Source organism: Neisseria subflava, from assembly GCF_003044645.1.
GTDB classification, from domain to species: Bacteria; Pseudomonadota; Gammaproteobacteria; order Burkholderiales; family Neisseriaceae; genus Neisseria; species Neisseria subflava_B.
Genome location: NZ_POXL01000001.1, coordinates 288,358 through 344,372 on the forward strand (window position 1 = coordinate 288,358; position 56,015 = coordinate 344,372).

General features: G+C 48.6%; 58 protein-coding genes, 7 tRNA genes and 1 pseudogene (2 of these 66 only partly in view). 36 read left to right on the forward strand and 30 right to left on the reverse strand.

The features are described from left to right. The 6 genes from DBY97_RS01425 to DBY97_RS01450 form a co-directional block, all read left to right on the forward strand. Nucleotides 1-143, forward strand: partial view of an ABC transporter ATP-binding protein gene (locus tag DBY97_RS01425; protein ID WP_107857192.1) — the 3' end only. The gene continues 982 nt to the left of window position 1, outside the view; only the last 143 of its 1,125 coding nucleotides appear in the window; its start codon lies off the left edge, out of view; it ends in the stop codon at nucleotides 141-143. Nucleotides 144-158: 15 nt separating this feature from the next. Beyond that, entirely contained in the window at nucleotides 159-1,124 is a 966-nt protein-coding gene (locus DBY97_RS01430; RefSeq protein WP_049335897.1) for an ABC transporter permease subunit, read from the forward strand. Continuing rightward, nucleotides 1,124-2,011: an ABC transporter permease subunit gene (locus DBY97_RS01435; RefSeq protein ID WP_003679574.1), complete on the forward strand. Its 888-nt coding sequence runs from the start codon at nucleotides 1,124-1,126 to the stop codon at nucleotides 2,009-2,011. Before DBY97_RS01430 ends, DBY97_RS01435 begins: the two co-directional genes overlap by 1 nt. A gap of 148 nt (nucleotides 2,012-2,159) precedes the next feature. Next, a complete protein-coding gene (locus DBY97_RS01440; RefSeq protein WP_107857193.1) occupies nucleotides 2,160-3,455 on the forward strand; it encodes an NAD(P)/FAD-dependent oxidoreductase in 1,296 nt (431 codons plus the stop codon). A gap of 108 nt (nucleotides 3,456-3,563) precedes the next feature. Continuing rightward, nucleotides 3,564-4,514 carry a thioredoxin-disulfide reductase gene (gene trxB, locus DBY97_RS01445; protein ID WP_004520795.1) on the forward strand — a complete coding sequence of 317 codons (951 nt, stop codon included), beginning with the start codon at nucleotides 3,564-3,566 and terminating at the stop codon, nucleotides 4,512-4,514. A gap of 171 nt (nucleotides 4,515-4,685) precedes the next feature. Further along, a complete protein-coding gene (locus tag DBY97_RS01450) occupies nucleotides 4,686-5,171 on the forward strand; it encodes a DUF4189 domain-containing protein (RefSeq protein ID WP_063067886.1) in 486 nt (161 codons plus the stop codon). 72 nt (nucleotides 5,172-5,243) lie between these two features. On the opposite strand, the gene DBY97_RS01455 is transcribed toward DBY97_RS01450, so the two are convergent. The 4 genes from DBY97_RS01455 to DBY97_RS01470 form a co-directional block, all read right to left on the reverse strand. Beyond that, entirely contained in the window at nucleotides 5,244-5,684 is a 441-nt protein-coding gene (locus DBY97_RS01455; protein WP_070608621.1) for a hypothetical protein, read from the reverse strand. A gap of 71 nt (nucleotides 5,685-5,755) precedes the next feature. Continuing rightward, nucleotides 5,756-6,202, reverse strand: a complete 447-nt coding sequence (gene smpB / locus DBY97_RS01460) for an SsrA-binding protein SmpB (RefSeq protein WP_003679566.1) — start codon at nucleotides 6,200-6,202, stop codon at nucleotides 5,756-5,758. Between the two features lie 84 nt (nucleotides 6,203-6,286). Continuing rightward, nucleotides 6,287-6,502, reverse strand: coding sequence for a hypothetical protein (locus DBY97_RS01465; RefSeq protein ID WP_003746135.1), 216 nt, complete (start codon nucleotides 6,500-6,502; stop codon nucleotides 6,287-6,289). Nucleotides 6,503-6,577: 75 nt separating this feature from the next. After that, nucleotides 6,578-6,781, reverse strand: a complete 204-nt coding sequence (locus DBY97_RS01470; protein WP_002217533.1) for a cold-shock protein — start codon at nucleotides 6,779-6,781, stop codon at nucleotides 6,578-6,580. A 258-nt stretch (nucleotides 6,782-7,039) separates the two neighbouring features. On the opposite strand from DBY97_RS01470, the gene clpS reads away from it, so the two are divergent. From clpS to DBY97_RS01490, 4 genes are all read left to right on the forward strand, one after another. Further along, a complete protein-coding gene (gene clpS, locus DBY97_RS01475; RefSeq protein ID WP_107857194.1) occupies nucleotides 7,040-7,351 on the forward strand; it encodes an ATP-dependent Clp protease adapter ClpS in 312 nt (103 codons plus the stop codon). 3 nt (nucleotides 7,352-7,354) lie between these two features. Continuing rightward, nucleotides 7,355-9,634, forward strand: a complete 2,280-nt coding sequence (clpA, locus tag DBY97_RS01480; protein ID WP_107857195.1) for an ATP-dependent Clp protease ATP-binding subunit ClpA — start codon at nucleotides 7,355-7,357, stop codon at nucleotides 9,632-9,634. Nucleotides 9,635-9,862: 228 nt separating this feature from the next. Next, nucleotides 9,863-11,014, forward strand: coding sequence for a factor H binding protein domain-containing protein (locus DBY97_RS01485; RefSeq protein ID WP_107857196.1), 1,152 nt, complete (start codon nucleotides 9,863-9,865; stop codon nucleotides 11,012-11,014). A 121-nt stretch (nucleotides 11,015-11,135) separates the two neighbouring features. Next, nucleotides 11,136-12,557 (forward strand): surface lipoprotein assembly modifier, encoded by a 1,422-nt coding sequence (locus DBY97_RS01490; RefSeq protein ID WP_107857197.1) that lies wholly within the window; start codon nucleotides 11,136-11,138, stop codon nucleotides 12,555-12,557. Between the two features lie 264 nt (nucleotides 12,558-12,821). On the opposite strand, the gene tkt is transcribed toward DBY97_RS01490, so the two are convergent. Beyond that, a complete protein-coding gene (gene tkt, locus DBY97_RS01495) occupies nucleotides 12,822-14,801 on the reverse strand; it encodes a transketolase (RefSeq protein ID WP_107857198.1) in 1,980 nt (659 codons plus the stop codon). A 444-nt stretch (nucleotides 14,802-15,245) separates the two neighbouring features. Here tkt and ccoG point away from each other — a divergent pair, with 444 nt between their 5' ends. From ccoG to DBY97_RS01550, 11 genes and pseudogenes are all read left to right on the forward strand, one after another. Further along, the gene (gene ccoG / locus DBY97_RS01500; RefSeq protein ID WP_107857199.1) at nucleotides 15,246-16,730 is read left to right on the forward strand and encodes a cytochrome c oxidase accessory protein CcoG; all 1,485 of its coding nucleotides are present in this window, start codon (nucleotides 15,246-15,248) and stop codon (nucleotides 16,728-16,730) included. A gap of 3 nt (nucleotides 16,731-16,733) precedes the next feature. Next, on the forward strand, nucleotides 16,734-17,300 hold the full coding sequence (locus DBY97_RS01505; protein WP_039862483.1) for a FixH family protein: 567 nt from the start codon (nucleotides 16,734-16,736) through the stop codon (nucleotides 17,298-17,300). Nucleotides 17,301-17,977: 677 nt separating this feature from the next. Further along, entirely contained in the window at nucleotides 17,978-18,538 is a 561-nt protein-coding gene (gene pgsA, locus DBY97_RS01515; RefSeq protein WP_003679552.1) for a CDP-diacylglycerol--glycerol-3-phosphate 3-phosphatidyltransferase, read from the forward strand. 96 nt (nucleotides 18,539-18,634) lie between these two features. Further along, nucleotides 18,635-18,710: transfer RNA gene (locus DBY97_RS01520), tRNA-Gly, on the forward strand. Between the two features lie 34 nt (nucleotides 18,711-18,744). Next, nucleotides 18,745-18,820, forward strand: a tRNA-Gly gene (locus DBY97_RS01525). A 24-nt stretch (nucleotides 18,821-18,844) separates the two neighbouring features. After that, a tRNA-Gly gene (locus tag DBY97_RS01530) sits at nucleotides 18,845-18,920 on the forward strand. A 21-nt stretch (nucleotides 18,921-18,941) separates the two neighbouring features. Next, nucleotides 18,942-19,017 (forward strand) — tRNA-Gly (locus tag DBY97_RS01535). Between the two features lie 31 nt (nucleotides 19,018-19,048). Further along, nucleotides 19,049-19,122 (forward strand) — tRNA-Cys (locus tag DBY97_RS01540). Between the two features lie 10 nt (nucleotides 19,123-19,132). Further along, nucleotides 19,133-19,210: transfer RNA gene (locus DBY97_RS11360), tRNA-Cys, on the forward strand. A 21-nt stretch (nucleotides 19,211-19,231) separates the two neighbouring features. Continuing rightward, nucleotides 19,232-19,321 (forward strand) — tRNA-Leu (locus DBY97_RS01545). A 184-nt stretch (nucleotides 19,322-19,505) separates the two neighbouring features. Beyond that, nucleotides 19,506-19,763, forward strand: a pseudogene (locus DBY97_RS01550) (transposase); the annotation flags it as partial. Between the two features lie 227 nt (nucleotides 19,764-19,990). On the opposite strand, the gene rfaD reads toward DBY97_RS01550, so the two are convergent. The 5 genes from rfaD to DBY97_RS01575 all read right to left on the reverse strand — a co-directional run bounded on the left by rfaD (nucleotide 19,991) and on the right by DBY97_RS01575 (nucleotide 23,918). Then, nucleotides 19,991-20,995: an ADP-glyceromanno-heptose 6-epimerase gene (gene rfaD, locus DBY97_RS01555; RefSeq protein ID WP_107857200.1), complete on the reverse strand. Its 1,005-nt coding sequence runs from the start codon at nucleotides 20,993-20,995 to the stop codon at nucleotides 19,991-19,993. A 142-nt stretch (nucleotides 20,996-21,137) separates the two neighbouring features. Beyond that, entirely contained in the window at nucleotides 21,138-22,097 is a 960-nt protein-coding gene (gene rfaE1, locus DBY97_RS01560; RefSeq protein WP_107857201.1) for a D-glycero-beta-D-manno-heptose-7-phosphate kinase, read from the reverse strand. A 41-nt stretch (nucleotides 22,098-22,138) separates the two neighbouring features. Next, complete coding sequence (locus DBY97_RS01565; RefSeq protein ID WP_107857202.1) at nucleotides 22,139-22,810, reverse strand: NAD(P)H-binding protein; 672 nt, start codon at nucleotides 22,808-22,810, stop codon at nucleotides 22,139-22,141. 13 nt (nucleotides 22,811-22,823) lie between these two features. Further along, nucleotides 22,824-23,555, reverse strand: coding sequence for an orotidine-5'-phosphate decarboxylase (pyrF, locus tag DBY97_RS01570; RefSeq protein ID WP_107857203.1), 732 nt, complete (start codon nucleotides 23,553-23,555; stop codon nucleotides 22,824-22,826). Between the two features lie 102 nt (nucleotides 23,556-23,657). Continuing rightward, a complete protein-coding gene (locus DBY97_RS01575; protein ID WP_101755413.1) occupies nucleotides 23,658-23,918 on the reverse strand; it encodes a helix-turn-helix domain-containing protein in 261 nt (86 codons plus the stop codon). A 77-nt stretch (nucleotides 23,919-23,995) separates the two neighbouring features. Between DBY97_RS01575 and DBY97_RS01580 the strand changes: the two genes are divergently transcribed. Further along, nucleotides 23,996-24,391 carry a hypothetical protein gene (locus tag DBY97_RS01580; RefSeq protein ID WP_083311791.1) on the forward strand — a complete coding sequence of 132 codons (396 nt, stop codon included), beginning with the start codon at nucleotides 23,996-23,998 and terminating at the stop codon, nucleotides 24,389-24,391. A 74-nt stretch (nucleotides 24,392-24,465) separates the two neighbouring features. Here DBY97_RS01580 and adk read toward each other — a convergent pair whose 3' ends face one another. The 7 genes from adk to lpxK all read right to left on the reverse strand — a co-directional run bounded on the left by adk (nucleotide 24,466) and on the right by lpxK (nucleotide 29,087). Then, nucleotides 24,466-25,113, reverse strand: a complete 648-nt coding sequence (adk, locus tag DBY97_RS01585; RefSeq protein ID WP_003746105.1) for an adenylate kinase — start codon at nucleotides 25,111-25,113, stop codon at nucleotides 24,466-24,468. A gap of 71 nt (nucleotides 25,114-25,184) precedes the next feature. Continuing rightward, nucleotides 25,185-25,703 (reverse strand): 3-deoxy-manno-octulosonate cytidylyltransferase, encoded by a 519-nt coding sequence (locus DBY97_RS01590; RefSeq protein ID WP_107857204.1) that lies wholly within the window; start codon nucleotides 25,701-25,703, stop codon nucleotides 25,185-25,187. A gap of 11 nt (nucleotides 25,704-25,714) precedes the next feature. Further along, nucleotides 25,715-26,476, reverse strand: a complete 762-nt coding sequence (gene kdsB / locus DBY97_RS01595; protein WP_070764946.1) for a 3-deoxy-manno-octulosonate cytidylyltransferase — start codon at nucleotides 26,474-26,476, stop codon at nucleotides 25,715-25,717. Beyond that, nucleotides 26,473-26,655 carry a Trm112 family protein gene (locus DBY97_RS01600; protein WP_003746098.1) on the reverse strand — a complete coding sequence of 61 codons (183 nt, stop codon included), beginning with the start codon at nucleotides 26,653-26,655 and terminating at the stop codon, nucleotides 26,473-26,475. Before DBY97_RS01600 ends, kdsB begins: the two co-directional genes overlap by 4 nt. A 94-nt stretch (nucleotides 26,656-26,749) precedes the next feature. Next, the gene (locus tag DBY97_RS01605) at nucleotides 26,750-27,298 is read right to left on the reverse strand and encodes a DUF2059 domain-containing protein (protein WP_107857205.1); all 549 of its coding nucleotides are present in this window, start codon (nucleotides 27,296-27,298) and stop codon (nucleotides 26,750-26,752) included. 48 nt (nucleotides 27,299-27,346) lie between these two features. Beyond that, nucleotides 27,347-28,012: a hypothetical protein gene (locus tag DBY97_RS01610; RefSeq protein WP_107857206.1), complete on the reverse strand. Its 666-nt coding sequence runs from the start codon at nucleotides 28,010-28,012 to the stop codon at nucleotides 27,347-27,349. A gap of 64 nt (nucleotides 28,013-28,076) precedes the next feature. Then, nucleotides 28,077-29,087 carry a tetraacyldisaccharide 4'-kinase gene (gene lpxK, locus DBY97_RS01615; RefSeq protein ID WP_107857240.1) on the reverse strand — a complete coding sequence of 337 codons (1,011 nt, stop codon included), beginning with the start codon at nucleotides 29,085-29,087 and terminating at the stop codon, nucleotides 28,077-28,079. Between the two features lie 181 nt (nucleotides 29,088-29,268). Here lpxK and xseA point away from each other — a divergent pair, with 181 nt between their 5' ends. The 3 genes from xseA to DBY97_RS01630 all read left to right on the forward strand — a co-directional run bounded on the left by xseA (nucleotide 29,269) and on the right by DBY97_RS01630 (nucleotide 32,332). Next, complete coding sequence (xseA, locus tag DBY97_RS01620) at nucleotides 29,269-30,618, forward strand: exodeoxyribonuclease VII large subunit (RefSeq protein WP_107857207.1); 1,350 nt, start codon at nucleotides 29,269-29,271, stop codon at nucleotides 30,616-30,618. Nucleotides 30,619-30,741: 123 nt separating this feature from the next. Further along, nucleotides 30,742-31,521, forward strand: coding sequence for a CDP-diacylglycerol--serine O-phosphatidyltransferase (gene pssA, locus DBY97_RS01625; RefSeq protein WP_003746086.1), 780 nt, complete (start codon nucleotides 30,742-30,744; stop codon nucleotides 31,519-31,521). Between the two features lies 1 nt (nucleotide 31,522). After that, nucleotides 31,523-32,332: a sulfite exporter TauE/SafE family protein gene (locus tag DBY97_RS01630; RefSeq protein ID WP_107857208.1), complete on the forward strand. Its 810-nt coding sequence runs from the start codon at nucleotides 31,523-31,525 to the stop codon at nucleotides 32,330-32,332. A gap of 85 nt (nucleotides 32,333-32,417) precedes the next feature. On the opposite strand, the gene DBY97_RS01635 is transcribed toward DBY97_RS01630, so the two are convergent. The 6 genes from DBY97_RS01635 to DBY97_RS01660 form a co-directional block, all read right to left on the reverse strand. Beyond that, nucleotides 32,418-33,098, reverse strand: coding sequence for a sulfite exporter TauE/SafE family protein (locus tag DBY97_RS01635; RefSeq protein ID WP_003680951.1), 681 nt, complete (start codon nucleotides 33,096-33,098; stop codon nucleotides 32,418-32,420). A gap of 110 nt (nucleotides 33,099-33,208) precedes the next feature. Continuing rightward, entirely contained in the window at nucleotides 33,209-34,249 is a 1,041-nt protein-coding gene (locus tag DBY97_RS01640; RefSeq protein ID WP_049333261.1) for an ABC transporter permease, read from the reverse strand. 36 nt (nucleotides 34,250-34,285) lie between these two features. After that, the gene (locus tag DBY97_RS01645; protein ID WP_107857209.1) at nucleotides 34,286-35,341 is read right to left on the reverse strand and encodes an ABC transporter permease subunit; all 1,056 of its coding nucleotides are present in this window, start codon (nucleotides 35,339-35,341) and stop codon (nucleotides 34,286-34,288) included. A gap of 97 nt (nucleotides 35,342-35,438) precedes the next feature. Next, nucleotides 35,439-36,368, reverse strand: a complete 930-nt coding sequence (locus DBY97_RS01650) for a CobW family GTP-binding protein (RefSeq protein ID WP_003682934.1) — start codon at nucleotides 36,366-36,368, stop codon at nucleotides 35,439-35,441. After that, the gene (locus DBY97_RS01655; protein ID WP_003746077.1) at nucleotides 36,356-36,829 is read right to left on the reverse strand and encodes a Fur family transcriptional regulator; all 474 of its coding nucleotides are present in this window, start codon (nucleotides 36,827-36,829) and stop codon (nucleotides 36,356-36,358) included. Before DBY97_RS01655 ends, DBY97_RS01650 begins: the two co-directional genes overlap by 13 nt. A gap of 113 nt (nucleotides 36,830-36,942) precedes the next feature. Further along, nucleotides 36,943-37,767, reverse strand: coding sequence for an SDR family oxidoreductase (locus tag DBY97_RS01660; RefSeq protein ID WP_107857210.1), 825 nt, complete (start codon nucleotides 37,765-37,767; stop codon nucleotides 36,943-36,945). 132 nt (nucleotides 37,768-37,899) lie between these two features. On the opposite strand from DBY97_RS01660, the gene DBY97_RS01665 reads away from it, so the two are divergent. Then, nucleotides 37,900-38,361 carry a c-type cytochrome gene (locus DBY97_RS01665; RefSeq protein WP_070633434.1) on the forward strand — a complete coding sequence of 154 codons (462 nt, stop codon included), beginning with the start codon at nucleotides 37,900-37,902 and terminating at the stop codon, nucleotides 38,359-38,361. 386 nt (nucleotides 38,362-38,747) lie between these two features. Further along, nucleotides 38,748-41,510 carry a TonB-dependent receptor domain-containing protein gene (locus DBY97_RS01670; RefSeq protein ID WP_107857211.1) on the forward strand — a complete coding sequence of 921 codons (2,763 nt, stop codon included), beginning with the start codon at nucleotides 38,748-38,750 and terminating at the stop codon, nucleotides 41,508-41,510. 149 nt (nucleotides 41,511-41,659) lie between these two features. Here the strand turns inward: DBY97_RS01670 and DBY97_RS01675 are convergent, their stop codons facing one another. Then, nucleotides 41,660-42,856 carry an acetate kinase gene (locus DBY97_RS01675; protein WP_101755402.1) on the reverse strand — a complete coding sequence of 399 codons (1,197 nt, stop codon included), beginning with the start codon at nucleotides 42,854-42,856 and terminating at the stop codon, nucleotides 41,660-41,662. A 235-nt stretch (nucleotides 42,857-43,091) separates the two neighbouring features. Here DBY97_RS01675 and DBY97_RS01680 point away from each other — a divergent pair, with 235 nt between their 5' ends. From DBY97_RS01680 to trxA, 9 genes are all read left to right on the forward strand, one after another. After that, nucleotides 43,092-43,397 carry an HLGFF motif protein gene (locus tag DBY97_RS01680; protein WP_049335574.1) on the forward strand — a complete coding sequence of 102 codons (306 nt, stop codon included), beginning with the start codon at nucleotides 43,092-43,094 and terminating at the stop codon, nucleotides 43,395-43,397. Then, the gene (ccoS, locus tag DBY97_RS01685; protein WP_049333240.1) at nucleotides 43,397-43,585 is read left to right on the forward strand and encodes a cbb3-type cytochrome oxidase assembly protein CcoS; all 189 of its coding nucleotides are present in this window, start codon (nucleotides 43,397-43,399) and stop codon (nucleotides 43,583-43,585) included. The genes DBY97_RS01680 and ccoS overlap by 1 nt, the downstream gene beginning before the upstream one ends. Further along, entirely contained in the window at nucleotides 43,582-44,898 is a 1,317-nt protein-coding gene (locus DBY97_RS01690; protein WP_107857212.1) for an MFS transporter, read from the forward strand. Before ccoS ends, DBY97_RS01690 begins: the two co-directional genes overlap by 4 nt. Nucleotides 44,899-45,220: 322 nt before the next feature. Then, nucleotides 45,221-46,201, forward strand: coding sequence for a DNA polymerase III subunit delta' (locus tag DBY97_RS01695; RefSeq protein WP_107857213.1), 981 nt, complete (start codon nucleotides 45,221-45,223; stop codon nucleotides 46,199-46,201). A gap of 10 nt (nucleotides 46,202-46,211) precedes the next feature. After that, nucleotides 46,212-46,565: a PilZ domain-containing protein gene (locus DBY97_RS01700; protein WP_003682949.1), complete on the forward strand. Its 354-nt coding sequence runs from the start codon at nucleotides 46,212-46,214 to the stop codon at nucleotides 46,563-46,565. A 4-nt stretch (nucleotides 46,566-46,569) separates the two neighbouring features. Next, nucleotides 46,570-47,355 (forward strand): TatD family hydrolase, encoded by a 786-nt coding sequence (locus DBY97_RS01705; protein ID WP_107857214.1) that lies wholly within the window; start codon nucleotides 46,570-46,572, stop codon nucleotides 47,353-47,355. A gap of 320 nt (nucleotides 47,356-47,675) precedes the next feature. Then, on the forward strand, nucleotides 47,676-49,229 hold the full coding sequence (locus DBY97_RS01710; RefSeq protein WP_070625821.1) for a fatty acid--CoA ligase: 1,554 nt from the start codon (nucleotides 47,676-47,678) through the stop codon (nucleotides 49,227-49,229). Nucleotides 49,230-49,310: 81 nt separating this feature from the next. Next, nucleotides 49,311-50,876, forward strand: coding sequence for an ABC transporter ATP-binding protein (locus DBY97_RS01715; protein WP_107857215.1), 1,566 nt, complete (start codon nucleotides 49,311-49,313; stop codon nucleotides 50,874-50,876). Between the two features lie 126 nt (nucleotides 50,877-51,002). Further along, nucleotides 51,003-51,335, forward strand: coding sequence for a thioredoxin TrxA (gene trxA / locus DBY97_RS01720; RefSeq protein WP_004520846.1), 333 nt, complete (start codon nucleotides 51,003-51,005; stop codon nucleotides 51,333-51,335). A 61-nt stretch (nucleotides 51,336-51,396) separates the two neighbouring features. On the opposite strand, the gene DBY97_RS01725 is transcribed toward trxA, so the two are convergent. The 6 genes from DBY97_RS01725 to DBY97_RS01745 form a co-directional block, all read right to left on the reverse strand. Beyond that, a complete protein-coding gene (locus DBY97_RS01725) occupies nucleotides 51,397-51,714 on the reverse strand; it encodes a DUF2322 family protein (protein WP_107857216.1) in 318 nt (105 codons plus the stop codon). A 97-nt stretch (nucleotides 51,715-51,811) separates the two neighbouring features. Then, nucleotides 51,812-52,438, reverse strand: a complete 627-nt coding sequence (gene upp, locus DBY97_RS01730) for a uracil phosphoribosyltransferase (protein WP_003683244.1) — start codon at nucleotides 52,436-52,438, stop codon at nucleotides 51,812-51,814. Between the two features lie 146 nt (nucleotides 52,439-52,584). Then, complete coding sequence (gene grxD / locus DBY97_RS01735; protein WP_003681608.1) at nucleotides 52,585-52,896, reverse strand: Grx4 family monothiol glutaredoxin; 312 nt, start codon at nucleotides 52,894-52,896, stop codon at nucleotides 52,585-52,587. Between the two features lie 87 nt (nucleotides 52,897-52,983). Then, the gene (locus DBY97_RS11420) at nucleotides 52,984-54,234 is read right to left on the reverse strand and encodes a glutamate-5-semialdehyde dehydrogenase (protein WP_199900721.1); all 1,251 of its coding nucleotides are present in this window, start codon (nucleotides 54,232-54,234) and stop codon (nucleotides 52,984-52,986) included. Between the two features lie 9 nt (nucleotides 54,235-54,243). Then, on the reverse strand, nucleotides 54,244-55,047 hold the full coding sequence (gene proB, locus DBY97_RS11425; protein ID WP_107697020.1) for a glutamate 5-kinase: 804 nt from the start codon (nucleotides 55,045-55,047) through the stop codon (nucleotides 54,244-54,246). Between the two features lie 264 nt (nucleotides 55,048-55,311). Beyond that, a protein-coding gene (locus tag DBY97_RS01745) for an inositol monophosphatase family protein (RefSeq protein ID WP_107857217.1) crosses the window boundary here: on the reverse strand, nucleotides 55,312-56,015 show its 3' portion. The gene runs 82 nt beyond the window's last position; the window shows 704 of its 786 coding nt (coding positions 83-786); its start codon lies beyond the right edge, outside the window; its stop codon occupies nucleotides 55,312-55,314.

Consider the following 56,015-nt stretch of genomic DNA (forward strand, 5'->3'; position numbering starts at 1 on the left):
ACATCAAACTCGCCAACGGCCGTGTCGTTAAGAGCCAAGTTCCCGCACCTTATTGGTATGTGCGCAACATTACGCCGCCGACTTGGGACGAGACCGTCTATATCAGCTGGCCTGAAAACCAACCGACACCTCTGTACAGTTAATTTGAGGGAAATGCAATGGACCTTAAAAAACTGAAAAAGAAACTGTTTCGCCGCCCCGGCCAGCGTGCAGTTATTGCCGTACCGTATATTTGGCTCTTGGTGCTGTTTCTGATTCCGTTCGCCATCGTCTTGAAAATCAGCTTTGCCGAACAAGAAATCGCCATTCCGCCATTTACGCCTTTGACGACGATTGATGAAGACTTAGGCCGTCTGAACATTGCCATCAGCTATCAGAACTACGCCGACATCTTCCAAAACTTTTGGAATACGCTCAATCCGTTTGGCGACAGTGAAAACAGCAATATCTATCTGATGACCTACTGGTCTTCGATTAAGACCGCGCTGACGACGACCATCATCTGCCTGTTGATTGGTTATCCGACCGCTTATGCCATTTCACGCGCCAATCCGGCTGCGCGCAACGGCCTGCTGTTGGCAATCATGCTGCCTTTCTGGACCTCTTTCCTGTTGCGTGTTTACGCATGGATGGGCTTATTGGGTCACAACGGCATCATCAATAATTTCTTAATCAAATATGGAATCATCAGCGAGCCTTTAGACTTGTTCTACAATGCGTTCTCGCTGAATTTGGTGATGGTTTACGCCTATCTGCCGTTTATGATTTTGCCGCTGTACACACAATTGGTAAAACTGGACAACCGCCTGCTCGAAGCCGCTTCCGACTTGGGCGCAGGTCCGATCAAATCGTTCTTTACCATTACCCTGCCTTTATCCAAAACAGGCATCATCGCAGGCTCTATGCTGGTCTTCGTTCCGGCCGTCGGTGAATTTGTGATTCCTGAATTGGTGGGCGGTTCTGAAAACCTGATGATTGGTAAAGTATTGTGGCAGGCATTCTTCGACCAAAACAACTGGCCGCTGGCTTCTGCTGTCGCCGTCGTCATGGTTGCCCTGCTGGTTGTACCGATTGCCCTGTTCCAGCACTATGAAAACCGCGAATTGGAAGAAGGAGGCAAATAATGCAGAAAACCAAATTATCCTGGTTCTTGAAACTGATGCTCCTGCTCTCGCTGGCATTCCTCTATATTCCGCTGGTGGTTTTGGTCATCTATTCTTTCAATGAATCCAAACTGGTTACCGTTTGGGGCGGTTTCTCAACCAAATGGTACGGCGCATTGATGGAAAACGACACCATCTTGGAAGCGGCCTGGCTGTCATTGCGTATCGCCATCGTTTCCTCGCTTGCCGCCGTGGCACTCGGCACATTGGCAGGCTACGCCATGGCGCGGATTAAACGCTTCCGCGGCAGCACCCTGTTTGCCGGTATGATTTCCGCGCCTATGGTGATGCCTGATGTGATTACCGGTTTGTCCATGCTGCTGTTGATTATTCAGGTGCAAATGTTCCTGCAAGGCAGTGAATTGCTGCAATCGCTCTACTTCGATCGCGGTTTCTTCACCATCTTCCTCGGCCACACCACGCTTTGCATGGCGTACATTACCGTCGTTATCCGCTCACGCTTGGTGGAATTGGATCAATCCTTGGAGGAAGCTGCAATGGACTTGGGTGCCCGTCCGCTGAAGATTTTCTTCGTGATTACCCTGCCGCTGATTGCCCCTGCGATTGCTTCCGGCTTCCTCTTGGGCATCACTCTGTCTTTGGACGACTTGGTAATTACCTCCTTCCTGTCAGGCCCGGGTTCATCGACATTGCCGCAAGTGATTTTCTCCAAAATCAAACTCGGTCTTGACCCTCAGATGAACGTTTTGGCAACCATCCTGATCGGTATCATCGGTACGCTGGTTATTGTCGTCAACTACTGGATGATGCGTCAGGCAACCAAACGGGAACGCGAGGCTGCCGAAGCCTACCGCCAAGAAAAATTGGCAGCCGAGAAAGCCGCCTAATATGCAGACAGGCTGTCCGATAAAGTGTCGGAACAGCCTGTTTTATTAACTGCATCTTATCCTTTCAGACGACCTGAACCCAAACCCACATTTAAGGCTGTCTGAAAACTAATTTCAATGAAGTGAAAACCAACCTAAAGCTCAAATCATGATCAATCCCAGCTTCAAAGAATACCTTCCTTCCTACTATGTCAGCACGGCCAATCCCCATCCGTCTTATCCGACGCTTGAAGGCCGTCTGAAAACTGAAACCTGCGTCATCGGCGGCGGTTTGACCGGTTTATGCACCGCTCTGCCGCTTGCCGAAAACAGCCATGACGTCATCGTACTTGAAGCCGCCCGTATCGGTTTCGGCGCATCAGGTCGCAGCGGCGGACAAATCATCAGCGATTTTGCCTGTGGCATGGAAGAAATCGAAAAACAAGTCGGCTTGGAACAGGCCCAATGGTTCTGGCAGCAATCTCTGCAAGCCGTTGAACTGGTTGACTCGCGCATTCAAAAACACAACATCCAATGCGATTGGCAACGCGGCTACGCGACCGTCGCCGTCCGTCCTCAGCATTGGAAAGAATTGCAACAATGGCACGAACACGCCCAAAAACATTATGGCGCAAGCCATTACCAGCTTTGGGATAAAGCCACGCTGAAGCAACAACTTGCCAGCGATATGTATCAAGGCGCGCAATTTGATCCTTTATCCGGCCACTTACACCCGCTCAATTACACCCTAGGCATTGCCAAAGCGGCAGCCGATGCAGGCGCACAACTTTTTGAGCAATCCCCGATGACGCGTATCGAGCCATGCGATAACGGCTGGCTGATTCATACGCCCAATGGCAGCGTTGAGTGCAAAAACCTCGTTTATGCCGTTAATACTTATGCCGGTTTACACCCGAAATTCAAAGTATTGGAACAAAAAGCCATTGCAGTCAGCACCTTTATCATCGCCACCGAACCCCTGGGCGAGCGCGCCAAAGACCTGATCCGCAACAATATGGCCATCTGCGACAACCGCCACGTCCTCGACTACTACCGCCTCAGCGCCGACGGCCGCCTGCTCTTTGGCGGAAAGGACAACGAGTTTATCGATGATCCAGACCGCATGACCGAACTCGTCCGCCAAGACATGCTGAAAGTTTTCCCGCAACTTACCGACGTCAGAATCGAGCATTCTTGGGGCGGCGAATGCGACATTACACGCAACCTCGCCCCACATTTCGGTCGCCTCGCCCCTACCGTTTTCTACGCCCAGGGCTACTCCGGACACGGCATGGCGATTACCGGCATTGCCGGTTTGGCAATTGCTGAAGCCATCATGGGCGATGACAGCCGTCTGAAACCTTTTGAGCAACTGCGCCACAGCAACATCATTACCCAGCCTTTCCTACGCAAACTCGGCTCTTTCCTCGGCTCAAAATACTATCAATGGAAAGACAGCCACTAAACCCAAGCAACAAACATATTTCAGACGGCGGCAGATTCAAGTAAAATTCAGACCGTCTGAAAGCTTAGATACGACAAAATTCAATCATTTATCAGTAAGGAGACCATCATGAGCAACCATCATAAACTCATCATCCTCGGCTCCGGCCCTGCCGGCTATACTGCCGCCGTCTATGCCGCCCGCGCCAACCTTAACCCTGTGATCATTACCGGCGTTGAGCAAGGTGGACAACTGATGACCACTACCGAAGTGGACAACTGGCCTGCCGATGCAGAAGGCGTACAAGGTCCGGAACTAATGGCCCGTTTCCAAGCTCATGCCGAACGCTTCGGCACTGAAATGATTTTCGACCAAATCCACACCGTTGATTTGCAAAACCGTCCATTTACCCTCAAAGGCGATATGGGCGAATACACCTGCGATGCGCTCATCGTTGCCACCGGCGCATCCGCCAAATATTTAGGTTTGCCAAGCGAAGAGACCTTTGCCGGCAAAGGCGTTTCCGCCTGTGCAACTTGCGATGGTTTCTTCTACAAAAAACAAGATGTTGCCGTAGTCGGCGGTGGCAATACCGCTGTGGGAGAAGCACTCTACCTTGCCAATATCGCCAACACCGTTACCCTGATTCACCGCCGCGATAGCTTCCGTGCCGAAAAAATCATGGTGGACAAACTGATGCAACGCGTCGAAGAAGGCAAAATCATCCTCAAGCTCAACAGCTCGGTTGATGAAATCTTGGGCGACGAAAGCGGCGTTACCGGTGCACGCTTGAAACACAATGACGGCAGCACTGAAGAAATCGCTGTAAAAGGCGTTTTCATCGCCATCGGCCACAAACCCAACACCGATATTTTCAAAGGCCAACTCGATATGGATGAAACCGGCTACCTGAAAACCAAAGGTGGCACCGGTGACAATGTTGGCGCAACCAATATCGAAGGCGTATGGGCGGCAGGCGACGTCAAAGACCATACCTACCGTCAAGCCATCACCAGCGCCGCTTCCGGCTGCCAAGCCGCGCTTGATGCCGAACGTTGGCTTGACCGCCACGGCGTATGAGCCTCTAAGCTACGCCCTATTCTTTAAAACATAATCAAAAGGCCGTCTGAGATTTCAGACGGCCTATAATCTATCTGCCACACTCAAATATTCATTTTAAAAGCAAATTTATATCAAATAAGTACTTTTGCTTTATAATAACGACAAATACCCAACAAACAGGGAACAAACATGAAAAAAACACTAATGACACTTATCCTTTGCGCACTGACTCCTGCCGCCCTAGCTGCCGATACTTACGGCTACCTGGCCATGTGGCAAAACCCTGCCGACAGCAATGAAGCACTGCAAATCAAAACCACCAAAGAAAATGCCACCCAACTGGATGCGACAGCCGAACTCGAAACATTCTGTAAAGGCCAAGATGCCTTAGCCGGCATCAGCGCAGGCCAAGCAACAGGCTGTAAAACAGTTGTCCCCCTGCACAACACCTGTATCGCTGTTGCCTATCCTAAAGCCATGGGCAAATTGACTGCTCAAAACGTGGTGGCCATTACCTCCCCACGTTTCAAAACCGTGCATCAAATTGCCTTGAACCAGTGCATCAAAAAATACGGTTCACAAGGACAATGCGCTTTAGAAACAGTCTATTGTACTTCTGAAACCTATTATCAAGGTACGGTCAAAACCCTCTGGGAAAAAATCAAATCCATTTAAGGCCGTCTGAAAATAAAACCGGCTTGCCCGATATTCTCCATATCACGGCAAGCCGGTTTTTTATTCTGGCTTTTATTTGCTGTTTTTTTCCAACAATTTGGCCACAACACCTTCAGCCTGTTTCACCAAATCAGGGTTGGTTCTGAAGTGGTTTTCATCATTTAAAGAGTAGCTGACCGTAGAAACCGCATACTTCGTGCTTCGCAACACAAATACGCCTTTACGCAAAATTTCGTCATTGCCTTTGGTTTTGTAACGCAGGTTATACGGGCAAGAAGAATCATACAGTTTGCCACGGTTGTCTGCGGTTACAATCGTGCTGCCAATGCCGCGTTTTGCTAAAGCTTTAGACAAAGCACGATCCAAATCATGCGGTCTTACTTTTGCATTTTGAATGATGCAGACATGTTTGATGCTGGTCAGCTCTTCAGGTTTCAATACTCTTTGTTCAGTAGTGGAACACGCGCCCAGCAACAATACGGCTGAAGCCGCTGCTAAAATCATGGTTTTCATCTGTTTTCCTTTTTAAAATTTTCAAACAATAAATATTCAGACGGCCTTTATAAAAAGGCAGTCTGAAAAAATCAACGTACGTTTTTCATCAAACGCTGTTTCTCACGCTTCCAATCCGCTTCTTTCAGGCTTTGGCGTTTGTCATGCTGTTTCTTACCCTTGGCCAAACCGATTTCCACTTTAATTCTACCGCGGGTGTAATGCAGGTTTAAGGGCACAATTGTATAACCGGCACGTTCGGTTTTTCCGATTAACTTGTTGATTTCCGATTGTTTCAACAACAATTTACGCGGGCGGACAGGGTCGGGTTTGACGTGTGTCGATGCAGTAGGCAATGCGGTAATGTGGCAGCCCACCAAATAGAATGCGTCTTTTTTCCAGTAGATATAGCTTTCTTTTAATTGCACGCGTGCAGCGCGGATGGCTTTGACTTCCCATCCCTCCAATACTATACCGGCTTCGATTTGGTCTTCGATAAAGAAATCGTGAAAGGCTTTTTTATTATTGGCAATACTCATTGTGCTGATTCTTTACAAACTTTTCAGACGGCCTATTTTATCAGGCATGCTTAAAAAATAAAACGGCAAACGGTTTTGAAACGTTTATTCGCTTAAAACATGGCGGCGGTAAAAGCGGTCTATATCGGCAATGGCTTTTTCATCTTCAGGGCGCAAATCCAGTTTCAAATCGGCAAGGCGGATCAAGATTTGGTCTTCACGCTCGGCAACGGCGCAGCTGACCTCGCCTTCGCTGCGGAAATGACGGATAAGCTCGTCCAACTGGTTTAAAGCATTTTGATAAGATGAATTTGGATTCATAATTTTTAACCCGAACGCCCATAAAAAATGGCGGGAAACCCCGCCATGATTTTACGGCTTACGCCACGCATTTGATTAAGCAGCTTGAATGTTAGCAGCTTGTTTGCCTTTAGGGCCGGTGGTTACGTCGAAAGACACGCGTTGGCCTTCTTTCAGGGTTTTGAAACCTTCCATGTTGATCGCTGAGAAGTGAGCGAACAGATCTTCGCCGCCTTCGTCAGGAGTGATGAAACCAAAACCTTTAGCGTCGTTAAACCATTTTACGATACCGGTTGCCATTAGAAACTTCCTATACTTAAAAATTAACAAAATCAGCAAAACAAGGCATACAGCAAACTAAAACGTTCAGCGTTTCTCCCCCGTTTTTTATTACGCGGTCGAGTGCCAACTTCTGCTTAACCGTCTTTTTACATTTGTTAAGACAAAACGTCAAGCTATGTTTTCAAAAAAGTGGGAAAATAGAAAAAATTGGCTGAAATACAACAGAAAACGGTTTGCACTCTTAAACAGGCCGTCTGAAAACTGAAATCTAAGCTTATGAACCATCAGAATACCGACCACCAATCCGATACCCTGCTCAGCGATATCAACACCCAGCCGCCGAAACGTTACGGCGTATTTTTATTGAACGACGATTACACCACCATGGAATTTGTCGTCGAAATCCTGACCGAAGTCTTTATGCTTGCACAGGAACAGGCAGTGGCCGTTATGCTGCTGGTGCACCACGAAGGCAAAGGCCTGTGTGGCACCTACACGCGCGATATTGCCCAGACCAAGCAACATCAGGTCATGGAACGTGCCAAAGCTGAAGGGCATCCGCTCAAATGTATAGTCGAAGAGGTTTAAACCATGCTTTCACCCGAATTGGAACACATCCTGCAACTGCTCTACCGTGAAGCACGCAACGCGCGTTATGAGTTTATCAGCTTGGAACACCTGCTTTTGGTGCTGATAGAAGAAGATGCAGCTGTGCCGAACGTCTTGAAACTGTGTGGTGCGGATTTGAAGGTCCTGTCCGAGCAGCTAGCCGCCAGCGTGGCCGAAAATACGCCGCAAATTCCCGATCATCTTCTGGATACGGTTGAAACCCAGCCGACATTGGGCTTCCAACGCGTCATCCAACGGGCGATGGTACATACCCAGTCTGCCGGCAAAGCCGCAGTAGAGCCTTTGGATATTTTGGTTGCCATGATGAGCGAATCCGAAAGCCATGCGGTTTATTTCCTCAAATTGCAATCCATTACGCGCTTTGAAGTCTTGCGTTGCATTGCCCATGGCTCACCCGATGACGAAGACGGCAATGATTCAGACGGCCTGGGACGCGAGGGCGAAGAAGCGGAACAAAAAACCGGTTCCCTTTCCGACTACACCGTCAACCTCAACGCCGAAGTCAAAGTCGGCCGTATCGACCCTTTGATTGGTCGCAAACACGAAATGGAAAGGCTGGTGCAAATCCTGTGCCGCCGCCGCAAAAACAATCCGCTTTTAGTCGGCGAAGCAGGCGTGGGCAAAACCGCACTGGCGGAGGGTTTGGCACATCAAATCGTCAACGGCGACATTCCTGATGCACTGAAAGAAGCCGAAGTGTACGCGCTGGATATGGGTTCGCTTTTGGCGGGCACGAAATACCGCGGCGACTTTGAAGCGCGGGTCAAATCCGTCTTGAAACAGCTCGAAAAAATCCCGCACGCCATTTTATTTATCGACGAAATCCACACCATCATCGGCGCGGGCAGTACCAGCGGCGGCACGATGGACGCATCCAACCTGCTCAAACCCGCGCTGGCGAAAGGCTCGCTGCGCTGCATTGGCGCGACCACCTACGACGAATACCGCACCATTTTCGACAAAGACCATGCCTTAAGCCGCCGCTTCCAAAAAATCGACGTGGTCGAGCCCACCGTCGCCGAAACCGTGCAAATCCTGCGCGGCTTAAAACCAATGTTTGAAGATTTCCACCAAGTGCGCTATACGCAAGGTGCGCTCGAAGCCGCCGCCGAACTTTCCGCCCGCTACATCAACGAACGTTTCCTGCCCGACAAAGCCATCGACGTAATGGACGAAGCAGGCGCGGCGCAACGGATTTTGCCCAAATCCAAACAGAAAAAAGTCATCGGCAAAGCGCAAATCGAAACCGTCATCGCCAAAGTCGCACGGATTCCCGAAAAAACCGTGTCGCACGACGACAAACAAGTGCTGCAATTCCTCGGCCGCGATTTGAAAAACATGGTTTACGGTCAGGAAAACGCCATCGACGCGCTGGTTGCCGCCGTCAAAATGTCGCGCTCCGGCCTCGCCCTGCCCGACAAACCCATAGGCAGCTTCCTCTTCTCCGGCCCGACCGGCGTCGGCAAAACCGAAGTCGCCAAACAGCTTGCCTACTCGATGGGCGTACCGCTGCAACGCTTCGATATGTCCGAATATATGGAACGCCATGCCGTATCGCGCCTCATCGGCGCTCCGCCGGGCTATGTCGGCTTTGAACAAGGCGGCCTTTTAACCGAAGCCGTCAACAAACAGCCGCATTGCGTGTTGCTCTTGGACGAAATCGAAAAAGCCCACCCCGACATTTTCAACGTCCTCCTGCAAGTCATGGACGCAGGCAAACTGACCGACAACAACGGCAAGAGTGCCGACTTCCGCAACGTCATCCTGATTATGACCACCAACGCAGGCGCAGAAAGCCTCAGCCGCCCCAGCCTCGGCTTTACCGCCAAACGCGAACGCGGCGATGAAATGCAGGCAATCAACAAGCTCTTCACGCCCGAGTTCCGCAACCGCTTAGATGCGATTATCCCGTTTGCACCCTTGTCCGAACCCATCATCGTCAAAGTCGTGGACAAATTCCTGCTCCAGCTCGAACACCAGCTCCTCGACAAAAAAGTCGAAGCCGAATTCACACCGGCACTGCGCAAATATCTGGCGGAAAAAGGTTTCGACCCGCAAATGGGCGCACGCCCGATGAACCGCCTGATTCAGGAAAAAATCCGCAAACCGCTCGCCGACGAACTCCTGTTCGGCAAACTCGCCGACGGCGGCTTCGTGCGGATAGACTGGGATGCAGCGAAAGAAGAAGCCGTGTTGAAGTTTAAGAAAAGCAAGGTCAAACCTGAAACAGCGGCGGTTTGACGGATAAAGGTAAAAGGTCATCTGAAAACGAGATTTCTGTTTTCAGACGACCTTTTTTTGTCATTAACACCTAATTCTCCATCTATATAATGGCCAAAAATAACAAAATGCCTCGTAATTTAACAAATTAATTATTTTTGTAAATTATTTACTTGATATTTTTAAATGACTATTTGATAATACATCTACATTTTAATTATCAATCAACTCATTGCAAAGGAAATATCTATGTCTTTCAAAAAAGTAAGTGCAGCAACTATTATCGTCCTGAGCCTGGCAGCATGCAGCAACAACCAGCCTAATGACATTCCATCCATCACTAGTTCATCAAATGGCATCCAGAAGAATAACGGCAATTCTGCTGACAATAACGGTAATACTTCCAGTAACAATAACAATACTTCCGGCAACAATAGCAATACTTCCGGCAACAATAGCAATACTTCCGGCAACAATAGCAATACTTCCGGCAACAATAGCAATACTTCCGGCAACAATAGCAATACTTCCGGCAACAATAGCAATACTTCCGGCAACAATAGCAATACTTCCGGCAACAATAGCAATACTTCCGGCAACAATAGCAATACTTCCGGCAACAATAGCAATACTTCCGGCAACAATAATTCTTCTGCCAACACTACACCACGCGTTGATTTTTCAGTTTCATACGAAGGTATAAAAAATACCGCCAATAAAGATATCCGAGAACTTGCACAGAAGAAGAAAATTGATGGGGCAGTTATTCTCAAATCCTATAAGGTAAATTTAGGAAACCAATCCAGCAGTGGTAATAATTTTAATTTATCCAGTATTCCACTTAAAACGTTAGTCAGCCAAAACTATCGGGAAACTGTCGTTGCACAGGCAGAAGGTCAGAACCATACCATTGCCCGAAATGGTATTGCTCATATTTACCGTCAAAACTATTCCCTAATTGCAGGTATTACACCCACCGGCTTAACAATTAATGGTGAATCAGAGGAGCTGGATACTGACGATGACGATACCAATATCCTGATTAAAGGTTATACCACCCAAAACCTGCCCACTACGGGGAAATTCGACTATTCCGGTATTGCAAGCGATGGGGATAAGAAAGGAAAATTGGCTTATTCTGTTGACTTCGACAGTAGAAAAGGCAGCGGCAAAATTACAGGTCTTGACAGCGACATTCATCTGAATGAAGCAGAAATTAAAAAAATGAGCTACACCAATAAAGAAACTGACGGAACCACAATTAAGGGATACGGAATCGAAGGTTCTTCCAACCGTGGTGGCAGCTACCGACTCGGATTCTTCGGTCCGGATGCAGAAGAAATCGTTGGTACTGTCGATGATCGCAACAATGGTGAAATTGGCTTTGCCGGCTCCCGCTAATATTGATGTAATATAACCAAAAGGTCGTCTGAAAACGTTTCAGACGACCTTTTCGAGCATTTTCACCGCGTTATCCGTATAATAACCGGATACGCCTGCCATCCATATCCCACTGAATAAAATGAATAAAAATCATCTTGTCTTACTGATGCTCTCTTTCCCAACGGCTGCCCTTGCTGACACACCCGTTGTCCGTGTACCTGAGCCTGTATTTTTTGACAAACAACCCAACAGCGAAATGCTCTCAAAAGATTTTACTGACGACAAACCCACAGAACAGAGGCTTTCAGACGACCTTTCTGCCGATTCCTCATTGGAAGCACAGATCAACCGCGCATTAATCGGACGGGACTGGAAGACGCTGGAAGGTTTGTTGACGCAATATAAAGCCGTGCCCGACCGGGATGCCGTTTTATACGATTATGCTTTAGGCGCGTTGCGGCGCAGTCAGTTGCGGCATGGTGAGGCTGTATCACTCTATCGCGGCATTTTGGCGAAACATCCCGATTTGGCGTATCCGCGTTTCGATTTGGGCGTAATGATGTTTGAAAACAAACAGTACCGTGAGGCAAAAGCTGAATTGAAACGGGCAAAACCGGATTTGCAGCCGCCCATGCAGCAACTTGCCGACCGCTATCTTGCTTCCATTGAATCGACGCAAAGCTGGCAGCCCGATGTTTCGCTGCAATACGAGCAAACCGATAATGTGAACAATGCCTCGTCCGAGCGCGTTATAGAATGGAACGGCAGACGCTGGAATAAAACCGCTGATAGCCTACCGCAAAAGGCGCACGGTATCCGCTACGGCGCCGGTGTATCGCGCGAAATCAACATGGGTGGGCATCATTTTGTTTACGGCAACCTGAGCGGCGACGGCGTGCATTATTGGGACAATCAGGATTTTAACGAGCAAAGCCTGCGCTTGGTGGCAGGCTATAAAAACCGTTCGGCGGTGCAATCTTTCGGGGTTGTACCGTTTGCCGAGCAAAACTGGCTGGGCGGCAAACGCTATAATCGTGAAACCGGTATCCATACCGACTTTTCACGTCGTCTGAACGAAAAATGGCGGCTCTCGTTCAATGCAAGCTATATCAAAAAATACTATCAAAACAGCAACACGGCTGCGCGTTACAACAGCCATATGCCGCTAGTGGGAGCAACGCTGGCATACTCTGTGCCGAAAAACTGGCTGATTTACGGAGGCGTGGACTGGTCGCATGACATGACCAAAGAAGCGGAGCAGGCATCCGTACGCAAGGGCATACGCTTTGGCACGGCGAAAGCGTTTGAGAACGGATTCGGCATCCGCACCAACCTGCGCTACGCCCGCCGTACCTTTGATGCACCGGGTAGCCTGGTGTACCGCCTGACTCGAAAAGACCATGAATATCAGGCAAATGCCTCTATTTGGCACAACAAAATTGCATGGAAAGGCTTTGTGCCGCATTTGAATTTCCGTTATCTGAAAATCGACAGTAATATGAGCGGCTTCTATTCCCGCAAAAATATGCAGACATTCATCAGTGTGGAGAAACAGTTTTAATGTAACAGAGATGGGAACAAAACATGCCGTTTCAATCAGCCTTTTTTCCTATACAGGTGGAAGATCGTCGAAAATTCTAAGAAACAGGTATTTGAAAAACAGTTGCTAAATTAAAAGAAATTCCCCTCATACTCGAAAATGATGTTGATTAAAGTGTTTCTATTTGAATTACAAATCATTGTATTCGCAAATCCAAACGGTAAGACCTAGAAAAAAGCCGTCTGAAATTTCAGACGGCCTTTTTATTTCAATCAAAAATCTGATTTACAGAACGGATTTAACAGTGGCAACCACATTGTCTACGGTAAATCCGAATTCTTTGAACAGCAAATCAGCAGGTGCAGACTCGCCGAAGCGGTTGATACCGACCACGGCGCCGTTCAAACCGACGTATTTATACCACCCGTCGGCATGTCCGGCCTCTACGGCAACGCGTGGTAAACCTTCCGGCAGAACGGCGGCTTTATAGGCGGCATCTTGGCGGTCGAATACATTGGTAGAAGGCATAGAAACAACGCGTACTGCGATACCTTGTTCTGCCAATACTTTTTGCGCTTCTAAAGCCAATTCAACTTCAGAACCGGTAGCAATTACAACAGCTTGAGCATTACCTTGAGCTTCACTGATGACGTAGCCACCGCGTTTAATGTCGTTCAGCTGTTGCTCATCACGCGCTTGGAATTTCAGGTTTTGACGGCTGAAAATCAAGCTGGACGGATGATCAGTCGCTTTAATGGCTTCAGACCACGCTACCAAAGATTCAACGGTATCACATGGACGCCATACATCCATATTTGGAATCAGGCGCAGAGTGGCAGTTTGCTCGATAGGTTGGTGGGTCGGACCGTCTTCGCCCAAACCGATGGAATCGTGAGTGAACACAAATACAGGGTTGATTTTCATCAGTGAAGCCATGCGCAAGGCGTTACGCTCGTATTCGCTAAACATCAGGAAAGTCGCGCCGAATGGTTTAACACCGCCATGCAGGGTAAGGCCGTTCATGATTGCGCCCATGCCGAACTCGCGCACGCCGTAGTGAATATAGTTGCCGCCGTGTTCGCGGGTAACGGAAACGCTGTTTGACCAGTCAGTCAGGTTGGACGGGGTCAAGTCGGCAGAACCGCCCACCAATTCAGGCAGCTCTTTAGCCAAGATTTCGATGCTGTTTTGGCTGGCTTTACGGGTAGCGATGGTTTCTGCTTTGGCGCACACTTCCTTCAATGCGGCTTGAACGTAAGCATCGAAATTTTCAGGCAGTTTTTTATCCATGCGGCGCACGAATTCTGCAGCTTCTACAGGATATTTGGCTTGATATTGAGCGAAGAGTTCGTTCCATTCGGCCTCAAGTTTCGCGCCTTTTTCTTTTGCATTCCATGCGGCATAGATTTCTTGCGGAATTTTAAACGCAGGATAAGCCCAACCCAAATGTTTGCGCGTGGCTTCGATCTCGTCCGCACCCAAAGGCGCACCGTGGGTTTTGTGGCTGCCTTCTTTGTTGGCGCTGCCTTTGCCGATTAAGGTTTTGCAGCAGATGAGGGACGGCTTGCCGGTTTCGGCTTTAGCAGCTTCAATGGCCGTCTGAATGGCATCAGTGTCATGACCATTGACATTTGGAATCACATGCCAGCCGTAGCTTTCAAAACGTTGCGGAATATTTTCGGTAAACCAACCGTCCACTTTACCGTCAATGGAAATATTGTTGTCATCATATAAAACAATCAGCTTGCCCAAGCCCAAAGTGCCGGCGAGCGAACAGGCTTCGTGCGACACGCCTTCCATCATGCAGCCGTCGCCCATGAAGACGTAGGTGTGGTGGTCAACGATATTCAAACCATCTTTATTGAATTCGGCAGCCAAGATTTTTTCGGCCAAAGCCATGCCCACTGCGTTGGCAATACCTTGTCCCAATGGACCGGTCGTGGTTTCCACGCCGTCGGTGTAGCCATATTCAGGATGGCCGGGGGTTTTGCTGTGCAGTTGGCGGAAGTTTTTCAGGTCATCAATGGAAACGTTGTAGCCGGTCAGGTGCAACAGGCTGTAAAGAATCATGGAAGCATGACCATTGGAGAGGACAAAACGGTCGCGGTTGTAGAATTTTGGATTGGCCGGATTATGATTGAGGAACTTCGTCCACAACACTTCTGCCATTTCCGCCATACCCATAGGCGCACCCGGGTGGCCTGAGTTGGCTTTTTGTACGGCATCGACTGAGAGGAAACGGATTGCGTTTGCCAGTTGAGACATGGTTTGACCTTCCTTGGACAAGATTGGAAATATGAAAAAAGGTGTGCCGATTATCGCCTGAATCAGCCGTGCTTTCAAGGATAGCTTTTGATATTCGCTTTGTCAGACGGCCTGTTTCCACTCGGTTGCCCGAAACGGACAGGATAGATGATATTAACTGTTATTTCGTTTTGAAACAGTGCTTTATATATTTTTATCGTGTGAATAGCAAATCACTATAAGTTTGCATACAGGCTGATTCGTAAACCTTTGAATACTGCCCTTTTCAGACGGCCCTACATCAAACGGCCACAAGGAATCCATCGTTAAAACGAAGTCCCTCTTTTGCTTTGAATAGAGTCAAATGTTATGATTTGTATGCACGCGAAAGGCCGTCTGAAAATATTCACATCAAACTACTACCATGACAACAGGCTTGTGTGCACTTCATCAAGGAACACTGAAATGTCACCAGAAAACCAAGCTGAAAACACCTCACCCTCAACAGAAAAAACAGCAAAAGCCACTCCGCCCAAACCTTCCAAACCCAAATCCAGCGTGATTCAAATCCATCCTGAAGGCGAACGCATCCATCCTAAAAAGGCGGAAGGACGCTTTGCCAAACTGCGTATCGCCGCAGTATTGGCGACCCAGTTTGTATTTTACGTTATTCCATGGTTCAACTGGAGCGGCCGTCAAGCGGTTTTATTCAATATCCCTGACCGTCATTTCTTCATTTTCGGACTGTCGCTGGGTATGGGCGATTTGATTTACCTTGCCTTGCTGCTGATGATTTGCGCATTCGGCCTGTTTTGGTGGACAACCATTGCCGGTCGTTTGTGGTGCGGCTACTCTTGCCCTCAAACGGTTTACACCGAAATTATGCTGTGGATTGACAACTTAGTCGAAGGCGATAGAAACAAACGACTAAAACTGGAAAAATCGCCTTGGAACTTTACTAAAATTCGCATTAAGGCCACCAAATACCTGCTGATTTTCCTTGTCTGCTCATGGACAGGTATCACTTTTGCAGGCTGGTTTGTCCCGATCCGCCAATTTGTTCCCGATTTATTCACCGGAGCAACAGGCGGCGGCGCAATGTTTGCCGCAGCATTTTACGGATTCATGACTTTCTTCTTCGCCCACATCATGCGCGAAAAAGTGTGTCTACATATGTGTCCGTATGCACGTTTCCAAAGTGCAATGTTTGACAAAGACACGCTGATTATTTCTTACGATACCGAACGCGGCGAACCGCGCGGCGCACGCAAAAAAACCGCTAACAAAGAAGACAGCGGCTTGGGCGACTGCATCAACTGCACCATGTGCGTGCAAGTCTGCCCCGTCGGTATCGACATCCGCGACGGTTTGCAATACCAATGTATCGGCTGCGCGGCGTGTATCGATGCCTGCGACGAAATCATGGACAAAATGGGCTACGAGCGCGGCTTGATCCGTTATACAACCGAAGGCGCGTTGGAACACGAATACCCTGAAAGCGATATCAAAAAACGCTTGAAACGTCCGCGCGTAGCTGGTTATGGCGCAGTACTCCTGGTGGTCATCATCGCCTTCCTGGTCGGCATTTCCACCCGAAAAATGGTCGAAGTCGATATCCTTAAAGACCGTGGCGTCATGGTTCGCGAAAACAGCCAAGGCTGGTTGGAAAATGCCTATAACCTGCGCATTATCAACAATAGTGAAAACGAACAACTGATGACTGCAACCGTCAAAGGCTTTGATGAAATCGCGCTGACCGGCCTGCCTGAAAACGGTATTAAAATTGCGCCGCGGGAAACCGTTACCATCCCGGTACAGGTATCTACCATTCCCGAATACGCCGACAAAGGCAGCCATCCGATTGAATTTACCTTTATCTATCACGAGACCGGCTCTGCCGACTCCAAACCGACTACTTTAGAAGAAAAAGCAACCTTTATCGGAGAATAAACGGTGTCCCCACAACCCAAAATCAAACCTTGGTACAAACATATTTGGCCCTGGGTGCTGATGGCCGGCCCCATCTTCGTCGTTATCGCCAGCGTTTCCATGTTCTTCGTCGCAAAAGAACATACGACAGACTTGGTGTCTGACGATTACTACAAAGACGGCAAACACATCGAAATCCAACTTCACCGCGATGAAGAAGCCGTTAAACGGCAAATTCAGGTGCAGGTCTTAATCAGTCCGGATATGAATGCCGCCAAAGTATTCGTCAGCGGACAATTCGATACCAAACAGCCATTAAACCTATTGTTGATGCACCCAACGCGCAAAGCCGATGACCAAACCGTCAAGCTGCGCGCCGTAACAGCCGAACCACAAAACGGCCGCATGGAATACGAAGCCGTCTTTAAACCTTTACGCCCAACCAATCATTGGTACTTACGCGTTGAAGATGCCTCAGGCGTATGGCGTGTTGAAAACAAATGGATAGTCAGCCAAGGCAATGCAGTCAACTTGACGCCTATGGACAAATTGTTCGACAACGGCAAACAAGCCGCTTCAACAGAACAATAAATCCCGACCCAGGCCGTCTGAAACCTTTCAGACGGCCTGAAATCTTCATACCCTCTTAATATTCTCTTCCAAATATGATTTTTTCCGATTGGCGCAGACTGACCGAAAATGAAGTCCGTATGGCAAAACAAGTTTTTGCGGACAGCATAAACTTCCACCGCATCAAAATATATCGCGGCATTCCACTTATACCCAACGCCAATACCGCCATTGCGCCCAATGGAAACATATACTTTCCGCGTAAACACTGCCCCGAAGATTTCACTCAAGCCGGCATAGCCTACAAAATTTGGCTGATTCATGAGCTGACACATGTCTGGCAACACCAGCGCGGTCACAAAGTTTGGCTTTCCGGCCTATTCATCATGCTCAAAGGCGGATACAGAAAACGTAAAGCTTATGCCTACCCCATCCCCTTACCCCACATCAACCAATTAAATATCGAACAGCAGGCAGACCTTATTGCCCACTATTTCGCAGCTACTTTTCTACCCAAAAACATTTACACCCCGCAACAGCCTATTTTTCAGACGGCCTTAGCAGATTTTCTTCACAACCCACACGACAAAAATCTATGCCCAAGATACTTGTCGGCAAAAAAACAACACTTCAAAAAGCAGAGTGAACAAATAAGCTATAATGAACAACCCGACACATCATCCAAAAGATCCCAAACCATGCCTTGGAACATACCTATTTTACTTACCTGGATGCGCGTCCTATTAATCCCCGTGTTCACCATCCTATTCTATTTACCGAACACATGGATTCAACCACAAACCGTCAACTGGACAGCCGCCATCATCTTTGCACTTGCCGCTATTACAGACTGGTTTGACGGCTTTTTAGCACGCCGCTGGAAACAAACCTCCGACTTCGGTGCATTCCTCGACCCCGTTGCCGATAAGCTCATGGTTGCCGTTGCCCTGCTCCTGCTCGTCAGCCTTGGCAGAACATACGCCATCTTCGCCATGATTATTATCGGCCGGGAAATTACCATTTCCGCCTTGCGCGAATGGATGGCACAAATGGGCAAACGCGGCAGCGTTGCAGTGGCCACTATCGGCAAATTCAAAACTACTGCCCAAATGATCGCCATCTTCCTTTTGCTTATCGGTACGGACAAATATAACGACCCTTTCTATCTCATTGGTAACATATTGATGTTTATAGCATCTGTATTGACCATCTGGTCAATGTGCTACTACCTGAAAATGGCATGGAAAGAATTCAAATAAAATTTTTAAAAAAAAATAAAAACAAAACACTTGACGCACACGATTAAATCCATAATAATTGCGTCTTCTTCGATATACGAAGCAACAAATATCAGAGCGGGAATAGCTCAGTTGGTAGAGCGCAACCTTGCCAAGGTTGAGGTCGCGAGTTCGAGACTCGTTTCCCGCTCCATTCTGATTACTTGTTGATTGTTCTTTTTCAATATGCGGGAATAGCTCAGTTGGTAGAGCGCAACCTTGCCAAGGTTGAGGTCGCGAGTTCGAGACTCGTTTCCCGCTCCAGTTTAATTTCAGATGCATTCAAATGCGGGAATAGCTCAGTTGGTAGAGCGCAACCTTGCCAAGGTTGAGGTCGCGAGTTCGAGACTCGTTTCCCGCTCCATCAAATCATGCATCCGAATATGCGGGAATAGCTCAGTTGGTAGAGCGCAACCTTGCCAAGGTTGAGGTCGCGAGTTCGAGACTCGTTTCCCGCTCCAGTTTCATACTACAACACTCAAACGTAGTTTTGGCGAGATAGCAAAGTGGTTATGCAGCGGATTGCAAATCCGTCTACGCCGGTTCGATTCCGACTCTCGCCTCCATCCCTTTCATGGCGGGGTGGCAGAGTGTTTATGCTATAAGGGGTGCAACCCTTATACAGGCCGGTTCAAATCCGCGCCCCCGCCTCCAATTTCTCAATTTACTGTCTACGCCCGGGTGGTGAAATAGGTAGACACAACGGACTTAAAATCCGTCGGCCCTAAACCGGCCGTGCCGGTTCGATTCCGGCTCCGGGCACCAACAAATATCTGAATTTATTGCCAAACCTAATATTATAAATTTCTAATTGACAGCTTATTTGTAAGGCTGTCTTTTTTGTTTGTGCCTGATTTGTGTCTAACTTGCGCCATTTGTGTCAAATGTGACCAGCTCGTGCAAAGGTCTCAGGCTATGAAAGCGAGGAAGACCGGTAGCATCTGGTAATCATCGTTTGCTGGACGGCATTATGCGCAAAGCCCACCGCAACCGTCCGCTGATGGAAGCGTAAACCAAACGTAACCGACATCTATCGAAGACCCGTTATGTGGTCGAACAGAGCTTCGGTACGCTACACCGTAAGTCCCGCTACACCCGGGCAGCCTATTTCGGTCTGATTAAAGTGAGTGCACAAAGCCATCTGAAGGCAATGTGTTTAAACCTGTTGAAAGCGGCTAACAGGCTAAGTGCGCCTGTTGTTACCTAAAAGGCGGCCCAGATGCCTGATTATCGGGTATCCGGGGAGAATAAAGAGGAGGGGGTTGAGTAGAACCAGTGGGTACTTGGAACGAAAACAGCCGAAAATCTATGTTTGGATTTCGGCTGCTGGAAGGAAAAGGAGTTTTGCAAAGGTCTCATTTTAAAATTTCCCAAAATGATAAGGCCGTCTGAAAATCCTTTTTCAGACGGCCTTATCATTCAAATCAGAAGGACTTAAACCAATTTCTCCAGCATCCATTTAACGTAACGGCTGACGCCTTGTTTTACATCCAAGAATTCTTCTTTATACCCGGCTTCGCGCAGCTTGGTAATGTCCGCTTGAGTAAAGCTCTGATATTTGCCTTTGAGTGCATCTGGGAATGGAATATAACGGATAAGTTCTTCTTCAACCAGCTCTTTCAAACTCATTTCAGGCTTACCTTCAGCCGCACGACAGGCGTTGACGGTTGCGGCGGCAAGTTCGTTAAATTGTTGGCTACGACCTGTACCGAGATTGAAGATGCCTGAAAGCTCGGGATGATCGAAGAAGTAAAGGTTAACTTTAGCAACATCTTCTACGCTGACAAAGTCGCGTGTTTGCTCGCCATTGCCGTAGCCGTCATTGGCACCAAACAGGTTAACATAACCGTGTTCTCGGTATTGGTGGAAATGATGGAAGGCGACGGACGCCATACGGCCTTTGTGTTGCTCCTGTTGTCCGTAAACATTGAAGTAGCGGAAGCCGACAACTTGGGCTGTCAAACCTTCCTTCATGCGGCGGCGCAATACTTGGTCAAACAAGAATTTAGAGTAGCCGTACACATTGAGCGGTTTTTCAAGTTCGCGCTCTTCTCGGAAGATTTCGCCCTTGCCGTACACAGCGGCGCTGGAGGCATAAAGGAACGGAATACGCTCATCCTGACACCAATCCAAGAGGTCGAGCGTGTACTGATAGTTGTTGTCCATCATATAAAGGCCGTCATGATTCATGGTGTCGGAACATGCGCCTTGATGGAAAACGGCTTCGATATCGTCGTAAGGCAAAAGATGACCGCGCACTTGGCGGATAAATTCGTATTTATCGAGATAATGGGCAATTTCACACTCGGCAAGGTTTTTAAATTTTTCGCCTTTGCTCAAATTGTCGACGGCAACAATGTCGGTAATACCGCGCTGGTTAAGTGCTTTGACGATGTTGCTGCCGATAAATCCGGCCGCGCCTGTTACGATAATGGTCATAATGAATTTCCTTTATTTTGATTTTTCAGACGGCCTTAAAGAAATCATGCCGTCTGAAAATAAAAACTTGTCTGTCTGGATTATTTTCCAACTCTATTTTCAGACGGCCTTTAGATTTTAAGGCCGTCTGAAACAGCAATTATTACTCTTCCAATGCCTTGGTCAATTCGGCAAACGAGCAAACCGCTGTACCAAGTTTCGCCACGACAACACCTGCCGCTGTATTGGCAAGGTGCATGGCTTCGGGCATGGTATAACCAGCGGCCAAACCCAAGCCCACTCCGGCAATAACGGTATCGCCCGCACCGGATACATCATAGACTTCTTGGGCCCGTGTAGGCTGATAAATCGGCTCGCCCTCATTGAACAGGGTCATGCCCTCTTCGCTTCGGGTCAGCAAAATCGCATTCAAATCAAGATGACGGCGCAGATTTTGGGCTTTTTCGGTCAAATCATTTTCGTTTTTCCAGCTTCCCACCACTTCTTTCAATTCTGCGCGATTCGGCGTAATCAGCGTAGCGCCGGCATATTTCTCGTAATCATCGCCTTTCGGGTCGATTAAAACGGGTTTACCGGCCTGTTTCGCCCAATCAATCATATCAGAAATATGCGACAAACCGCCCTTGCCGTAGTCTGAAAAAATAATGGCATCGTATTCAGGCAACACTTCTCGATATTGATGTTTGATTTGTTCCAACACCTCACGATGAGGCAATTCTTCAAAGTCAAGTCGGATAAGCTGCTGGTTGCGGGCAACAACGCGTAATTTGACAGTAGTCGCAATTTGCTTATCGCGCATCAGATAGGAAGAAACGCCGTCTTGCATCATCAATGCGTCCAACGCATCTGCAGCTTCATCATCGCCGGTCACGGACAACAGCCCTACTTTACCGCCCAATGAGGCGATATTGCGCGCAACGTTCGCCGCTCCGCCCGCTCGTTGGTCGATACGGGCGATTTTCGCCACCGGCACTGGGGCTTCAGGAGAAATACGGGACACATCGCCAAACCAATAGCGGTCGAGCATCACATCGCCGACGACAAGGACTTTGGCTTGTGCAAAACGTGATTTTAGGGTTTCTTGTTGGAACTTGGTTACCATACTGGCTCCATTAAAATCTCTGTGTAAGGCTTGTTATCAGTTTATTGATCTAACAGCCTAAAAATATCTTGAGGCTCATATACCTGCATATGGTTTTTCGAGTACGACGCCTGTTCATGATATGACAACAACGCCGCTTTCAGCATGGCTTGCGCCAATTTTTCGACAGCAAGCGGACGTTGGCTTTTCATCAGGCCGATACGGTCGAATCCATGCAAAATCCGTTCGGCTATTTTCTCACCCAATCGATCGCTATTCGGACGAATCAATAAGGGCGGGCGGAAAATAATAAGGCGTGGGAAATTCAAAGCAATGATTGCTTGCTCCAATTCGCCCTTCATCCGTTGATAAAACAGGCTCGAAGCAGAATTTGCACCGGAAGCGGAAATCAAAACCAAAGCATTGACGCCGTTCTGCCTAGCTGCTTTGACAAATTCAAAATTCGCTTCATAATCGATAGCCCATTGCGCTTCTTTACTGCCAGCCGCTTTCAAGGTAGTTCCCAAGCAGGCAAACAATACATCGCCCTGCACTTTTTCACGCCAATCATCAGGCTTAGAAAAATCAATCTGATGGCTATTTAGCTTTTGGTGAGTAAAATCAGGATGTCTGCGACCAAAACAGTCGATGGACTCAACCTCTGAACTGGCTGCAAGCAGAGGCAACAAGGCTTTTCCTGTTGCACCTGTCGCACCAATCACAATCGCCTTCATACTTCAGACGGCCTTAAACGTTTGCCACCCGATTGACTTCACGCAATACGGCTACCGGATCGGCGGCTTTGGTTACCGGACGGCCCATTACCAAATAGGTTGAACCGGCAGCCAATGCTTCGGCCGGTGTCATAATACGGCGTTGGTCGTCATTATTGCCGGCAACGTCCAAGCGGATGCCCGGTGTGACCAAGACAAAATCCTGCCCCAATTCACGGCGCAGCGGCGCGGCTTCTTGGGCGGAACATACCACGCCGTCCAAGCCTGAACTTTGCGCCAGTTTCGCCAAGCGGATGACTTGTTCTTCAGGGGCGATGTTCAAACCGATTTCGGCCAAGTCGCTTTGTTCCATGCTGGTCAACACGGTTACCCCGATCAAAAGCGGCTTGATGTGATATCCGGCAACGGCTTCTACTGCGGCTTCCATCATGCGGCGGCCACCGGAGGCGTGCATATCGACCATCCAAACGCCCATATCGGCGGCAACTTTACAAGCCTGAGCGACTGTGTGGGGAATATCGTGGTATTTCAAATCGAGGAAAAGTTTGAAACCTTGATTGATTAAACTTTCTGCCAAATTTCGGCCGGTTGCGGTAAACAGCTCTTTACCGATTTTGATTTGACACAATGTCGGGTCAAGATTGCGGACAAATCCGAGCGTATCTTTTTCGTTGGCAAAATCGAGGGCGACGATAACGGGAGTACGTTGTTGCTGAGTTTGGAAGTCGGAGATCAAGGGATTCATAAGATACCTACGGATAAACGGTTATAGCTTCGATTTTAACAGCTTTTGTACACAAAAGGCCGTCTGAAAATATTTTTTCAGACGGCCTCATCACAACACACCTTAATTATTCTTATATAAATCTAAAATTTTTACAGAAAATTCATCATCACTGAAAAAAAAGGCTGGTGGAACTTCCAATACTTCAGCAATTTTCTGCAAAGTATTCAAATCAGGCTGATGATTTCCTTTCTCGTAGCGATTAATACGCGTACTTGCCACAAACTCATCTAACCCTATCGCCAGTCCCAGTTTCTCCTGCGTCAAATTTTTTGCTTTTCTCGCTTCCTTAAATCGCTTTATAAAAACTTCTTGTAAATTCATAACTTCTATCCTAAAAATCAAAGTTACGAATTTCGTATATTTCTCTTGATTATTTACTACGCATAACGTAGTATTTAATGATTTTATACTTTACCTATTGTGAGAAAACCATGACACCGGACCAAGAATCAAAATGCCATAAAATTATTCATTCTCATGCAATTGCTGCTGCCGCAGGCAACGCCATACCCGTACCAGGACTTGGTATCGCTACAGATATGGTTACAATGACTACTATGTGCACAAGCCTTTGTGCTGTTTTTGGTGGTAATATGACCGAAGCGGCTGCCAAGGCAATGGCTATAGCTGCAATTAAAAATACCATGTTAAAACAACCCATAAAAACAATAGCAAAAGAATTGTCAAAATTAATTCCAGGCTTAGGCAGCGTTGTTGCACCAACTATTTCTGTTGCATTACTTGAAGCAGCAGGATGGACTCTTGCAAAAGAACTGGAACAAAAATTCAGTTGATCCACATACAATAATATGAAAAGGCCGTCTGAAAGTATTTTTCAGACGGCCTCATGATTTTACTTTGGCAAAACTTATTTGCCCAAACCTTTCAATACTTCGGCTTTCACGGCTTCTACTGCTTGGGTGCCGTCAACTTTGATGTATTTCGGCGCGTGTTCGCCTTCCAGTTTGCTGTAGAAATCAACCAAAACTTCGGTTTGCTCGTGGTAAACGGCAAGGCGTTTTTTCACGGTTTCTTCTTTGTCGTCGTCGCGTTGAATCAAATCTTCGCCGGTTACGTCGTCTTTGCCTTCGACTTTAGGCGGATTGTAAGTAACGTGGTAAGTACGGCCGGAAGCCAAATGCACGCGGCGACCGCTCATGCGGTCGACAATCACGCTGTCAGGCACATCGATTTCAACCACGGCATCCAAATCCACACCGGCTTCAACCATGGCTTCGGCTTGTGCCAATGTGCGTGGGAAACCGTCAAACAGGAAACCGTTTTTGCAGTCGTCTTGGGCAATGCGCTCTTTAACCATGCCGATGATGATGTCGTCGCGTACCAAACCGCCTTCATCAATGATTTTTTTTGCTTCCAAACCCAGCGGAGTGCCTGCTTTGATGGCGGCACGGAGCATGTCGCCGGTAGAAATTTGAGGAATGCCGAATGCAGCAGTGATGAATTGAGCCTGTGTGCCTTTGCCGGCGCCTGGTGCGCCCAACAATAATACTTTCATGATGAGTCCTTTTGGTTGACGGATTTAATGTTCAGATAATTTTACACGGCTTGTGTTTATCGTTCAAAACTTCAGACGGCCTCTTTCGGGCCAAAATGCTTCCATGCATCGTCGTGCATTTCGATAAACCATGAGTCTTCCGGGAATCGCTCTATCGCGTCTTTCAAAGTGGAAAGCAAGTTTTGCGATAAGGCTTTCGCCAAATATTCTTCCTCATTGGCTTCGGCCGCTTTGTCAGGCTGCTGCGCCAAACCGATTGCACGGGTTTGATGACCATGAGCCAAATAGTTGAGCGCAATGATTTTTTGTGCCCAAAGCTGCGGAATATCCGGATTATCTTGCAGCAATACCGACAAAATCGATACGGCAACGGTCAAGCGTCCGCCGTTCATACGCAAGTCCAACGACTGGTTGGGCGGCAAAGTGCTGAGCATTTCTGCCATGCGGAACCAAAACTCGCCGCTGGCCTGCTCCGGCGCTTCTATTTTCAGCATGTCATAGTTGAATTCTTGATCGTCGTCTTTGACCAGCAAAGCGACATCGGCAAGCAGTTTTTGTTCGTCACGGCTCAAATGGCGTAAATCATTCATGTTTTTTCCTTTCAGACGGCCTCGAACACAGCCCTTACCCTGTCCAAATCTTCCTGCGTATCCACGCCGGCGGCTGGCGCTTCTCGAGCAATTTCAACGGCAATCGGATAGCCGTGCCACAGGACGCGCAATTGTTCCAGCGATTCGATGGTTTCCAAAGGAGAAACTTCCATTTCGGAATAGCGTTGCAGGAAGCCTGCGCGGTAGGCATAAATGCCGATATGGCGTAAAACGGCTGTTTCGGAAGGCAATTCGCGTTTTTCGGCGCGCATGGCGTCGCGCGGATAAGGAATCGGCGCGCGGCTGAAATAGATGGCGTTGCGGTTTTTATCGAGGACGGCTTTGACGACGTTGGGATTCATAAACTCGTCAAAATCGTGCAATTCGTGGGCGGCCGTCGCCATTTGCACATTGTTTTCAACCAAAACTTCGGCCGTACGGTTGATGAGTTCGGGATCGATTAAAGGTTCGTCGCCTTGTACGTTCACGACAATCAGATGCTGCGGTAGTTTCAGCGTATTGGCCGCTTCGGCAAGGCGCGTTGTACCGCTTTCGTGTTGATTGGAAGTCATGACCACTTCGACACCGTGCGCCTGACAGGCCGTCTGAATATCCGGATGGTCGGTGGCAACGACAACACGCGCAGCCTCGCTTTTTGCTGCTTGTTCGGCAACACGTACAACCATCGGTTTACCGTGAATATCGGCCAAAGCCTTACCCGGCAGACGTGAAGAATCCAACCGCGCCGGAATCAATACGACAAATTCGGTCATGCTTTCAGTTCCTCTTCGCTCAACGCTCGTGCTTCGTTTTCCAGCATATAAGGGATACCGTCTTTAATCGGATAAGCCAGCTTCGCCTGACGGCTCCACAATTCCTGTTTGTCTTGATGGTATTCGAGTTTGCCTTTGGTAACAGGACAAACAAGGATGTCTAAGAATTTTTTTTCCATGGGGTTACTTTCGGGTTTGATAAATTGGAGGTCGTCTGAAATATTTTTCAGACGACTATAATTTATTTTTTATGCTGTTCCAAACCTATTTGACTTAATTACAGCTTGCATCAGTTTTTTTTCCGCCGCACATGATACCTTGCATCTCTTTCGCAAATTTGGGCATATGACGCTGTGCAGCTTTCTCTGTTAATGCCAATCCAAAAGTCATTAGTTCGTTCATCGTTTGATTGAGCATAAGAGGAGTCTTAACAATAACAGCCTTCCCGACAGGTGAACTATTAAAGGCAATCATGCCGTTAACTTCTTCTTGAGTGTATGTTAATTTGGCATTCTTTAATAAATTATTGCGGATAGTCTGTTTCACTTCGGGCGTGATCAAATCTCTCAAAACATTTTCGCGATAACGATCAATAGCTTTTGCCATTTGCTCTTTTTTCGCTTCTGGTACTTTGGCAAGGGCTTTATCTGCATACGGTTTAAATCCAACATTGAAACCGTCAATCATATTTTTTTCTAATTCCTGGTCAAAAATCTGCGTATCCAACCAACGCTCCAGCGACTCATCGCTAGGTGTAGCGGCAAACGCATTGGCACACAATACCAGCGCGGCGAAGGGCAATAATAAGGTTTTCAGCTTCATCTTTTTCTACCTTTCAACAAAAATAAATATTTTCAGATAGTCGGAAAATTATTTGGCACACTTCGGCAAATGCTTGTTGCCTTTGCATAAAATACCATGTGTTTGCTCCTCAAAAGCAGGCGTATATTTATCGCTTGCATTGAGGTAGTTTTGACTCATGGTTTTGTGGATAATCTCATCACTCAGCTTATCGAAATGCTTGACTTTTTCGAGCGCAGACTTACCGGCACCATGTCCAAATGCTTCAGTCATCTTTTCTATATCCGATTGGCTCAGCATATCCTCAAGATTTCCACCATGCTGTTGTGAATTTCTTATCTTTTTCAAAATATTTTTTCCCTGAGACGAAGAGAAAAAACGGTTGGTTACATCGACTTCTTCTTGTGTAAATACTTTCTGTACGGCACGCTTTTCTTCATCCAACCATTGTTTTTTCAACTCAGGGCGACTCAAATCGTCTTGCATATTTTTCATATAACGGCTGATGACCGCCTTCATCTGCGCTTTTTGCGCTTTGGGCGTCATCGCTAACAAGCGCTCATTGTCCTCTTTATTCACCATCTCCAAAGAACGTTGTACCTTCTCGCTATAATTATTGCTTATGTCTTGAATCTCCAACCATTTCATTGCAGATTCATCACTTGGTTTAGCAGCCAGGCTTTGAGTGGATACAAATAAAGCTGCGCAAGCGACCAACAAATATTTTAACTTCATGATTTACTCCTATCGCGTAGTTTGAAGATCATCTTTAAAACATCTGTGAAACATCTATAAGCATTTAGATTGAAACATTCGCGGATACAAACGCCGCCAAGTCCGGCTCAATTATCGCACAAACAGGCAACACCCACACATGATTCAGGCCGTGGCCGTCTGAAAATTTGACTGCATCCTTTTCCGTGATAATTACCACATCTGCATTCGGCAAATCCGCTGTCGTAATATCGGCGTGATCAGGCAAGGCAACGGTTTGGTTCAAGGTAATGCCCATGTTCCGCAGCGAATCGAAAAAACGCTCCGGCTTGGCGATACCGGCGACGGCGGCGACAGTTTGATTTTCCAAGCCTTCCAAATCCAATTTTTCAGACGGCCTGTTCAAACGGTAAATCCGCCCTGTTTCAATATGGCTGGCAAACATATTTTCAGACGGCCTAAACGCCGTATCTGCTTTTCCGCCGCTGACGACAACCGCATCAACGGAAGCCAACCGAGACAAAGGTTCGCGCAAGCTGCCGTTGGGCAGTAAATCCAAATTGGTACGCCCTGTATCTGCCGCAGGAAATACGGCAATTTCCATATCGCGTTGCAAGGCATAATGTTGCAAACCGTCGTCGGCCACAATCAATTTAAGCTCCGGATGCGCCGCAAGCAATGCCCTGCCTGCTTCTGTACGGTTGCTGCCTACCGCCGTCGGCGCACCGGTTTGACGAAATAATAATAAAGGCTCGTCGCCTGCATCTGCCGCATTGCTGGCTGTATTCAATACATGAACCGCCTTGCTCTTGCGCCCGTAACCCCGGCTGATGATGCCGACCTTAATGCCCTTTTCCTGCAAACCCGACACCAGCGCGGCGACTATCGGCGTTTTCCCTGTCCCGCCTGCATGGATATTACCGACCACCACCACTGGCACAGGCAATTTTTCGCTTTTCAGACGGCCTGAAACAAAATCATCGCGCCGTTTCGCCGCAATTTGGGCAAACAGTTTAGACAATGGTTTGAGCAGCAAAGACAAAAACGGATTGGGGGATTGCCAATGACGTTCGATAATTTGGTGGAGTTTGGGCATACGCACGGCTTTTGAAGCGAAAATCAAACGATAATATAACACAAGCCTGCCAAGGCAAGGCCGTCTGAACATGTGGCTTTGATAATATTAAAACAAAGGGTACAAGTTTCATAAAAACGAATACAACGAATCGCTCTAAAACCCTTATAATTCAACTTTCCCCAATTTTTCCTGTTTCGCAATGTCCGAACTTTTCGCGCCCTCCTCCATTTCCGTATCCGAACTCAATGCCCTTGCCAAAGCTTTGCTGGAAGACCATCTCGCAGGCTTGTGGATTGCTGGTGAAGTATCCAACCTGACCCGTGCCGCCAGCGGACATTATTACTTCTCGCTCAAAGACAGCCGCGCTCAGGTGCGTTGCGCGATGTTTAAGGGTGCGACCATGCGCTTGGCGAAGCCTTTGAAAGAAGGCGACCATATCGAGGTATCAGGAAAAATCAGTATTTATGAAGCGCGGGGTGAATTTCAGATTACGGTGAACGAGGTGCGGCTCAAAGGCTTGGGGCAGCTTTACGAAGCCTATGAACGATTGAAGGCGCAGTTGCAGGCGGAAGGCGCGTTTTCAGCGGAACGCAAGAAACCTCTGCCCGCCCGTCCGCAATGTATCGGCATCGTCACCAGCCTGGCGGCGGCAGCTTTGCGCGATGTCGTGACCACCTTAAACCGCCGCGCACCCGAAATCCCCGTTATCGTTTATCCGACGCCCGTACAAGGCACAGGCAGCGAGTTGCAAATTGCTCAAGCGATTAAAACCGCTTCGCAACGCGCCGAATGTGACGTGCTGATTGTCTGTCGCGGCGGCGGCAGCATTGAAGACTTGTGGGCGTTTAATGAAGAACCGGTTGTGCGCGCCATCGAAGCCTGCGCGATTCCGGTCGTCAGCGGCGTAGGTCACGAAACCGATTTCACGCTTGCCGATTTCGTCGCCGACGTACGCGCGCCCACGCCGACCGGCGCAGCAGAATTAGTCAGCCCCAACCGCCAAGAATCGCTACATCGTCTCGCCCAAGCGCAAGACCGTCTGAAAACCGTTTTGGAACAACGCTATTTCGATGCCAGCCAAAAACTCGACTGGCTCGCACGGCAAATCCGTCATCCGCGCCAAAAACTTGACGAGCAGCGCGCTTCAATCAGCAAGCTGGCGCAAATGCTGTCTTACTCGATGACGCAAAACCTCCGCGCCCACACCGCCCGTTTTGAACGCCAAACCCAAACTCTGAAACATTGCCGTCCTGATGTTTCCGTTTACAAAAACAATATTGACCGTTTTCAGACGGCCCTGTCGCATTCCTTCCGCCAGCTGCTTACCCACCGCCGTCAAAGCCTGACCGCCCAAGCCGCATTGCTCGAAGCCGTATCGCCGCAGCATATTCTGGAGCGCGGCTTTTCGGTCGTCAAAAACACACGCGGACAAGTCATCCGCAATGCCGATACGTTGAAACAAGGGCAGAAACTGCACATCACTTTTGCCGACGGTGAAACCGACGTACGCGTGACCAAAGAGCAGGCGCAGGGCGAGTTGTTTGACTGATGGAATAAAGGCAGTCTGAAACTTTATGCGATTGAAGTGAAACTATGTCTGCCTTTTAAAAATCCTTAACCTGCCAATGCGGTATAATGCCTCATCTGCACACGCAGCATATACGGAAACATTATGGACAACTCACAAAATACAGAAAATCCGATTCCACCACGCAACTCCATCCGCAAAAACAGCATTTACCTGCTGCCCAATTCCTTTACCATCGCCGCACTGTTTTGCGCCTTCTTCGCCATTACCCAGTCTATGCACGGACGTTATGAAACAGCGGCGATTGCAGTTTTCCTTTCCATGCTGCTCGACGGTATGGACGGACGCGTAGCGCGGCTGACCAACAGCCAAAGCGCGTTCGGCGAACAGCTCGACAGCCTCGCCGATATGGTCAGTTTCGGCGTCGCGCCTGCCCTGATTGCCTACAAATGGCAACTTTGGCAGTTTGGCAAAATCGGTTATTCCGTCGCCTTTATCTACTGCGCCTGCGCCGCCCTGCGTTTGGCGCTGTTCAACACGCTTATCGGCAAAGTTGATAAACGTTGGTTTATCGGCGTGCCCAGCCCGACCGCCGCTGCGTTGATTGTCGGCCTGATTTGGGTCAACCACAGCGTCGAACGCTTCCCCAACGTGCATTGGTGGGCATTGGGTATCACCCTGTTTGCCGGCATTTCCATGATTGTGCAGATTCCGTTTTGGAGCTTCAAAGAAATCAACATCCGCCGCCAAGTGCCGTTTATGGGCATGGTGTTGGCCGTATTGATTCTGCTTTTGATCAATTGGGAACCTTCGCTCGTCCTCTTCCTGTTTTTCCTCGGTTACAGCCTGTCCGGTTATGTGATGGCAGTCATCCGTTGGTTTAAAAAACGCCATAAATCACACAAACACGACAAGGCCGTCTGAAATGTGGTATTGGGACATCATCTTTGCCCTGCTCGCCGTCGGCAGTGCGGCGGGCTTTATTGCCGGACTGTTCGGCGTAGGTGGCGGCACGCTGATTGTCCCCGTTGTCTTATGGGAGTTGCAACTGCAAGGCATAGGCAGCCACCCCTATGCCCAGCATCTTGCCATCGGCACTTCCTTTGCCGTAATGGTGTTTACCACCTTCTCCAGTATGTACGCCCAACATAAAAAGCACGCCATTGATTGGGCGACCGTCCGCCGAATGACGCCGGGCATGATACTCGGCGTACTCCTCGGCGCGGTAACGGCAAAATATATGCCGACGCTGGCTTTGCAGGTTTTCTTTATTGCATTTCTTGCCTTTATCGCACTCAAAACCCTACGCGATTCCAGACCCACACCTTCACGCACCCTGCCTGCCCTCCCCGGCCTGACAGCCATCGGCACGCTTTTTGGGGCGGCTTCGAGTTGGGTCGGTATCGGCGGCGGTTCGCTATCCGTTCCATTTTTACTGTATTGCAACTTTCCGGCACACCGCGCCATCGGCACATCTTCAGGTCTGGCATGGCCGATTGCGATTGCCGGCACCATCGGCTATTTTGCCAACGGTTTACATGTTGCCAACCTGCCTGAAGGCGCGGCAGGCTTTATCTATCTTCCTGCCGTGGCCATATTGAGCGTTGCCACCATCCTCTTTGCTCCGCTCGGCGTAAAAACGGCGCACAAGCTGCCCGCACGAAAACTCAAAATCGCCTTCGGTATTATGTTGCTGCTGATTGCAGCCAAGATGACTTGGAATTTGATACATTAAATCTTTCTTGTGAAAAGGCCGTCTGAAAATCTTTCAGACGGCCTTTTTGATTGCAAAACAACAAACTAAATAAAACCTTTTTACCTTACCCGATTTGCCCCATCGCAAATACAGCCAAGCGCCATATCGCCCATCCTGCCACCAACAGTCCGGCACACAAACGAACCATGCGTTTTTGCAGAAAGGTTTTCAACTGCGCTGCAAATATGCCCATCGCGAGCAGGTTCGGCAACGTACCCAATGCAAACGCCAGCATATACAGCCCGCCGTGCAAGGCATTGCCGCTGCCCAAAGCATACAAAGACGCGCTGTACACCAAACCGCAAGGCAGCCAGCCCCAAAGCACGCCCACGCCGAAACAGGCAGGCACCGATTTAATCGGCAGCAATTTGTTTAACAAAGGATTCAGGCGTTTCCATATCGGTTTGCCGATGCCTTCGATTTTGGTTGCGGCAGTCGAAATACCGGCAAGATACAGACCGAGCAAAAGCAGCAAAACATTGGCGGCAATATACAAACCGTTTTGAACCGCGCGCGTATCGTCCAAGGAAATGCCGACCTGACCGACCAAACCGACCAACAGACCGATGACGACATAGCTGCTGATGCGCCCCAAGTTCAACAATACAATCAGCCCAATTCGGTTTAAATGTGGCGGCAGCTGCAAAGCAAATGCGCTGCTCAATCCGCCGCACATACCGACGCAATGCGTTCCGCCAAAAAAGCCGAGCAGAAAAAGAGTAAGAAATGTGATTTCTTGATTCATGGTTTTTAATGATTCAAACGAATGGATGAGGCCGTCTGAAACTTTTCAGACGGCCCTAAGAATGCAGGATAAGCTTTTCCGCCCACCCTCTTCACGCTTTAGAAAAGCAATTAACTGCGTGCGCGTACGTCAAATGCCTGACGCAAACCTTCGCCGATCATGACCAGCAAAAGCAGCATCACCGTCAGCGTAGCAACAGCAGACAAGCCAATCCACCACGCGTCCAAATTATCTTTGCCTTGCGCCAGCAACTCGCCCAAGCTTGCCTGTGAGGCAGGTACGCCCAAGCCCAAGAAGTCCAAACTGGTCAGGGCAAGTACGGCACCGGAAATACGGAAAGGCAGGAAAGCCAATACCGGCGTCAAGCTGTTGGGCAGGATATGGCGCCACATGATTTCACGGTTGCCCACACCCATCGCGCGCGCTGCTAAAACGTAATCGGTCTGACGGTTTTTCAAAAACTCGGCGCGAACATAGTCGGACAAGCCCATCCAGCCGAAAAGCGACAGCAACACCAGCAAAATCAGCAGTCCCGGATTAAAGAACGAAGACAGGATAATCAAGAGGTACAGCTCCGGCATACCTCCCCAAACCTCGATAAAACGCTGCATCAGAAGGTCAGTTTTGCCGCCGAAATAACCCTGCACCGCGCCTGCAACCACGCCGATTACGGTAGTCACCACAGTCAACACCAAGGCAAACAGCAGTGAATCGCGGAAACCGTAAACCAAGCGCGCCAACAGGTCGCGGCCGCGGTCGTCCGTTCCCAAGATATGCCGTTCGGACGGTTTGGCCGGATCGGGTGCCGTATCAAAATCGTTTAAGGTATCGGCATCGTAAGGATTGGGCAGGTAAAGGGCAAAATTGCCGTCTGAAGTGATGTTATGGCGGATAAGCGGATCCAAATAATCCGCAGGCGTATCGAAATCGCCGCCAAATGCGGTTTCGTTGTATTCGTTTACCAAGGGGAAGAAATACTCGCCCTGATAGCGTATCCACAAAGGTTTGTCGTTGCTCCACAAAGGCGCAAGCAAAGTGACGACAAACAAAACGGCCAAAATCCGCAAAGCCAACCAACCGCGCTTATGCTGCTTAAAGGCTTGCCAAGTAGGGTTTGAAGTAGATTTTTTCTTTTTCATGGTTCGAAACATTCTTTAATAATGGGTTGAAGATATTTTCAGACGGCCTTATTTCTGTCCGCCAAAGTGAATACGCGGATCGACCCATGAATAAGAAATATCCGACACCAATTTAGCCAACAACCCCATCAGCGTGAACACATACAGCGTACCCATTACGACAGGATAATCGCGTTTCATCACGGCCTCGTAAGACAACAAACCCAAACCATCCAGCGAGAACAGTGTTTCAATCAACAGGCTGCCGGTAAAGAATGCGCCGATAAATGCGGCCGGAAAACCGGTAATCAGAGGAATCATGGCGTTACGGAAAATATGTTTCCACAAAATCTGTTTCTCAGGCAAGCCCTTGGCTCGAGCGGTATAAACATATTGACGGCGGATTTCTTCAAGGAACACGTTTTTCGTCAATACGGTCATCACCGCCAAGTTGCCTGCCACCGAAGCGGTAATCGGCAAGGCCATATGCCATAAATAATCTTTGACTTTACCTGCCCAAGAGAGCGTATCGAAATCATCGCCCACCAAGCCGCCCTGCGGGAACCAGGCAAAAAAGCTGCCGCCGCCAAACAACACCAGCAACACCAAACCCAAGACAAACGGCGGTACGGTATAGCCGACTAAAATGATCATACCCGTAATCGTATCGAATCGGCTGCCATCCCTGACCGCCTTGGCAATACCCAACGGAATACATATCAAATAAGTTAGGAAGAATGTCCACAAACCTAAACTCATCGATACCGGCATTTTCTCTTTTACCAGCTCAAATACGGTTTGGTGGTGGAAAAAGCTCTCGCCCAAATCGAAACGGGCAAATTTCCATACCATATCCACAAAACGCGTCACAGGCGGCTTGTCGAAACCGTACAAAGCATTCAGCGCGGCCAAATCTTCCGCACTGATACGGTTGCCGTTTTTGGCCAGAGTTCCGGGAATACTGCGCCCCGCCGTCTCACCGCCAACCGCACCCTGAGTCAGCTGCTGAACCATCTGCTCCACCGGGCCGCCGGGAACAAACTGAATCACGGCGAAGGTAATCGCCAAAATCCCCAACAACGTGGGAATCAAAAGGAGCAAACGTTGAAAGATATAACGCCACATGGTTAAGTGTTCCTCTATTTTTTGATTTGAAGGCCGTCTGAAACCGCTGACTTCAGACGGCATATAGTAACGGATTAATAAGCGTTTGGCCGATGATTTACTTCTCCAAGGCCTCCTGCAGTTTCTTCTCAATCAAATCCGCGTCAAACGATTTGGCAATCAGCTCAAAGCGCGAGTCACGGCGCCATGAAACTTGGTTTGCGCCCCATTGACCGTCCACCCAGTTCAGCCATACCCATGTACCGAGCACTTGGAACACGCCTTTGGCACGAACGAGGCCGTCTGTAAATTTAGGCAGGTCGTTGAAGAAATCGGTCAGCTTTTCGCCGTCGAAATCACGTCCGGCAGGGAAAGTGAAACCTTGGGACTGGAAGCCCATGGTGTTGTCTGGCAGGGCTTTGAGACGGTAGCGCGATTTTTCGACAACGGGAATATCAAGCCACTGGATGTCGAGTTGCGCATTTTGGACTTCAACCACTTTGGCTTTGGGCGGGAACAGCTTGGCCGCTTTATCATGAAATTCGGCCAGTTGCTCCGGCGTGCACAAGTCGGTTTTGCTGGCAACCAATACGTCGCAAATGCCGATTTGGTCTTTATACAAGGCTTGTTGAGCGTAATCGGGATTGATGAATTGACGCGGATCGACAACGGTAAAGACTGCACCGATTTCCAACATACTGTCGAGCGGTTTGGCTTTCAGTTCGTCGATAACGCTGGCGGCGTGCGCCAGGCCGCTGGCTTCAATCATCAAGCGGTCGGGTTGGGCATCGCGCAGCATCTTTTGTACGGTCGTACCCATTTGCGCGCCGGCAGTACAGCACAAACAGCCGCCGGCGATTTCAGCTACTGGAATGCCGTTGTCACTCAAAACGGCGCCGTCAATGCCGATTTCGCCAAATTCGTTGACGATGATGACCCATTTTTCATTCGGATCTTTTTGCGCCATCAGACTTTTAAGGGCGGTGGTTTTGCCTGTTCCGAGGAAGCCTGAAATCAGGTGGACTTTAGTCTTTTTTACTTCTGACATTTTTTACAAATTCCTGTTAAAACAACATGTTCTTCTTTTAATGAGAAACCAGTTTCGGCCACGCCTGCACGCAATGCCGCCCATTCTTGGCTCAAGGTCTGCTCATCCGCCGTACCGCATTCGGTGCAAACCAAAATAAACGCGCTGTGGTGCGCCTCTGTTTCTTCGTGGTCATGGCAATGGTCGTTGCACTCGTGCTGCGCGTGGCTGCACAGAATATAGCCGTTGACCGCCGCCACTTTGTGCAAAACGCCCTGCTCCGCCCAAAAATCAAGGGCGCGGTAGGCCGTCGGCGGCGCAACCACGCCCTCGCTTTGCTGCTGCATCTGCGACAGAACGTTGTAGGCTTTAATCACGCCGCTTTGTTTCAAAACAATATCAAGCACTTGCTCGCGCAATGCGGTTACCTGCACGCCATCGCGCTGCGCTTGTTCTAAGATTTTTTGTTTGATTGCGTTCATAACTGAAACAGCCTTTCAGACGGCCTTGTTAATAAAAAATTACATTATAACGTGTTTGTTCAATTTCAGATAACAAAGAGGCCGTCTGAAACGTTCAGACGGCCTGATGCCTATCACTTAAACCAAGATTTAATTTTTCCAAACAAAGACATGCTTTGTTTTTCAAACGTTTCTTCCTTTACCGGAGCAGGCTCATCGCGGTAAACTTTCATGCCTGCAAAGGTCTGGGCAACCGGCATGATTTCGATGGAATTGACGTTCATCCGCGCCGGACGCTGATAGAGCCATAAAGCGGTATCGGCAATATCTTGCGGCTGGATAAACTCGACATTCTCATAAACCTCGGCCGCACGCTGATCGTCGCCTTTGAAACGGACGTTGGAAAACTCGGTGTCGCCACATAAGCCCGGTTCGATATTGGTAATGCGGATGTTTTTATCTGCCAATTCGGCGCGCAGGTTCATACTGAATTGGCGCACAAAAGCCTTGGTCGCGCCATAGACATTACTGCCGGAATAAGCATAACTGCCGGCAATCGAACCCAAATTGATGATATAGCCCTGTTTGCGCGCTACCATTTGCGGCAAAATCTGGCGGGTCAAAAAAGTCAGACCGATGATATTGGTTTGAATCATGGTTTCCCAATCGCCAAAATCGGCTTTATCTGCAGAATCCAAACCTAAAGCCAAACCGGCATTGTTGATAAGGCAATCAATTTCAGCTAAATGCTCGGGCAGACTGTTCAAAGCGTTTTGAATCGACTCCGTACGAGAAACATCCATTTCCAAAGGGTAAAACTGCTCGCCCAATTCTTCTGCCAACTGCTGCAATTTGTCTTCACGCCTTGCCGCGCCGATGACATGATAGCCTGCCGCAACAAAAGTACGGCACATCGCCGCGCCGAATCCTGCCGATGCACCGGTAATCAAAATTGCCATATCGTTTCCTTTCTGTACTCGTTTCAGACTTGGGTTTAAGGTATGATAACGCCTCATCAGACGGCCTGAGTGGTTGGCCGGCTGATTTTAAATTTAACGATAATCATATCATTACAATAGGACACACTCCATATGAAAACCCGTTTTCTCCCTGTTGCTTTGGCAACAGTGGTGCTTACGCTTTCCGCCTGCGGCGGCAGCGGCGCGCCTTCCCAGCCTAAAGGCCCAATTTCCGAAGACCGTACGGCCGCGTTCAAATCCATGATGCCCGAGTTTACCCGCATGGGCAAAATGGTCAAAGACGAAGAGCCTTACGACGTAGAAAAATTCAAACAAGCCGCCGCAACCTTCGCCGAAAACAGCAAAAAACCGTTCACCCTGTTTGAATCCGATCCTCAAGGCAACGGCCGTGCCCTACCTGCCATCTGGACAGACACAGCAACATTCAAAGCCGAAGAAGAAAAATTCGTTGCTGCGGTTGAAAAACTCAACGCTGCTGCCCAAACCGGCAAATTGGAAGAAATCAAAGCCGCTTACGGCGAAACCGGTGCAACCTGCAAATCCTGCCACGACACATTCCGCGGTCCGGAATAAGGCTTAAAACAATAAAGGCCGTCTGAAATATCATTTTCAGACGGCCTTTTCTTCAACTGACTTCAAATCTTTCTATATTAACTTTATATTTTGCATTTCATGTTTTTTACCGGTTTCATTTGAAACCGACGGCTCAATTCACATAGCGCAATCAAATTTTCTTCTTCCGGCTGTTTAAATTCAATTAAATCTCCCCTTTTCTCGACCAACCCAAATTCAAATTCAGACCTGCTTTATCTTTTCAGCCAGATGAATCATATGCGGGTGGATTATCTTCTAAAACAAAATTTTACTTTATTTTTTAATAAATAAAAACCATTATTAAAATATTTGTAAAGTTTAATAATATGTTATAAAGTAGCGGCTTCGTTTCTGAGGTAACTATCATGAATCCGAATTTCAAATTAAATCTACTAACATTATCTTTACTGGCTATAACAAGTATCGCACACGCAGAAGAAGAGTTTTCAACTCAAGAGCTTGATGAAATTCAAGTCAAAGGCAAACACATTGCCAAAGAGAAAAAAGTTTTTACCGAAGGCCAAGCCAAAAGTTCGCGTGAACGCGTTTATCAATCCAGCGAAAACATTGATACCATCGTTCGGAGCATGCCCGGCGTTTTTACCCAACAAGACAAGGGATCGGGGGTATTGGCGGTCAATATCCGTGGCGATAGCGGTTTGGGACGTGTCAATACGATGGTTGACGGCGTAACCCAAACCTTCTATTCCACTTCTGCCGATGCCGGACGCAGCGGCAGCTCCTCGCAATTCGGTACGGCACTGGATCCCAATTTTATTGCCGGCGTCGATGTAACCAAAGGCAGTTTCTCGGGTGCCAACGGCATCAATACCTTATCTGGTACAGCTAATTTCCGTACTTTACGGGTAGACGATGTGGTACACGGAAACAATACCTTCGGCCTCTTGACCAAAGGATTGACCGGCACAAACAGCACCAAAAGCAACTTTATGGCAACCGGAGCGGTACAAAAATGGTTTGACAGCGGTGCGCGCGTTGGCGCGTTATATGGTTACAGCCACCGTAATGTCGAGCAAAACTATAAAGTAGGCGGCGGCGGTCAGCGTATCGGCAATTTTGGCGAAGAATATTTGGACCGTAAAAAACAAGAATATTTTGAACGCAACTTATTAAAATTCGACCAAGGGCAAAATCGTTGGGTTCGCGACTTTTCCAAGCGCAATGCGGTCGGTAAAAGCTATTGGGACTACCCTTTCTCCAAAAAATATAACGATCCTGAAGTTTTACAAAGAGATTATGTCGATGACTTGGAAAGAGGCTGGAAAGAGAATTTAGCACCGCAATGGGATCTGACTCCAATCGACCCGACCAGCCTGCAACAACGCTCAAACAGCCATTTGGTCAAAGTGGAATACGAAAACGACAACAACAAGCTGGACCTTCAGCTTCGTACCATGAATAACCGTATCGGCAGCCGCAAAGTAGAAAACCGCAACTACCAAGCCAATTACAACTTAAACATTGGCGATTATGTCGATTTAAACGTGTTGGCTGCCCATAATTTGGGAAAACAAAAATATCCGAAAAACTCACGTTTTTCAGGATGGGGACTGCTTGATTATTTAGAAACCAAAAATACAGCCAATCTTTTGGATATCAACAACAGCTTTTCTTTCAAACTTCCTCAAAAAACAGATTTAAAAGCTACTGTCGGTTTCAATTTCTTTAAAAACCAATACAGTAAAAACCGCTTTCCGGAAGAGCTTAGCCTGTTTTACGACGGCCCGGATCAAGATGCCGGCCTGTACAGCTTTTTAGGCCGCTTCAAAGGCGACAAAGGAATATTTCCTCAAAAATCAACCATATTGCAACCTTCAGGCCAGCAAAAATTCAATACGTTCTATTTTGATACTTCCTTGAAAAAAGGCATTTATCAATTGAATTACAGCGCCAATATGGTCAACTACCGCTACAAGGGCGAATATACCGACTACTTCAATACCCAAGAAGACTTTAAAAAAGCATTTGGAGAAGATTCTGAAATTTATAAACAGCATTGCACGCCAAGCTGCGACCTTTACGAACCGGTCTATACCAAATCCGGTAAAAAGCATGCGGTAAACCATTCTGTAGCATTAAATATCAATGTCAACGACTACTTTATGCCGTTTATCAGCTATTCGCGTACGCATAGAATGCCGAATATTCAAGAAATGTATTTTTCACAAATCGGCGACTCGGGCGTCAATACCGCCCTCAAACCGGAACAGGCCAATACTTATCAAATAGGCTTCAATACCTTCAAAAAAGGGATTTTCAAGCCGGACGATGTATTGGGTTTCAAACTGGTCGCCTATCGCAGCAGGATCAACAACTATATCCACAATGTTTATGGCAAATGGTGGGATTTGGATAAAGCACCCAGCTGGGTAACCAGTACCGGCCTGCAATACTCTATCCAGCATCGAAACTACGCCAAACCTGTCCATAAAAATGGTTTGGAAGTGGAAATGAACTATGATTTCGGCCGCTTTTTTACAACCCTGTCTTACGCATATCAAAAAACCAACCAGCCGACCAATTATAGCGATGCCAGCGAATCGCCCCGCAACTCTTCTAAAGAAGACCAAATCAAACAAGGTTACGGCTTAAGCAAAATTTCCCGCCTGCCCCGAGATTACGGTCGGTTTGAATTAGGGTCCCGATGGTTGGGCAATAAATTGACCATCGGCGGCATTATGCGCTATTACGGCAAAAGTACACGGGCAACGACTGAGGAGGAATTTGTTGACGGTACAACCGGCGCCAATACCTACTCTTCACACCAAATGGGCAGAAGGGTGATCAAAAAAACAGAAAGCATCAACAGACAGCCGCTGATTTTTGATTTCTATGCCAATTATGAACCGAAGAAAAACCTTATCCTTCGTTTCGACATTCAAAATGCGTTCAATAAACGCTATATCGATCCTTTGGATGCTGCAAACGATGCCGCGACCCAGCGCTATTTCAGTGTATTTGAAAGAAAAGGCGGTTTAGATGATGAGGAAGTCGAATGCGATGCCAATGGTTTATGTAATGGCAAATATGGCGGCACGACACGCTCCGTCTTGAACAACTACGCACGAGGCAGGACTTTGCTGTTTACCATCAGTTATAAGTTCTAAACCTATCCATCAGCATTCTTAATATTGCACTGATTAAAAAGCCGGCAAACGCAATGTTTGCCGGCTTTTTTCAATATATTCTCAAAATTTTCTTCATCTATACACAACAAAAAACCTGCCCTTGCGGGCAGGTCTTCAATAATGACGGATTACAGGCCGCTCAGACGGGCAGTATCGTGTGCAATCATCAATTCTTCGTTGGTAGGAATCACAACGGCAACAGCTTTGCTGTCGGCAGTGGTAATCACACCAGCATTGCCGAAGCGGGCTTTCAGGTTGGCTTCTTGGTCAATGTGCAGACCGAGGAAGCCCAAGTATCCCAATACGCGTTCGCGGATGATGTCGGAGTTTTCGCCGATACCGCCGGTGAAGACCAATGCGTCCAAACCGCCTGCCGCTACTGTCATGCTGCCGATGTATTTAGCCAAGCGGTAGATGAACATTTCCAGAGCCAGTTTGGCGCCCGGATGACCTTTGGCAGCTTCTTCTTCGATGGTACGGCAGTCGTTGGACAAACCGGAGATACCGAGCAGGCCGGATTTTTTGTTCAGCATTTCGGTAATTTGGGAAATGGTCATGTTGGCGTTTTCAGCCAAGAAACTGAAAACGGCAGGGTCGATATCGCCGCTGCGGGTACCCATTACCAAACCTTCCAGCGGAGTCAGGCCCATGCTGGTGTCTTGAGATTGGCCGTTGGCAACGGCGGTAATGGATGCGCCGTTTCCCAGGTGGGCAATAACCATGCGCAAATCTTTTTTGTCTTTACCGAGGAAACGGGCGGTTTCATCAGAAACGTAGCGGTAGCTGGTACCGTGCGCGCCGTAGCGACGCAAGCCGTATTTTTCATACAATTCATGTGGAACAGCGTAGGTGTAGGCATGTTCCGGCATGGTTTGGTGGAAGGCGGTGTCGAATACGACAACGTTCGGCAGGCCTTTGAAAATGGTTTGTGCAGCGCGCAGACCCAAGAGGTGCGCAGGGTTGTGCAGCGGAGCGAGCGGAATACATTTTTCGATGCCGGCGATAACTTCGTCATCAACGAGGATGGATTCGCTGTACAACTCGCCGCCGCTGACGACACGGTGGCCGATGGCGCCGATACGGCTGTCGAGATCATGCGCTTTCAGTTCTTCCATCAGGGCTTCAACGGCACCGGTATGGTCAGGTTTGGCAGAAAGATCGACTTTGCGTTTTTCACCGTTGAATTTAAAGGTGATATAGGCATCAGGCAGATTGAGTTTTTCTGCCAAGCAGCTCAACAATACTTCGCCGCTGTCGTTATCCAATACGGCACCTTTGAGGGAAGAGCTGCCGCAGTTCAAAACCAAGATTAATTTTTGTGTCATTTTATGCTCCTTGAGGTTTCAGACGGCATTTTTTGTCGGGGCCTGACTGCTGCTCCGGCTATGTTGCACCCCTTGTGGGACGTAGTGGGTAGCGGTCTGAACAGATTAACAAAGTAAACGTCGTATTCTAACAAAAAATGTAATCGGCTGCTTGACTTAATATTTGATGTAAAATGGACGGAATTTTATTTTAGGCCGTCTGAAAAAATGACGGTGGTTTTGAAGATTTCCCAATATGCATTATTTCAGTATCCACACTCAAGACGGCGAACATGCCGGATTTTTTATTATGTTGGCAGACGATGAATCGCAAAATCCGCCGCAAAGCGGACGCTTTGTAGTCAAGCTGCAAAGCGAAGATGCAGCCGAAGCGGCGGTATTGTCGCCTTTCGAGCAAACCGATATCCCACAATACTGGCGCGTGGTTAAAGACCGTATCGAATTGTTTTTTGACGATAAAAATATTGGTGCGTTGCGCAACGAATACCTGACCATCAGCGGTAAAACCTTTATCCTGACCGATTTGACCGGAGCAATGTAATGGAAAGTATGTTTATCCTTGTCCCCATCAGCATTATTTTGGCCTTTATCATCGGTTGGTTTTTCTGGTGGTCGGGTAAAAACGGACAGTTTGACGACCTTGAAGGACCTGCGCACCGCATTTTGATGGACGACGACTCCACTGAAAAACTGATCGAAAAAGACGAAGACAAAGAATCCAAACGATGAGCCTTAAAAAAGACAATCTGAATTTCCACACGACCCGCCGTTTCGCGCCGCTCTTTGGGACGCAGTTTTTGGGCGCATTGAACGATAATATGTTCAAAACCACATTATTCGTGATGATCAGTTTTTACGGTTTGGGTAAAAACGACTTTCTGCCACCCAGCCAAATGCTGAACTTGGGTGCGATGCTGTTTATCCTGCCCTACTTCCTGTTTTCCGCGCTGTCAGGACAGCTGAGCAACAAATTTGATAAAGCAGTTTTGGCGCGCTGGATCAAGCTGTTGGAAATCATCATCATGGCAGTGGCGGCGTATGGCTTCTACATCCAATCCGCGCCTTTGCTTTTAATCTGCCTGTTTTGTATGGGTACGCAATCGACCTTATTCGGCCCGCTGAAATATGCCATTTTGCCCGATTACCTCAACGACAAAGAGCTGATTATGGGCAACAGCCTGATTGAATCGGGTACGTTTATCGCCATTTTGCTCGGCCAAATTTTGGGCACCGCAGTCGCTGGCGTTCCGCCGTATATTGTTGGTGGTTTGGTGTTATTGGTCGCTATCGGCGGCACGATGACCAGCCTGTTTATGCCGTCTGTACCCGCTAAAATGCCGGACACAAAAATCGAATGGAACATCATCAAAGGCACGAATTCACTGATTCGTGAAGCGGCGGCCAATCGTCCCGTATTCACGTCCATCATCGGTATTTCATGGTTTTGGTTTATCGGCTCGGTTTATACCACCCAACTACCGACGTTCACGCAAATCCATTTGGGCGGCAACGATAATGTGTTCAACTTGATGTTGGCGCTGTTCTCCATCGGTATCGCCATCGGCTCGGTGTTATGCGCCAAACTCAGCCATGAGCGCCTGATTTTGGGCTTGGTTACCATCGGCACTCTGGGGCTGACGGTCTGTGGATTATTGCTGGTGTGGCTGACCCAAGGCCAACGCTTTACCGAATTAAACGGCATTATTTGGTTTTTATCGCAAGCAAAGGCGTATCCGATTATGCTCGTGATGTCGGCCATCGGCTTTTTCGGCGGTTTCTTCTCCGTACCGCTCTACACTTGGCTGCAAACTGCCAGCAGCGAAACCTTCCGCGCCCATGCTGTTGCTGCCAACAACATCATCAACGGCGTGTTTATGGTGTCGGCTGCCATTTTGAGCGCGGTTTTGCTGATGTTGTTCAACAGCATCACGCTGCTGTATTTGATTGTTGCCGTGGGTAATTTTCCGTTGATTGTTTACCTCATCAAACGGGAACCAAAATTTATCGGGGATTTGACCGCTTTATTGAAAATCAGCAAATAAGGCTGTCTGAAATGTATCCCCACCATGCACATTTTCACTGTTCAATCGCGTGGACAGCCTGTGCATAAATCAGATTACTGTCTGATTTAACATTAAAAAACAGGACTGCCTAAATTTTAAGCACAACTTTACCGCCAAACAAAATGCACATTTTCCCCAAACAAGCGTGTGCAAAGGCTGTGAATAAATCAGCTTAATCATTGATACTTCAAAGAAAAACGATATTTGATTAATTTTTAGGCAGTTTATTAAAGGCCGTCTGAAACCTTTTTCAGACGGCCTGAGAGTATAATAACCACCTACCTAATAGTTCCCAAACAATATGATTTATCCATGGCATGAAACCCAATGGCAACAGCTCGCCGCCCATTGGCAAAACCGACCTAACGCTTGGCTGTTTACCGGCAAAGAAAATACCGGCAAAACCGAGTTTGCCCGCTTTGTCGCGCAGGCATTGCTGTGCGAATCGCCCAAGTCCGGCCATGAACCCTGCGGCGAGTGTGCTTCGTGCCATTTGTTCAGCCAAAACACGCATCCCGACTTTTACGAACTCACGCCGGAAATTCCCGAAGGCGAGGCAACGGGACGCAAACTTCTGCAAATCAAAATCGATGCCGTGCGCGATATTGTGGAAAACATTTACCTAACCGCTGTCCGCGGCGGCCTGCGCGTGGTATTGGTGCATCCGGCGGAAAGCATGAACACACAGGCGGCAAACGGTTTGTTAAAAGCTTTGGAAGAGCCGCCGCAACACGTCGTTTTCCTGCTCGTTACCCACGCTCGCGACAAACTCCTGCCCACCATTAAAAGCCGTTGCCGCCAGATGGTACTGCCCTCGCCTACCCATGAGCAGGCTGCGGCATATCTGCGCCAACAGGGCGTGGAAAATGCCGAAGCTTTGTTGGCGTTTCACAGCGGCGCTCCTTTATTCACGCCGACTCCCGAATTGGACACACTGCGCGAAGAGTTGCTGACGCTGCTGGCTGCCCCGCGCCTGTTGGCCATACTCGACTATGCCGCCGCGTTCGACAAACAAAAACAACCGCTGGCCGTTTTCATCGACTGGCTGCAAAAGTGGCTGATGGATGTCGGCTTGGCACAACAAAGCATGGCGCCGCTTTATTATCCGCACCATGCCCAGGCCCTGCTTCAGACGGCCTCTAAAACCGATTCACGCAGGCTGTTTGCCCTATTTGGACGTCTGAACACGCTCAACCCTTACGGATACCATACCTTGAGTGTTAAAATGCAGCTTGAGTATCTGCTTATCGAATATTTGGATTTTTGGCAAAACAAACCCTAATAGGTAATAAATGATGAATAAAAAAGACATTCCGGCGAAGATGTTGGCCTTGCAACTCAAAGACCCCAATCTACTGTACAACTGCTATATGCCGTTTTTAGAACACGGCGGCCTGTTCGTACCGACCGATGACGTATTTTCCCTAGGCGAAGACATCCTCTTGGCCGTAGAAATCGCCGACTACCCCAAACGCTTCCTGCCAACCAAAGTCGTTTGGATCAATCCGGCGCGCACTTCAGCCCACCGTCCCAAAGGCGTAGGCCTTGCATTCTCCGAACACGAAAGCTGCCTGCAGGCAAAAAACCTGATCGAAGCCGAGCTTGGCCCGCGCCTGCGCAGCGACCGCACTACTTTTACCCTGTAATACCATGTATTTAATCGATTCACATTGCCATCTCAACTTTGACGGCTTAAAAGACCGCCTGCCCGAAGTCTTTGCCAATATGGAAGCGCAAAGCGTCAAGCAGGCGCTTGCCATCAGCGTCAGCAAACAAAGTTTTGCCGAAGTCTTCGACATTGCTCAGGCAAACGACCACATTTACTGCACCATCGGCATACATCCCGACAGCCAAGAAGCAGAAGAATTTACCATTGCCGAAATGGTAGAAGCGGCTAAACATCCCAAAATCGTCGGTATCGGTGAAACCGGTTTGGACTATTACTGGTGCAAAGGCGATTTGTCATGGCAACATCAACGCTTTGCCGACCATATCCAAGCAGCCAACGAAAGCGGCCTGCCCGTTATCGTCCACACGCGCGATGCGGCCGAAGACACATTGCGGATTTTGAAAGAGTGCCACACCAACTCCGGCGTGATTCACTGCTTCTCTGAAGACGTCGCCTTTGCCAAAGCCGCTTTGGATTTAGGCATGTACATCTCCTTCTCCGGCATTGTGACGTTTAAAAACGCACCGCTGATACAGGAAGCCGCCAAATACGTCCCTGCCGATAGAATCTTGGTAGAAACCGATGCCCCCTTCCTCGCGCCGGTTCCCAAACGCGGCAAACAAAACGAACCGTCCTACGTCCGCTATACAGCCGAGTTCTTAGCCAATATACGCGGCGAGAGCTTGGAAACATTGGCACAAAATACCAGCGACAATTTCTATCGCCTGTTTAAGAAAGTACCCGATGGCCGTCTGAACAATGGCTAGGTCTCAAAGTCTCTAAACATTGGCTCTGCCAATCCGTCATCAGGATTCTGCCTCAAACTCAACGGTAAACTCGAAATGGCTTGAGACAGAAACGCAATCGGCTTGCGCTATCTTCCGAACGGCAGACTTTGAAGAATGGGAATATTCCCATCAACACAATAAATAAGTTTAAATTCAAAATATTGCTTTCCTAAGCCCAGCAAAGCTCAAGGCCGTCTGAAAGTATTTTCAGACGGCCTCTTGCTTATTTTACCGATAGGATGTAAAACCTATCCTTCGAAATAAACGGTTCATCGAAACCGTACATCAATCGACACAATATGGACACAAACTCCGAAATGCACACCCACCCTAATTTTTACGCTATGCTGACTGCAGCCTGCCAAAAAAACGGTAAAGGCACGGTCATTTTCAACGATAAAGAAAAAATCAGCTATTCCTCCCTCAAACGCGAAGTAGAAACCGTCGCCGCCTATCTGCAACACCAAGGCGTACAATATGGCGACAGAGTCGCCCTTGTCGTTTCCAACTCTCCCGAATTTATTGCCGCCTATTTCGCCATTACCTCTATCGGCGCGGTAGCCGTCCCACTCAACGTCTTTTTGAAAAGCGAAGAATTTTCCTACATCCTCAATGACTGCGGCGCACGCTTTATGTTCGCCTCCGCGCCGTTGGCCAAAGAACTCAAAAACATTAAAGCCAAAACCAAAGTCAATAAAATCATCTGGATTGGCGAAACCAACGCCGCCAGTGGCGATGACAGCTATTTCGATGCCGCGCGTACATTCCCCGGCAAACCGAATCTGAGCCGTCAGCCGTCTGTCAACGATTTGGCGCACATTATCTATACCTCCGGTACAACCGGCCACCCAAAAGGCGCATTAATCAGTTACAGCAACCTGTTTTCCAACCTTTCAGGCATCGAACAAATTTTCCAAATTTCGCAAAAAGACCGCTTCGTCGTCTTCTTGCCCATGTTCCACAGCTTTACGCTGACCGCCATGGTTTTGCTGCCGATATCTCAAGCCTGCTCGATTATTTTGGTCAAGTCCGTCTTCCCGTTCTCCAACGTGTTGAAACAGGTTTTGCTCAAACGCGCTACCATTTTCCTCGGCGTACCGGCTATTTACACTGCCATGAGCAAAGCCAAAATTCCTTGGTATTTCAGATGGTTCAACCGCGTCCGTCTGTTTATCAGCGGCGGGGCGCCTTTAGCCGGACAAACCATTGACGACTTCAAAGCCAAATTCCCGCGCGCCAAATTGTTGGAAGGCTACGGCTTGAGCGAATGCTCGCCCGTTGTGGCCGTCAATACGCCTGAGCGCCAAAAAACCGCCAGCGTCGGCGTCGCCCTGCCCGGCTTGACCGTGAAAGCCGTCGATGACGAATTAATCGAAGTGCCACGCGGCGAAGTGGGCGAACTCATCATCAAAGGCGGCTCAGTAATGCAAGGCTACCTCAATATGCCTGACGCCACAGATGAAACCATCGTCAACGGTTGGCTGAAAACCGGCGACTTCGTCACCATAGACGAAGACGGCTTTATCTTCATCGTCGACCGCAAAAAAGACCTGATTATCTCCAAAGGCCAAAACGTCTATCCGCGCGAAATCGAAGAAGCCATCTACAAACTCGAAGCCGTGGAAGCCGCTGCCGTAATCGGCGTGAAAGACCAATACGCCGATGAAGAAATCATTGCCTTTATCCAACTCAAAGAAGGCATGAAACTGGAAGAAGCCGAAGTCCGCAGCCACCTGCGCGGCCTGTTGGCAAACTTTAAAATCCCCAAACAAATCATCTTCCAAGACGAGCTGCCGCGCAATGCGACCGGCAAAGTGTTAAAACGCAAACTCAAAGAACAGTTTCAAGACTAAACCGCTGTTTCAGACGGCCTCTTGATTCATGCAGGCCGTCTGAAAACCTGTCATCAACAAACTTTTCAGACGGCCACGACCATGACGACACCTATACTCGAAATCGAAAACCTAAACGGCTCCTTTCCGAGCAAGCAAGTCCTGCACGATATCAACCTGACCTTACAACCCGGCCGCAAACTGGCATTGGTCGGCGAGAGCGGCAGCGGCAAAACCGTATTGTCGCAAGGCATCATGCGCCTGAATCCGATGGTTACCTTTGAAGGCCGTCTGAAATATTGCGGAACCGATCTGCTGACCCAGCCCGAACGCGCCCTGCAAAAACTGCGCGGCCGCGAAATCGGCATGGTGTTTCAAGAACCCATGACCGCCCTCAACCCTGTCATGCGCGTCGGCGAACAAATCGCCGAAGTCCTGTCCCTGCATTTGGGTTTGGATAAAAAACAGGCATGGGCGCGCGCTATCGAACTCCTGGACGAAACCGGCATCCACCAGCCCGAGCAAAAAGCCCAGGCCTATCCTTTCCAACTTTCCGGTGGCCAACGCCAACGCGCCATGATTGCCATGGCCGTATCAGCCCAGCCTAAGCTTCTGATTGCCGACGAACCGACCACGGCTTTGGATGTTGCCGTTCAAGCCCAAATCCTCGACCTGCTCTCACGCCTGCAGGAAGAACACGGCATGACCATGCTCTACATTACGCACGACTTAAACCTTGTGCGCCGTTTTGCCGACGATGTCGCCGTTATGCGTGACGGCCGCATTCTCGAAACCGGCAAAGCAACCGAAGTCTTTACCAATCCGCAGCACGAATACACCAAAATGCTACTCAACGCCGGCACAACGCGCCGAGTGGCCCCATTGCCTAAAAATCCTGCCACCGTCCTTAAGGCCGAACACGTCGCCTTTTCCGTCAAAGAATCGGACGGTTGGTTTAAAAAACGCGACAAAACCATCCTCAACCCCATTTCTTTCGACCTCAAATCTGGCGAAACATTGGGTATCATCGGCGAAAGCGGCAGCGGCAAAACCACACTGGCCAAAGCCGTTATGCACCTTATCGACTCCGAAGGCAGCCTGATTGTCAACGGCGAGCCATGGAAACGCGAATTGAGACGCGAAATCCAAATGGTGTTCCAAGACCCGTTCGGCGCATTCAATCCGCGCATGAATGTCTTCGATACCGTTTCCGAAGCCTTGCGCGTTCACGAGCCTAGTATGCCGCGCGAAGAAATGCGCCGCCGCGTCGAAGAAGTCCTGAAACAAGTCGGCCTGCCCGAAGACGCCCTCGAACGCTATCCGCACGCATTCTCCGGCGGCCAGCGCCAACGCCTCGCCATCGCCCGCGCCATCATTGTCCGTCCAAAAATCCTCGTATTAGATGAACCAACCAGCGCGCTCGATGTCCAATGGCAACAACAAATCCTTGAATTGCTCAGCGGCCTGCAAAAAGAATACGGCCTCGCCTTCATCATCATCAGCCACGACCTCGCCGTCATCCGCGCCATTTCCCACCGTGTGATGGTGTTGAAAGACGGCAAAATCGTTGAAGAAGGCGAATGTGAAAACGTATTTGCCAATCCAAGCAGCGACTACACGCGCCATTTGATTGCCCACTCCGGCCACATGGTTCAAGAGGCCGTCTGAATCTTTAAGGATTACGATAGGCGCATTTCAAAAAAACTATTACCGAGTGGCGGCACTTGAAATTTTCCCTGTCTGCCACTATTCTGAATAACGTATTTATCGATCCCCATTCAAAAGGAAACAAACATGAGCAGCGAATTGATTATCCACGCCAGCGATGCCAGCTTCGAACAAGACGTTTTGAAATCCGACGTACCTGTATTGCTGGACTTCTGGGCACCATGGTGCGGCCCTTGCAGAATGATCGCCCCAATCTTGGACGACATTGCCTCCGAATTCCAAGGCCGTCTGAAAGTCGTTAAAATCAATATCGACGAAAATGAAGTCACTCCTGCCAAATTCGGCGTTCGCGGCATCCCTACCCTGATGGTGTTCAAAAACGGCAAAAACGTTGCAACTAAAGTCGGCGCATTGGCTAAAGGCCAACTGACTGCATTCGTTGAAGCCTCTATCGCTTAAGGCTTTAAGCATATAAAAAGGCCGTCTGAAAATTGTTTTCAGACGGCCTTTTTTGTATTCATTAAGCAGCCAATGGTTTCAAAGTCAGGCTGATATTTTCAGCTTTTACTTTAAACAGCAAATCAATATTCGGATGTTTGCCCGGATTGGCTTCGGCATCGGCAACATGCTCGGCAAACCATGCCAAGCCGCGTTCTGCCGCCGCTGCATCCAGCTTGCCGTCAAACTCTTGCGCCAAAGCATGGTAAAGTTTGAGCGAGCCTTGTTTGCCGGGCGCATTGGGAATGTGATGAACCACATTGTCCTCTTTATCGAGAATATCCAAGCCGCTCAAATGGTCGATGGCAGGCATGGTGGCCAGATTATCTTGGAAGCTCATGATTGTCCTTTCTGATGTGGGTTTTAAAGCAAACCATATAACAAGGCCGTCTGAAAGTTGATGTTTGACACTTTTCAGACGGCCTTAAACATTTCAATTAACGTGTACCGAAAATCTTATCGCCGGCATCGCCCAAGCCTGGGATGATGTAGCCGTGTTCGTTCAAGTGACTGTCGAGCGCGGCAGTGTAGATGGTTACATCAGGATGCGCGTCATTGACGGCTTTCACGCCTTCCGGAGCGGCAACCAATACCAATGCTTTGATATTGCTGCAACCTTTGGCTTTCAGCAAGTCGATGGTCGCAACCATAGAGCCGCCGGTCGCCAACATTGGGTCGATAATCAGCGCGGGACGCTCGGCCATGCTGTCAACGAATTTCTCAAAGTAAGAAACCGGTTTCAGCGTTTCTTCATCGCGCTGCAAGCCGACAACGCTGATTTTAGCGGTAGGAATCAGGTCGAGTACGCCGTCGAGCATACCCAAGCCTGCACGCAAAATAGGGACAACGGTCAAGGTTTTACCTTTGATACGGTCGCCTTCAATAGAGCCGCACCAGCCGTCAATAATGTATTTTTCAATTTCAAAGTCACGGCTGGCCTCATATGCCATCAGACGTGCCAACTCGGTGGTAAGCGTACGGAATTTGTAAGTGCTGCAATCCGCTTCACGCATCAGCGTGAGTTTGTGGCGGACTAAAGGGTGGTTGATAACGGTAACGTTCATGTTGATTTTCCGAATTGCGTTGATGGAGGGGGATTATACTTTTTTTCGCATGGCGCGCAAAGTGCATATTCATGCGAAAGGCCGTCTGAATCAGGGTTTCAGACGGCCTTTGTCAACAATTTTACATTACGGAATATTGTGGATAATTAAGCTTTCAGCAATTCTTGCAGTTCGCCGGCTTCGTACATTTCCATCAAAATGTCGGAGCCGCCGACAAATTCGCCGTTAACATACAGTTGAGGAATGGTCGGCCAATCGCTGTATTCTTTAATGCCTTGGCGTACGGCATCGTTTTCCAATACGTTGACGGTTACATAGTCGGTGCAACCTGCCGCATTCAGGATTTGTACGGCGCGGGAAGAGAAGCCGCATTGCGGGAATTGCTTCGTGCCTTTCATGAACAATACGACGCGGTGGGTAGTTACGACTTCTTTGATTTGATCGTGGATAGAGGACATGGTGTGTTCCTTTTACTAAATCGGTTGTTCGGGGAAAATCAAATTTCCCGCCATTATACGCAAATTGATGAAGTTGAGGGGCGTTTCTCAACGTCGGATCTGACCGTTGCCGTTGATGTAGAACTTGGTCGAAGTCAGCGCTTCCAAACCCATCGGGCCGCGGGCGTGCATTTTTTGGGTGGAAATACCGATTTCCGCGCCCAATCCGAAAACAAAGCCGTCGGTGAACCGAGTGGACGCATTGACATAAACCGCCGCCGCATCAATGCTTTCTTGGAAAAACTCGGCATGGGCAATGCTTTGGGTCACAATCGCTTCCGAATGATGCGTCGTATGGCCGTTAATCCAATCGACGGCTTCTTCCACTGATTTCACTGTCTTAACCGACATAATATAGTCAAGAAACTCGGTACTGTAATCTTCCTCGGTTGCCAAAACAGCATTTTTAAACATACGCAATGCTTCCTGATCGGTTCTAAATTCGACCGGATGCACTTTGGCAACGGCTTCTTCCAGTTTGGGCAAAAACACTTCCGCTATCTTTTCATGAACAACCAAAGACTCCGCGGCATTACACACGCTCGGACGCTGCGTTTTGGCGTTCACAACGATATCGACCGCCATCTCCAAATCGGCACTGTCATCCACATAAATATGGCAATTACCGACTCCTGTTTCAATGACAGGAACTTTCGATTTCTCTTTCACCGTCTGAATCAAGCGCGCGCCGCCGCGCGGAATCAGCACATCAATATAATCAACCGCCTGCATCAATTCCTCGGCAGCGGCATGACTGGTATCTTCAACCAGTTGCACCACATCGGCATCCATTCCCGCTTTTACCAAAGTCTGCCTAATGACGGCAATCAATGCAGTATTGGAATAGATGGCATCACGGCCGCCGCGCAAAATAATGGCATTGCCGGTTTTAAAGGCCAGAGAAAACGCATCGACAGAAACATTCGGGCGACTTTCAAAAATCATGGCAACCACGCCTAAAGGCACACGTTTTTGAACAATCTTCAAACCGTCCAGATTGGTATAACCGCGGACAACCTGCCCAATCGGGTCCTGTAAATCGGCAACCTGCCCAACGCCTTCCGCAATGCCTTTGATGCGTTCGTGATTCAAGCGCAGCCTGTCGAGCATAATGTCCGAAATGCCGTTTTCTTTTGCAGCGGCCAAATCGCGGGCATTTCCCGCCAAAATCATCTCAGCCTGTTCAACCAACGCCGTTGCGACCTGACGCAGCAAATTGTTTTTTTCTACGCTTCCCAAGCTGATCAACGTTTTACTGGCTTTTTGAGCATTCTTGCCCAACTGTTCGATATAGCTCATCAAAACTCCCTATTTCTCTTGTGCAAACCACGTTCCGATAGGCGCGCCATCTAAAACCTGAAGGATATCGCGCGGATTGGCGCTGTTCATCAACACCATCTGGCTGTGATGTTCAAACATCATCTGCGCGCTCTTAATCTTACTGAGCATGCCGCCCGTACCAAATTTACTGCCCGATCCGCCGGCAGAAGCAATAATTTCCTCGGTAATATCGGCAACATGGCTGCGCAGCTTGGCATCGGCGTGAACAGCCGGATTTTTATCAAACAAACCGTCAATGTCGGACAACATAATCAGCAAATCGGCTTTAACGATTTTCGCTACGACTGCCGACAGGCGATCGTTATCACCAAACTTGGTGGCATGGTCCATCTCGTCCACGCTGACCGCGTCGTTCTCATTGACAATAGGGATGACGCCGATGGAAAGCAGGGATTCAAAAGCATTGGTAACGTTTGCCAAACTTTCCGGATATTCGACCACATCACGCGTCAGCAGGATTTGCGATACCGTCATCCGATAATGGGAAAAAATCTGCGAGTAAAGGCTCATCATGGCCACTTGGCCGACGCTGGAAACAGCCTGCTGCTGCGCCATTTCTGCCGGACGTTTTTCCATATTGAGGACATTCAGCCCGAAGCCCATCGCGCCGGAAGACACCAGCACAATTTCTTTGTCCTTACTGACCAAGCTGGAAATGACAAAGGCCAGTTGGTCGATTTTTGCCAAATTGATTTTGCCGTTTGGCAACACCAAAGAACTGGTTCCAATCTTAATAACAATGCGTTTTACTGCTTCAAAATCTCGTTTCATTATTCTCCTCTGCTTTCTATTTTTATGATTGCACGCGGCATTATTTCAGCCAAACGTATCTACATCATAACTGCGAAGCAATAGAAAATACAGACAAAATTAAAAAACGCCTCCTCTAAAAGCCATATTTTCAACTTTTATCCGAATCCGTTAACAACAAAACAAAAGGCCGTCTGAAACCTTATTTCAGGTTTCAGACGGCCTTTTACCGATTATTGAGAACATGGCCTGCCACGAGAAATACAGACCGTTCCCTACAAATGCTTATTGATGATCAGCAATAATTTTCAACATTTGCGCCAATACTTTAGGATTGGCCGCAACGATGTCGCCGCTTTCCAACCAGCCCTCATTGCCGGACATATCGGTAACGATACCGCCTGCCTCTTGGACAATCAATGCACCGGCGGCAATATCCCAAGGTTTGAGGTTGAACTCAAAGAAACCGTCCAAACGGCCGGCCGCAACGGCACACAAATCCAAAGAAGCCGCGCCTTCACGACGGCCGCCGGCGGTTTTTGCCAAGAAATCTTTCAAAATCGCCAGATACTTGTCCATCATGCTTTGATCAACAACAGGGAAGCCGGTACCGATCAGGCAGCGGTTCAATTCGATGCGGTTGGAAACGCGGATGCGGCGGTCATTGAGCAACGCACCTTTGCCGCGGGAAGCCATGTATACGTCGTTGCGCTCAGGTGCGTACACCAAAGCTTCTTGCAACACGCCTTTGTGCAGGAGTGCCATAGAGATAGCGTATTGAGGATGGCCGTGGAGGAAGTTGGTTGTGCCGTCGAGCGGATCGATAATCCATTCGTACTCGGCAGTGGCTTTACCGTGGGAGCCGCCTTCTTCGCAAGTGATTTTGTGGTGAGGATAGGCTTCTTTGAGCGCTTCCACCAAAATCATCTCGGAACTGCGGTCAACATCGGAAACGAAGTCGTTGAATGCTTTGCTGTCTACTTTGACGG

Excerpts from the sequence above, each read along its gene's own strand:
- DBY97_RS01430 (WP_049335897.1), top strand. The coding sequence starts at position 159 with ATGGACCTTAAAAAACTGAAAAAGAAACTGTTTCGCCGCCCCGGCCAG.
- DBY97_RS01435 (WP_003679574.1), top strand. The coding sequence starts at position 1,124 with ATGCAGAAAACCAAATTATCCTGGTTCTTGAAACTGATGCTCCTGCTC.
- DBY97_RS01440 (WP_107857193.1), top strand. The coding sequence starts at position 2,160 with ATGATCAATCCCAGCTTCAAAGAATACCTTCCTTCCTACTATGTCAGC.
- trxB (WP_004520795.1), top strand. The coding sequence starts at position 3,564 with ATGAGCAACCATCATAAACTCATCATCCTCGGCTCCGGCCCTGCCGGC.
- DBY97_RS01450 (WP_063067886.1), top strand. The coding sequence starts at position 4,686 with ATGAAAAAAACACTAATGACACTTATCCTTTGCGCACTGACTCCTGCC.
- DBY97_RS01455 (WP_070608621.1), bottom strand. The coding sequence starts at position 5,684 with ATGAAAACCATGATTTTAGCAGCGGCTTCAGCCGTATTGTTGCTGGGC.
- smpB (WP_003679566.1), bottom strand. The coding sequence starts at position 6,202 with ATGAGTATTGCCAATAATAAAAAAGCCTTTCACGATTTCTTTATCGAA.
- DBY97_RS01465 (WP_003746135.1), bottom strand. The coding sequence starts at position 6,502 with ATGAATCCAAATTCATCTTATCAAAATGCTTTAAACCAGTTGGACGAG.
- DBY97_RS01470 (WP_002217533.1), bottom strand. The coding sequence starts at position 6,781 with ATGGCAACCGGTATCGTAAAATGGTTTAACGACGCTAAAGGTTTTGGT.
- clpS (WP_107857194.1), top strand. The coding sequence starts at position 7,040 with ATGAACCATCAGAATACCGACCACCAATCCGATACCCTGCTCAGCGAT.
- clpA (WP_107857195.1), top strand. The coding sequence starts at position 7,355 with ATGCTTTCACCCGAATTGGAACACATCCTGCAACTGCTCTACCGTGAA.
- DBY97_RS01485 (WP_107857196.1), top strand. The coding sequence starts at position 9,863 with ATGTCTTTCAAAAAAGTAAGTGCAGCAACTATTATCGTCCTGAGCCTG.
- DBY97_RS01490 (WP_107857197.1), top strand. The coding sequence starts at position 11,136 with ATGAATAAAAATCATCTTGTCTTACTGATGCTCTCTTTCCCAACGGCT.
- tkt (WP_107857198.1), bottom strand. The coding sequence starts at position 14,801 with ATGTCTCAACTGGCAAACGCAATCCGTTTCCTCTCAGTCGATGCCGTA.
- ccoG (WP_107857199.1), top strand. The coding sequence starts at position 15,246 with ATGTCACCAGAAAACCAAGCTGAAAACACCTCACCCTCAACAGAAAAA.
- pgsA (WP_003679552.1), top strand. The coding sequence starts at position 17,978 with ATGCCTTGGAACATACCTATTTTACTTACCTGGATGCGCGTCCTATTA.
- rfaD (WP_107857200.1), bottom strand. The coding sequence starts at position 20,995 with ATGACCATTATCGTAACAGGCGCGGCCGGATTTATCGGCAGCAACATC.
- rfaE1 (WP_107857201.1), bottom strand. The coding sequence starts at position 22,097 with ATGGTAACCAAGTTCCAACAAGAAACCCTAAAATCACGTTTTGCACAA.
- DBY97_RS01565 (WP_107857202.1), bottom strand. The coding sequence starts at position 22,810 with ATGAAGGCGATTGTGATTGGTGCGACAGGTGCAACAGGAAAAGCCTTG.
- pyrF (WP_107857203.1), bottom strand. The coding sequence starts at position 23,555 with ATGAATCCCTTGATCTCCGACTTCCAAACTCAGCAACAACGTACTCCC.
- DBY97_RS01575 (WP_101755413.1), bottom strand. The coding sequence starts at position 23,918 with ATGAATTTACAAGAAGTTTTTATAAAGCGATTTAAGGAAGCGAGAAAA.
- DBY97_RS01580 (WP_083311791.1), top strand. The coding sequence starts at position 23,996 with ATGATTTTATACTTTACCTATTGTGAGAAAACCATGACACCGGACCAA.
- adk (WP_003746105.1), bottom strand. The coding sequence starts at position 25,113 with ATGAAAGTATTATTGTTGGGCGCACCAGGCGCCGGCAAAGGCACACAG.
- DBY97_RS01590 (WP_107857204.1), bottom strand. The coding sequence starts at position 25,703 with ATGAATGATTTACGCCATTTGAGCCGTGACGAACAAAAACTGCTTGCC.
- kdsB (WP_070764946.1), bottom strand. The coding sequence starts at position 26,476 with ATGACCGAATTTGTCGTATTGATTCCGGCGCGGTTGGATTCTTCACGT.
- DBY97_RS01600 (WP_003746098.1), bottom strand. The coding sequence starts at position 26,655 with ATGGAAAAAAAATTCTTAGACATCCTTGTTTGTCCTGTTACCAAAGGC.
- DBY97_RS01605 (WP_107857205.1), bottom strand. The coding sequence starts at position 27,298 with ATGAAGCTGAAAACCTTATTATTGCCCTTCGCCGCGCTGGTATTGTGT.
- DBY97_RS01610 (WP_107857206.1), bottom strand. The coding sequence starts at position 28,012 with ATGAAGTTAAAATATTTGTTGGTCGCTTGCGCAGCTTTATTTGTATCC.
- lpxK (WP_107857240.1), bottom strand. The coding sequence starts at position 29,087 with ATGCCCAAACTCCACCAAATTATCGAACGTCATTGGCAATCCCCCAAT.
- xseA (WP_107857207.1), top strand. The coding sequence starts at position 29,269 with ATGTCCGAACTTTTCGCGCCCTCCTCCATTTCCGTATCCGAACTCAAT.
- pssA (WP_003746086.1), top strand. The coding sequence starts at position 30,742 with ATGGACAACTCACAAAATACAGAAAATCCGATTCCACCACGCAACTCC.
- DBY97_RS01630 (WP_107857208.1), top strand. The coding sequence starts at position 31,523 with ATGTGGTATTGGGACATCATCTTTGCCCTGCTCGCCGTCGGCAGTGCG.
- DBY97_RS01635 (WP_003680951.1), bottom strand. The coding sequence starts at position 33,098 with ATGAATCAAGAAATCACATTTCTTACTCTTTTTCTGCTCGGCTTTTTT.
- DBY97_RS01640 (WP_049333261.1), bottom strand. The coding sequence starts at position 34,249 with ATGTTTCGAACCATGAAAAAGAAAAAATCTACTTCAAACCCTACTTGG.
- DBY97_RS01645 (WP_107857209.1), bottom strand. The coding sequence starts at position 35,341 with ATGTGGCGTTATATCTTTCAACGTTTGCTCCTTTTGATTCCCACGTTG.
- DBY97_RS01650 (WP_003682934.1), bottom strand. The coding sequence starts at position 36,368 with ATGTCAGAAGTAAAAAAGACTAAAGTCCACCTGATTTCAGGCTTCCTC.
- DBY97_RS01655 (WP_003746077.1), bottom strand. The coding sequence starts at position 36,829 with ATGAACGCAATCAAACAAAAAATCTTAGAACAAGCGCAGCGCGATGGC.
- DBY97_RS01660 (WP_107857210.1), bottom strand. The coding sequence starts at position 37,767 with ATGGCAATTTTGATTACCGGTGCATCGGCAGGATTCGGCGCGGCGATG.
- DBY97_RS01665 (WP_070633434.1), top strand. The coding sequence starts at position 37,900 with ATGAAAACCCGTTTTCTCCCTGTTGCTTTGGCAACAGTGGTGCTTACG.
- DBY97_RS01670 (WP_107857211.1), top strand. The coding sequence starts at position 38,748 with ATGAATCCGAATTTCAAATTAAATCTACTAACATTATCTTTACTGGCT.
- DBY97_RS01675 (WP_101755402.1), bottom strand. The coding sequence starts at position 42,856 with ATGACACAAAAATTAATCTTGGTTTTGAACTGCGGCAGCTCTTCCCTC.
- DBY97_RS01680 (WP_049335574.1), top strand. The coding sequence starts at position 43,092 with ATGCATTATTTCAGTATCCACACTCAAGACGGCGAACATGCCGGATTT.
- ccoS (WP_049333240.1), top strand. The coding sequence starts at position 43,397 with ATGGAAAGTATGTTTATCCTTGTCCCCATCAGCATTATTTTGGCCTTT.
- DBY97_RS01690 (WP_107857212.1), top strand. The coding sequence starts at position 43,582 with ATGAGCCTTAAAAAAGACAATCTGAATTTCCACACGACCCGCCGTTTC.
- DBY97_RS01695 (WP_107857213.1), top strand. The coding sequence starts at position 45,221 with ATGATTTATCCATGGCATGAAACCCAATGGCAACAGCTCGCCGCCCAT.
- DBY97_RS01700 (WP_003682949.1), top strand. The coding sequence starts at position 46,212 with ATGATGAATAAAAAAGACATTCCGGCGAAGATGTTGGCCTTGCAACTC.
- DBY97_RS01705 (WP_107857214.1), top strand. The coding sequence starts at position 46,570 with ATGTATTTAATCGATTCACATTGCCATCTCAACTTTGACGGCTTAAAA.
- DBY97_RS01710 (WP_070625821.1), top strand. The coding sequence starts at position 47,676 with ATGGACACAAACTCCGAAATGCACACCCACCCTAATTTTTACGCTATG.
- DBY97_RS01715 (WP_107857215.1), top strand. The coding sequence starts at position 49,311 with ATGACGACACCTATACTCGAAATCGAAAACCTAAACGGCTCCTTTCCG.
- trxA (WP_004520846.1), top strand. The coding sequence starts at position 51,003 with ATGAGCAGCGAATTGATTATCCACGCCAGCGATGCCAGCTTCGAACAA.
- DBY97_RS01725 (WP_107857216.1), bottom strand. The coding sequence starts at position 51,714 with ATGAGCTTCCAAGATAATCTGGCCACCATGCCTGCCATCGACCATTTG.
- upp (WP_003683244.1), bottom strand. The coding sequence starts at position 52,438 with ATGAACGTTACCGTTATCAACCACCCTTTAGTCCGCCACAAACTCACG.
- grxD (WP_003681608.1), bottom strand. The coding sequence starts at position 52,896 with ATGTCCTCTATCCACGATCAAATCAAAGAAGTCGTAACTACCCACCGC.
- DBY97_RS11420 (WP_199900721.1), bottom strand. The coding sequence starts at position 54,234 with ATGAGCTATATCGAACAGTTGGGCAAGAATGCTCAAAAAGCCAGTAAA.
- proB (WP_107697020.1), bottom strand. The coding sequence starts at position 55,047 with ATGAAACGAGATTTTGAAGCAGTAAAACGCATTGTTATTAAGATTGGA.